At 56.8% G+C, this 57,164-nt stretch carries 52 protein-coding genes and 8 pseudogenes (1 of these 60 running past the window's edge); 33 read left to right on the top strand and 27 right to left on the bottom strand.

All coding sequences use genetic code 11. The features are described 5' to 3' along the window. Positions 1-135 carry the 5' portion of an ABC transporter substrate-binding protein gene (locus EX00_RS21995; protein WP_047462675.1) on the bottom strand. Its footprint begins 1,170 nt before the window's first position, so the window shows 135 of its 1,305 coding nt (coding positions 1-135); it begins with the start codon at positions 133-135; the stop codon falls past the left edge of the window. A 255-nt stretch (positions 136-390) separates the two neighbouring features. Further along, entirely contained in the window at positions 391-1,335 is a 945-nt protein-coding gene (locus EX00_RS21990; protein WP_052210881.1) for a MurR/RpiR family transcriptional regulator, read from the bottom strand. A 271-nt stretch (positions 1,336-1,606) separates the two neighbouring features. On the opposite strand from EX00_RS21990, the gene EX00_RS21985 reads away from it, so the two are divergent. Both EX00_RS21985 and EX00_RS21980 read left to right on the top strand, forming a co-directional pair. Next, a complete protein-coding gene (locus tag EX00_RS21985; RefSeq protein ID WP_047462672.1) occupies positions 1,607-2,110 on the top strand; it encodes a GNAT family N-acetyltransferase in 504 nt (167 codons plus the stop codon). 346 nt (positions 2,111-2,456) lie between these two features. Continuing rightward, a pseudogene (locus tag EX00_RS21980) lies at positions 2,457-3,538 on the top strand (nucleotidyltransferase family protein). A 144-nt stretch (positions 3,539-3,682) separates the two neighbouring features. Here EX00_RS21980 and EX00_RS21975 read toward each other — a convergent pair. The 6 genes from EX00_RS21975 to EX00_RS21960 form a co-directional block, all read right to left on the bottom strand. Further along, positions 3,683-4,903: a hypothetical protein gene (locus EX00_RS21975; protein WP_047462669.1), complete on the bottom strand. Its 1,221-nt coding sequence runs from the start codon at positions 4,901-4,903 to the stop codon at positions 3,683-3,685. After that, positions 4,890-5,069: a hypothetical protein gene (locus tag EX00_RS31535; protein WP_155294116.1), complete on the bottom strand. Its 180-nt coding sequence runs from the start codon at positions 5,067-5,069 to the stop codon at positions 4,890-4,892. The genes EX00_RS21975 and EX00_RS31535 overlap by 14 nt, the downstream gene beginning before the upstream one ends. Before the next feature lie 409 nt (positions 5,070-5,478). Beyond that, on the bottom strand, positions 5,479-5,778 hold the full coding sequence (locus EX00_RS31230) for an ArsR/SmtB family transcription factor (protein WP_155294115.1): 300 nt from the start codon (positions 5,776-5,778) through the stop codon (positions 5,479-5,481). A 199-nt stretch (positions 5,779-5,977) separates the two neighbouring features. Further along, positions 5,978-7,210, bottom strand: a complete 1,233-nt coding sequence (locus EX00_RS21970; protein WP_267884784.1) for a putative bifunctional diguanylate cyclase/phosphodiesterase — start codon at positions 7,208-7,210, stop codon at positions 5,978-5,980. 371 nt (positions 7,211-7,581) lie between these two features. Next, on the bottom strand, positions 7,582-8,238 hold the full coding sequence (locus EX00_RS21965; RefSeq protein ID WP_052210880.1) for a response regulator: 657 nt from the start codon (positions 8,236-8,238) through the stop codon (positions 7,582-7,584). Positions 8,239-8,308: 70 nt separating this feature from the next. After that, on the bottom strand, positions 8,309-10,012 hold the full coding sequence (locus EX00_RS21960; RefSeq protein ID WP_080761307.1) for a hybrid sensor histidine kinase/response regulator: 1,704 nt from the start codon (positions 10,010-10,012) through the stop codon (positions 8,309-8,311). Positions 10,013-10,348: 336 nt separating this feature from the next. Between EX00_RS21960 and EX00_RS21955 the strand changes: the two are divergent. Both EX00_RS21955 and EX00_RS31225 read left to right on the top strand, forming a co-directional pair. After that, positions 10,349-10,916, top strand: a pseudogene (locus EX00_RS21955) (IS6 family transposase). Positions 10,917-10,970: 54 nt separating this feature from the next. Then, a pseudogene (locus EX00_RS31225) lies at positions 10,971-11,129 on the top strand (fatty acid desaturase); the annotation flags it as partial. Positions 11,130-11,884: 755 nt separating this feature from the next. Here EX00_RS31225 and EX00_RS21945 read toward each other — a convergent pair. Then, on the bottom strand, positions 11,885-12,793 hold the full coding sequence (locus tag EX00_RS21945) for an AraC family transcriptional regulator (RefSeq protein ID WP_047462661.1): 909 nt from the start codon (positions 12,791-12,793) through the stop codon (positions 11,885-11,887). Positions 12,794-12,890: 97 nt separating this feature from the next. Between EX00_RS21945 and EX00_RS21940 the strand changes: the two genes are divergently transcribed. Then, positions 12,891-13,643 carry an SDR family oxidoreductase gene (locus tag EX00_RS21940; protein WP_047462658.1) on the top strand — a complete coding sequence of 251 codons (753 nt, stop codon included), beginning with the start codon at positions 12,891-12,893 and terminating at the stop codon, positions 13,641-13,643. 454 nt (positions 13,644-14,097) lie between these two features. Here the strand turns inward: EX00_RS21940 and EX00_RS31215 are convergent, their stop codons facing one another. After that, positions 14,098-15,225 (bottom strand): hypothetical protein, encoded by a 1,128-nt coding sequence (locus EX00_RS31215; RefSeq protein WP_234709081.1) that lies wholly within the window; start codon positions 15,223-15,225, stop codon positions 14,098-14,100. 120 nt (positions 15,226-15,345) lie between these two features. Here EX00_RS31215 and EX00_RS31210 point away from each other — a divergent pair, with 120 nt between their 5' ends. From EX00_RS31210 to EX00_RS32305, 3 genes and pseudogenes are all read left to right on the top strand, one after another. Continuing rightward, positions 15,346-15,579 (top strand): helix-turn-helix domain-containing protein, encoded by a 234-nt coding sequence (locus tag EX00_RS31210; RefSeq protein WP_267884783.1) that lies wholly within the window; start codon positions 15,346-15,348, stop codon positions 15,577-15,579. Positions 15,580-15,899: 320 nt separating this feature from the next. Next, the gene (locus EX00_RS21920) at positions 15,900-17,078 is read left to right on the top strand and encodes a Fic family protein (RefSeq protein ID WP_047462652.1); all 1,179 of its coding nucleotides are present in this window, start codon (positions 15,900-15,902) and stop codon (positions 17,076-17,078) included. Between the two features lie 97 nt (positions 17,079-17,175). After that, a pseudogene (locus tag EX00_RS32305) lies at positions 17,176-17,313 on the top strand (OB-fold nucleic acid binding domain-containing protein); the annotation flags it as partial. 8 nt (positions 17,314-17,321) lie between these two features. Here the strand turns inward: EX00_RS32305 and EX00_RS32300 are convergent. Beyond that, positions 17,322-17,594: a helix-turn-helix transcriptional regulator gene (locus EX00_RS32300; protein WP_404944033.1), complete on the bottom strand. Its 273-nt coding sequence runs from the start codon at positions 17,592-17,594 to the stop codon at positions 17,322-17,324. 357 nt (positions 17,595-17,951) lie between these two features. On the opposite strand from EX00_RS32300, the pseudogene EX00_RS21910 reads away from it, so the two are divergent. Together EX00_RS21910 and EX00_RS32050 are read left to right on the top strand one after the other, a co-directional pair. Further along, positions 17,952-18,659: pseudogene (locus EX00_RS21910) on the top strand (IS6 family transposase); the annotation flags it as partial. A gap of 41 nt (positions 18,660-18,700) precedes the next feature. Continuing rightward, positions 18,701-18,943: pseudogene (locus EX00_RS32050) on the top strand (hypothetical protein); the annotation flags it as partial. Positions 18,944-19,522: 579 nt separating this feature from the next. Here the strand turns inward: EX00_RS32050 and EX00_RS21905 are convergent. Beyond that, positions 19,523-19,891: a winged helix-turn-helix transcriptional regulator gene (locus EX00_RS21905; protein WP_047462649.1), complete on the bottom strand. Its 369-nt coding sequence runs from the start codon at positions 19,889-19,891 to the stop codon at positions 19,523-19,525. A gap of 99 nt (positions 19,892-19,990) precedes the next feature. Between EX00_RS21905 and EX00_RS21900 the strand changes: the two genes are divergently transcribed. From EX00_RS21900 to EX00_RS21895, 3 genes and pseudogenes are all read left to right on the top strand, one after another. Continuing rightward, positions 19,991-21,106 carry an NADH:flavin oxidoreductase gene (locus EX00_RS21900; RefSeq protein WP_047462645.1) on the top strand — a complete coding sequence of 372 codons (1,116 nt, stop codon included), beginning with the start codon at positions 19,991-19,993 and terminating at the stop codon, positions 21,104-21,106. A gap of 391 nt (positions 21,107-21,497) precedes the next feature. Continuing rightward, positions 21,498-21,740: pseudogene (locus EX00_RS32295) on the top strand (PHP domain-containing protein); the annotation flags it as partial. A 118-nt stretch (positions 21,741-21,858) separates the two neighbouring features. Next, positions 21,859-23,064 carry a branched-chain amino acid ABC transporter substrate-binding protein gene (locus tag EX00_RS21895; protein WP_047462642.1) on the top strand — a complete coding sequence of 402 codons (1,206 nt, stop codon included), beginning with the start codon at positions 21,859-21,861 and terminating at the stop codon, positions 23,062-23,064. 78 nt (positions 23,065-23,142) lie between these two features. Here EX00_RS21895 and solA read toward each other — a convergent pair whose 3' ends face one another. Genes solA through EX00_RS21875 form a run of 4 tightly spaced genes read right to left on the bottom strand, consistent with a single transcriptional unit; the run spans position 23,143 to position 28,063 of the window. Next, on the bottom strand, positions 23,143-24,324 hold the full coding sequence (solA, locus tag EX00_RS21890; protein WP_052210876.1) for an N-methyl-L-tryptophan oxidase: 1,182 nt from the start codon (positions 24,322-24,324) through the stop codon (positions 23,143-23,145). Positions 24,325-24,334: 10 nt separating this feature from the next. After that, the gene (locus tag EX00_RS21885; RefSeq protein WP_047462639.1) at positions 24,335-24,772 is read right to left on the bottom strand and encodes a GNAT family N-acetyltransferase; all 438 of its coding nucleotides are present in this window, start codon (positions 24,770-24,772) and stop codon (positions 24,335-24,337) included. A gap of 31 nt (positions 24,773-24,803) precedes the next feature. Beyond that, the gene (locus EX00_RS21880) at positions 24,804-25,826 is read right to left on the bottom strand and encodes an Ldh family oxidoreductase (protein WP_047462636.1); all 1,023 of its coding nucleotides are present in this window, start codon (positions 25,824-25,826) and stop codon (positions 24,804-24,806) included. Beyond that, positions 25,823-28,063 (bottom strand): N,N-dimethylformamidase beta subunit family domain-containing protein, encoded by a 2,241-nt coding sequence (locus tag EX00_RS21875; protein ID WP_047462634.1) that lies wholly within the window; start codon positions 28,061-28,063, stop codon positions 25,823-25,825. Before EX00_RS21875 ends, EX00_RS21880 begins: the two co-directional genes overlap by 4 nt. A gap of 262 nt (positions 28,064-28,325) precedes the next feature. Here EX00_RS21875 and EX00_RS21870 point away from each other — a divergent pair, with 262 nt between their 5' ends. The 6 genes from EX00_RS21870 (at position 28,326) to EX00_RS21845 (ending at position 33,378) form a co-directional block, all read left to right on the top strand. Beyond that, on the top strand, positions 28,326-28,991 hold the full coding sequence (locus tag EX00_RS21870) for a GntR family transcriptional regulator (protein WP_047462631.1): 666 nt from the start codon (positions 28,326-28,328) through the stop codon (positions 28,989-28,991). 258 nt (positions 28,992-29,249) lie between these two features. Continuing rightward, the gene (lhpH, locus tag EX00_RS21865) at positions 29,250-30,257 is read left to right on the top strand and encodes a trans-3-hydroxy-L-proline dehydratase (RefSeq protein ID WP_047462628.1); all 1,008 of its coding nucleotides are present in this window, start codon (positions 29,250-29,252) and stop codon (positions 30,255-30,257) included. Between the two features lie 79 nt (positions 30,258-30,336). Continuing rightward, positions 30,337-31,158 (top strand): transporter substrate-binding domain-containing protein, encoded by an 822-nt coding sequence (locus EX00_RS21860; protein WP_047462625.1) that lies wholly within the window; start codon positions 30,337-30,339, stop codon positions 31,156-31,158. 174 nt (positions 31,159-31,332) lie between these two features. Then, complete coding sequence (locus tag EX00_RS21855; RefSeq protein WP_047462623.1) at positions 31,333-31,995, top strand: amino acid ABC transporter permease; 663 nt, start codon at positions 31,333-31,335, stop codon at positions 31,993-31,995. Positions 31,996-32,005: 10 nt separating this feature from the next. Then, complete coding sequence (locus EX00_RS21850; RefSeq protein WP_047462620.1) at positions 32,006-32,659, top strand: amino acid ABC transporter permease; 654 nt, start codon at positions 32,006-32,008, stop codon at positions 32,657-32,659. Next, a complete protein-coding gene (locus tag EX00_RS21845) occupies positions 32,656-33,378 on the top strand; it encodes an amino acid ABC transporter ATP-binding protein (protein WP_047462617.1) in 723 nt (240 codons plus the stop codon). Before EX00_RS21850 ends, EX00_RS21845 begins: the two co-directional genes overlap by 4 nt. 145 nt (positions 33,379-33,523) lie before the next feature. On the opposite strand, the gene EX00_RS31190 is transcribed toward EX00_RS21845, so the two are convergent. Then, a complete protein-coding gene (locus tag EX00_RS31190) occupies positions 33,524-33,625 on the bottom strand; it encodes an AraC family transcriptional regulator (protein ID WP_267884786.1) in 102 nt (33 codons plus the stop codon). A gap of 536 nt (positions 33,626-34,161) precedes the next feature. Beyond that, positions 34,162-34,776 carry a hypothetical protein gene (locus tag EX00_RS21840; protein WP_155294112.1) on the bottom strand — a complete coding sequence of 205 codons (615 nt, stop codon included), beginning with the start codon at positions 34,774-34,776 and terminating at the stop codon, positions 34,162-34,164. 138 nt (positions 34,777-34,914) lie between these two features. Between EX00_RS21840 and EX00_RS21835 the strand changes: the two genes are divergently transcribed. From EX00_RS21835 to EX00_RS31185, 3 genes and pseudogenes are all read left to right on the top strand, one after another. Further along, complete coding sequence (locus EX00_RS21835; RefSeq protein WP_155294111.1) at positions 34,915-35,229, top strand: ArsR/SmtB family transcription factor; 315 nt, start codon at positions 34,915-34,917, stop codon at positions 35,227-35,229. Positions 35,230-35,313: 84 nt separating this feature from the next. Continuing rightward, the gene (locus tag EX00_RS21830) at positions 35,314-38,766 is read left to right on the top strand and encodes a chemotaxis protein CheB (protein WP_234709079.1); all 3,453 of its coding nucleotides are present in this window, start codon (positions 35,314-35,316) and stop codon (positions 38,764-38,766) included. A 67-nt stretch (positions 38,767-38,833) separates the two neighbouring features. Then, a pseudogene (locus EX00_RS31185) lies at positions 38,834-39,055 on the top strand (IS5/IS1182 family transposase); the annotation flags it as partial. Positions 39,056-39,420: 365 nt separating this feature from the next. On the opposite strand, the gene EX00_RS21825 reads toward EX00_RS31185, so the two are convergent. Next, positions 39,421-39,891, bottom strand: a complete 471-nt coding sequence (locus tag EX00_RS21825; protein WP_047462962.1) for an Lrp/AsnC family transcriptional regulator — start codon at positions 39,889-39,891, stop codon at positions 39,421-39,423. 303 nt (positions 39,892-40,194) lie between these two features. Between EX00_RS21825 and EX00_RS21820 the strand changes: the two genes are divergently transcribed. The 6 genes from EX00_RS21820 to EX00_RS21795 all read left to right on the top strand — a co-directional run bounded on the left by EX00_RS21820 (position 40,195) and on the right by EX00_RS21795 (position 45,531). After that, a complete protein-coding gene (locus tag EX00_RS21820; RefSeq protein ID WP_047462608.1) occupies positions 40,195-41,595 on the top strand; it encodes an aminotransferase in 1,401 nt (466 codons plus the stop codon). A gap of 94 nt (positions 41,596-41,689) precedes the next feature. Beyond that, positions 41,690-42,496: a transporter substrate-binding domain-containing protein gene (locus EX00_RS21815; RefSeq protein WP_047462605.1), complete on the top strand. Its 807-nt coding sequence runs from the start codon at positions 41,690-41,692 to the stop codon at positions 42,494-42,496. A 58-nt stretch (positions 42,497-42,554) separates the two neighbouring features. Continuing rightward, positions 42,555-43,268, top strand: a complete 714-nt coding sequence (locus EX00_RS21810) for an ABC transporter permease (protein WP_047462603.1) — start codon at positions 42,555-42,557, stop codon at positions 43,266-43,268. 2 nt (positions 43,269-43,270) lie between these two features. Continuing rightward, entirely contained in the window at positions 43,271-43,978 is a 708-nt protein-coding gene (locus tag EX00_RS21805; protein WP_047462600.1) for an ABC transporter permease, read from the top strand. A gap of 46 nt (positions 43,979-44,024) precedes the next feature. After that, positions 44,025-45,146 carry an FAD-dependent oxidoreductase gene (locus EX00_RS21800; RefSeq protein WP_080761303.1) on the top strand — a complete coding sequence of 374 codons (1,122 nt, stop codon included), beginning with the start codon at positions 44,025-44,027 and terminating at the stop codon, positions 45,144-45,146. A 31-nt stretch (positions 45,147-45,177) separates the two neighbouring features. Then, entirely contained in the window at positions 45,178-45,531 is a 354-nt protein-coding gene (locus tag EX00_RS21795; RefSeq protein ID WP_047462594.1) for a cupin domain-containing protein, read from the top strand. Between the two features lie 141 nt (positions 45,532-45,672). On the opposite strand, the gene EX00_RS21790 is transcribed toward EX00_RS21795, so the two are convergent. From EX00_RS21790 to EX00_RS21760, 7 genes are read right to left on the bottom strand one after another with little or no spacing between them, the layout of a single operon-like run. Then, on the bottom strand, positions 45,673-46,176 hold the full coding sequence (locus tag EX00_RS21790) for an Lrp/AsnC family transcriptional regulator (protein WP_052210874.1): 504 nt from the start codon (positions 46,174-46,176) through the stop codon (positions 45,673-45,675). Positions 46,177-46,236: 60 nt separating this feature from the next. Beyond that, the gene (locus EX00_RS21785; RefSeq protein ID WP_047462591.1) at positions 46,237-47,727 is read right to left on the bottom strand and encodes an ABC transporter substrate-binding protein; all 1,491 of its coding nucleotides are present in this window, start codon (positions 47,725-47,727) and stop codon (positions 46,237-46,239) included. A 50-nt stretch (positions 47,728-47,777) separates the two neighbouring features. Then, positions 47,778-48,806: an ABC transporter ATP-binding protein gene (locus EX00_RS21780; RefSeq protein ID WP_047462589.1), complete on the bottom strand. Its 1,029-nt coding sequence runs from the start codon at positions 48,804-48,806 to the stop codon at positions 47,778-47,780. Beyond that, entirely contained in the window at positions 48,803-49,861 is a 1,059-nt protein-coding gene (locus EX00_RS21775) for an ABC transporter ATP-binding protein (RefSeq protein ID WP_015918128.1), read from the bottom strand. The genes EX00_RS21780 and EX00_RS21775 overlap by 4 nt, the downstream gene beginning before the upstream one ends. Before the next feature lie 36 nt (positions 49,862-49,897). After that, on the bottom strand, positions 49,898-50,599 hold the full coding sequence (locus tag EX00_RS21770; RefSeq protein WP_034521481.1) for a GntR family transcriptional regulator: 702 nt from the start codon (positions 50,597-50,599) through the stop codon (positions 49,898-49,900). A 20-nt stretch (positions 50,600-50,619) separates the two neighbouring features. After that, positions 50,620-51,474 carry an ABC transporter permease gene (locus EX00_RS21765; RefSeq protein WP_162184552.1) on the bottom strand — a complete coding sequence of 285 codons (855 nt, stop codon included), beginning with the start codon at positions 51,472-51,474 and terminating at the stop codon, positions 50,620-50,622. A 16-nt stretch (positions 51,475-51,490) separates the two neighbouring features. Beyond that, on the bottom strand, positions 51,491-52,435 hold the full coding sequence (locus EX00_RS21760) for an ABC transporter permease (protein ID WP_047462582.1): 945 nt from the start codon (positions 52,433-52,435) through the stop codon (positions 51,491-51,493). Positions 52,436-52,773: 338 nt separating this feature from the next. Here EX00_RS21760 and EX00_RS21755 point away from each other — a divergent pair, with 338 nt between their 5' ends. From EX00_RS21755 to EX00_RS21735, 5 genes are all read left to right on the top strand, one after another. Next, positions 52,774-53,358 (top strand): GNAT family N-acetyltransferase, encoded by a 585-nt coding sequence (locus tag EX00_RS21755; protein ID WP_162184551.1) that lies wholly within the window; start codon positions 52,774-52,776, stop codon positions 53,356-53,358. Between the two features lie 51 nt (positions 53,359-53,409). After that, on the top strand, positions 53,410-54,609 hold the full coding sequence (locus EX00_RS21750) for a nickel/cobalt efflux transporter (protein WP_047462579.1): 1,200 nt from the start codon (positions 53,410-53,412) through the stop codon (positions 54,607-54,609). A gap of 145 nt (positions 54,610-54,754) precedes the next feature. Beyond that, entirely contained in the window at positions 54,755-55,045 is a 291-nt protein-coding gene (locus EX00_RS21745) for a metal-sensing transcriptional repressor (RefSeq protein WP_015918122.1), read from the top strand. Positions 55,046-55,154: 109 nt separating this feature from the next. Continuing rightward, the gene (locus tag EX00_RS21740) at positions 55,155-55,853 is read left to right on the top strand and encodes a DedA family protein (protein WP_080761302.1); all 699 of its coding nucleotides are present in this window, start codon (positions 55,155-55,157) and stop codon (positions 55,851-55,853) included. A 111-nt stretch (positions 55,854-55,964) separates the two neighbouring features. Then, positions 55,965-56,612 (top strand): hypothetical protein, encoded by a 648-nt coding sequence (locus EX00_RS21735; RefSeq protein WP_047462576.1) that lies wholly within the window; start codon positions 55,965-55,967, stop codon positions 56,610-56,612. Positions 56,613-56,721: 109 nt separating this feature from the next. Here the strand turns inward: EX00_RS21735 and EX00_RS21730 are convergent, their stop codons facing one another. Further along, positions 56,722-57,159 carry a hypothetical protein gene (locus EX00_RS21730; RefSeq protein WP_047462574.1) on the bottom strand — a complete coding sequence of 146 codons (438 nt, stop codon included), beginning with the start codon at positions 57,157-57,159 and terminating at the stop codon, positions 56,722-56,724. Positions 57,160-57,164: the final 5 nt, after the last annotated feature.

Raw genomic sequence — 57,164 nt, 5'->3', positions numbered from 1 at the left:
CCAGCCGATAAAGCTCATGGCCGTGGGGGGAGCTGCATAAGCACGTGATCCCATCATGGCCGCAGCGGATAGCCCCGCCGCGCCCTTCAATATTTGTCGTCGAGACAGCAGGTATCGTTCCAGCGCAGAAGTCATGCCCAGTTCCCCATTTAACTTAATTTTTGATTTCGACCAACCGGCTCTGGCCGGAAGACAACTTTCGAAGTTCCCGGCCTCGACGCTGTGAATGCGGGGCGGGGGAAGTCATTTTTATGGGGTAACTATGCGCGATATTTTTTTACTGTCCAACGAAATTTTCATTTCTAGATCAATTTGTGGCGCATTTGTCGAGTCGTCTATTTTTTAAGCTATTTTTTGATCTAAAAAACAAAAAATAGTCATTCTCTTATATCAATCGCATAAAGGTTGGGTCTGGGCCACGTCGCGCGCGATCGCCAGCTGCTGCTTGAGCCGGCGAAGTTTTTCTCGGCCGGCATCCTTGCGTGCGATGGCAACGCCATAAGAGATGATATCGATCGCAATCAAATAGGCATAACGGATCGAGGCCGGGCTCAGAATGTCCTCGTCCGGGGGGCTGTCGATGGGCAAGAGCTCGTCGACGGCGGAAGCAAGAGACGTCCCGCTCGGCGTCAGAGCGATCGTCGTAGCTCCGTATTCTCGGGCAACGGATATCGCTTTCTCGAGCTCAAGGTTGCTGCCCGTGAGCGAGCAGCATATGACGACATCTGTGCGCTCCACCGCCGTTGCCAACATGAACTGCATCTGGTGATCGTTACAGGGAATGACCCGGATGCCCAGGCGGAAGAAGCGATTCTGGATCTCCTCGATCAGCCAGGAAGAGACCCCACCGCTACCGAACGCGTAGAGCGTGTGACAGGCGGAAATCCTATCAACCACAGCCTGGGCGCGTTCGAGATCGACGTTGTGGTGAATGTCTGCAATCGTTTTCTGCGCTCGTTTGCTGACCCGCTCCGCCACTTCGGCGATGGACCCAGGCGGCGTCTGCGGCTCGAGATATCGAATACCTACGCGAACAGATCCCATGATCTTGAGCTTGAGATCTTTTAGGCCGTCACACCCCAGCATACGGGAAAATCGGGTAATGGTGGGGGCCGATACACCTAGCCACGTAGTGAGCTCTTCTATGGGCTTCTCCACGAAGCTATGAGGTTCACTCAAAATGGCTTGGGCAATCCGCTGGTTCGTCTTGGAAAATTGTGACTGCTGGTCAACAATCAATCCGATGATATCTTGCGCGTTGCGCTTATCGCTTTGGATGGCCAAGCCACCATAACGTTGTGATGTGCGATTTTCTGGTGACCGATCGCGAGCCATTGAATTTCTCCGTTTAGCTCGACGTTTTGAATTAAACCGTCGAGGTGTCAACATCTCTCTGAAATATCATGCCCATCGATAGGACTGACAGCTCGGCTCGTCCGTGCGGTTATTTCAATTGATGACCCACCTGATGCAGAGGTGGAGTGAACTCCTCGGGCTGGACCACGGGACACGAAAAAACTGATACGCTCGGGCCTCAATCGGAGAAGGCTCATGAAGGCGCGAGGGCCATATCGGCGTTCGGAAAGCCCAGGCGTGGAAATGAGGCGTGACTCTCAGCGCACCGACACCACTGGCCGATCATCACGAGCTGGCAGAATTCAATTCCAGTGTCCCTGAACTGGACGATTGGCTGCATCGTCGCGCCCGCGGCAATCAGGCAGGCGGCGCATCGCGCACATTCGTCGTGTGCGAGGGCAACCGCGTGATCGCCTATTATGCGCTCGCCTCCGGCGCGGTGAAGCAACCGGAAGCACCTGGCCGTTTCCGGCGCAACATGCCCGACCCGATTCTGGTTGCCGTTCTCGGACGCCTGGCCATCGATCAGACCTATCAGGGGCGCGGTCTCGGCAGAGCATTGGTGCGCGATGCCGGCCTGCGTCTGCTCAATGCCGCTGAGATCCTCGGCATCCGCGGCGTGCTGGTGCATGCGATTTCCGATGACGCGCGTGCCTTCTATGAGGCGGTCGGCTTTCTGCCTTCGCCATCTGATCCCATGATGCTGATGGTCGGGTTGAATGATCTCAACAGCGCGCTGAACTTCCAACCGTAGTTTGTCGACATTTAGCTCAGCGCACTTACAGCCGTTTCTAACTCGCTGAGACCGGTGTTGAAACCATGCCGTGTCGTGGGTTCGGTTTTCATCAAGACCAAAGGATTCTGGTTACGCTTACTTAAGGGTAATTACCTCAGCCCTTCTCTTTTTTAAGCGAAGCCCTGCTTGCTTAATAACGTTTTCGGCAGCGTTATAATGTTTTTGCCGGAACATTATAATGAATGGATGCCCGCGATGAACATGGACGATTTGTTCGAAGAGAGGCGGGCGAGATTCGAGAAGATTGTGACCGATTTGGAGGCCGAGAAAGAGGCTGCGGCAGCTGCGAAAGAAAAGTTAAGGCATGAGACGCATCGACATCACATATCGAACGATGTTCGCGGAGCTGGCGCAGCGTTCGCTCGATGGACAATTTCAAGCCGACTTCCCACTTGAGGGTCGGTTCGTCACGGTCCCGGTCAAGGGCCGCGAATACTGGTATTTCGATCTCCCGACCCCCGAAGGCGACAAGCGTCGCTATGTGGGGCCACACAGCGACGAAGAGATCACGGCTCGAGTGAACGCTCATAAAGAAATCAAGGACGATCTCCGCGAGCGTAGGCGGATGGTCGGGACGCTCCTGCGAAGCGGCGGCATGCAGGGACCGGACAATTTCGCGGGCGACATCACGAAGGCTCTCGCGGGTGCTGGCCTCTTCCGCCTGCGGGCCGTCCTGATTGGATCGGTGGCATTCGGCTGCTACGCGGGCCTGCTCGGTGTTCGACTGCCATCGACGGCGATGCAAACGGGGGACGCCGATTTCGCGCAGGATTTTGCGATCAGCTCGGAGGTCGGGGACAGCCTGCCGCCCGTTCTGGAAATCCTGCAGTCCATCGACAAAACGTTCCGGGCAGTCCCGCACCAGGCCGACAAGGCAAAGGTCGCCGCATTCGTGAATAGCAAGGGCTACCGCGTGGAATTCCTGACGGGCAACCGGGGATCGGACGAGCATACGGGGAAGCCGTCGCCCATGCCCGCGCTTGGCGGCGCGTCGGCGGAAAACCTGCGATTCCTCGATTATCTGATTTACGAGCCTGTGCGGACCGTCCTGCTGCACCGTGAAGGAGTAAGCGTGATTGTCCCGGCTCTCCCGAACGGTATGCCGTCCACAAGCTCATCGTGGCTTCCAGGCGGCTTACCGACGGGCTCGGGAGGGCAAAGCGCGACAAGGATCTCCTGCAAGCCTCGTTGCTCTTCGAGGCTCTGCTGGAGACGCGACAGGGTGATGCGCTGGCCGATGCCTACCGTGAGGCATGGGATCGAGGCAAGGCATGGCAGGAGGGTATCATTTCCGGATTGGCGATGATGCCTGATCATGGCAAGGCGGCACTGGCGGCTGCCATAGGCGTATCGATGGATGAACTTGGCAAACGGGTGAGGATGTAAAGCACTCCAGCTCGATGTGATATATGGCCTACTTAAAGAATCGCTCTGATGCGGACTATGTATAAATGCACGGCCAGAATTGCGGCATTTCGATACAATAATGTCGTCTAATGCTCTGGCTTGGCTCGTGTCGTGATCGGCTGTTTAGTCTTTTTTCAAGCCCGTCAGAGCCTTCTGCTCCTCTTGAATCAATGCCTCAGAGGCAGCTTTCAACCAAGCGGCATCTAACGATGCAACGAACACTGCACTATTGTGGATAATTATCAAGGCGATAGCTACTGCGAACGCGGAGCCGATCAATACCGCAGCTCCCTTCAGAGCCGTACACGTAGCTGTCGATGCGAAAACAGAGGATGAGCGAAACGCAGTAATGGTTGCGTTCTCGATGGTCCGAAGAATAAATAATCCCGCGCGTTTCAACTGCTTGCCCGGATGGTGCCTTAGCTCGGAAACGAACCTTAACGTTCGAGGCACCTCGTCGTCGACCTGTTCGTCTATTTCCAGCGCATCTGCAAGCTCGTCTGCCACATTCGCGAGATGATCGACATCCTCATGCGTCAGCTCCAGAACAGCCGCTGCATCGCTGAAATCGACCCACTCAGGGAACTGCGCGAGATAATGTTGGATACCTACGGTATGTGTTTGCAGCACGTTCGCTAGAACGGAATTGAGTTCTTCTGCAGCTCCAGAGACAGCCGCCTCGAAGGAGATATTCAGAAGACCGAGTTGCACGATGTCGTTTTCTGTCGCGAGTTTTGCTTGGACAGCCTCAAGAGCTGCCCTGAGATACGGTTGGCTGTTGGACCCTTCTAGATCAACGATGAGCCGCTCGCCCTGCTCCAAAAGAGCAGTTTTCGCCTTCGCGAGAGCTCCTTCTATGGTCGCACCTGCGGGACGGCAACTGACGATGAGGTGCCTATCTTTAACTGAATAATAGAATGGCCCGGTTTTCTCCAAAGGAATGATTTTTTGAAACTGGCCAACGCTATCCTTGGCGGCAACTGTGTCAATCCAAGAGTCCACCGCAGCAGCAAGAAAAGCTAGCAGATTGCCAATCGATTCCGAACTTTCGGCTGTGCCTGGCTGGTAAGCGCCACGCATCCCGCCAATGACACTGTCATATTTGAAATTGAGCAGTTCGATTTGACCAAAATCAGGCCGCGCCATGATCGTTGCTAAATGATCACGGAATCGGCGAATCTGGTCTGCGGTCTCAAGCGGGCGAAAATTGAAATATAACTCTGTTAAAAATGAAAGAGCCTTTGCCGATTGTCCAGCTTGATCCTTCGCCGCCAACAAACTCGTTCTGGCAACGTCAATGGTTCTCAGGATCATGTCGCGTTCGTTTTGATCAATCACGAGCATAACGTTCGTTTTCCAGAGGAACGATCACGAATTGCGCCCTTCGGTAGAAGGCCTCGAGCTCGCGCTCAAAGCTCTCAATTGCGAGGATAGCCCAGAGTTCATAATGCTCATTTGCTGATAAGCTGCTGCTTCGGCGTGCGGCATTTCGAAATTGATGAATATCCAATCCATAAGCTCCATTTAGTCACTTCCAACAGGGAGACCCGGTTCGCGATCTCGCGCTCTGGTCTGTGCCGCTCAGACAGTGGAAATACAGCTATGATTGGCTAGACCTTAAATAAGCTGCCGGATGGACCAATTGTTTACAGTGCGAGCCTATCCATCAGTTATCGAGATATCCGTTGTATCGAAGCCAATTGACCGTAATTTTTTCAAGCAAAGACGAGACTGATCGCTCGTCTCGTTGTGCAGCTTTCTCAAGAGCCTTCTTGATCTCCGGCGGTAGCCGGAAAGAAATTGGCATAGTTTTCTTCATACGTGTGTTCTGTCTGCTTGTTGGTCTGGCAACCGATGCGGTGCGACGATTAGTAGTAGACTGCGCGCAGTTTGAGGGATGTCCCCGGCGGACGACTGGTTCAATTCGGAAATTCGAAGCTAATTTTCTCCAATGTTTGAAGGAGAGCGACCACGGCCGATGATTGGCAGTAGTAGTAAATTGTTTGAGCGTCTCTTCGGGTCGTGACTAGGTTCAGGTTTCGCAGTTTTGCTAAGTGCTGTGAAACTACGGATTGGCTTGATCCCAGACGGAGAGCGATGGTACTGACCGGAACTTCTTCCTGGACAAGAAGTGTAAGGATCTTAATCCGTGCTGGGTTCGCCATTGCGGACAACAACGCTGCACAAAATTCGATTTTTTGTTCGTTCAACCTATTCAAGTCCTATCGCTAGTTGCTTCACCCACGCCTTTTACAAGGCCGATGATTTTTTAGGAGTGCTGCTTAAACATCTTCCATTCGGGCGATACTGCTGCGACAGCCTGCCACCGAAAGAGCCGATAAGCGCCTTCGTCCCAATGCCGCTGCCGGGATATAGCCGCCGGCCGAGCTCTTCTTGCTGGCATTCATTTTGGTATTCCTACCGTTGCTCATTGAGTTGCGCTCTGCCGGTTTCAGGCGGCAGCGATCTTGGTTGTTGCCTGTTCAACTCCGCCACGGCGACGGCGTCCCTGGTGCCTGGTTCTGGTTGTCCGTAGAAAAAGCCTTGAACCTCGCTGCACCCTTCTTCGAGCACTCGGTTCAGATGGGCCTCCGTTTCGACGCCTTCTGCCACCGTGGTCACGCCCAGCCGTTTGCCGAGATCGGCAATGGCTCGAACAACAGCAGCCGATTCCGGCCGCTCGACGGCATCCTTCACGAACGACCCGTCGATCTTGATCTTGTCGAAGGGGAAGGCACGGAGATGGGTGAGCGAAGAATAGCCAGTCCCGAAGTCGTCCAGCGCCACACGCACGCCAATGTCACGCAGGCGGCGTAGGTCTCCGATGCCCCCATGTTCGTCATCGAGCATGGCGGTTTCGGTGACTTCGATTTCCAGCCGGTTCGGCGAGAGGCCGGAACGTGCTAGGGCCTCCAGAACAGCAGGCACGATCGTGCCCTTGCCGAGCTGTGTTGCCGATACATTGACGGCCACACACGCACCGTCCTCCCATCCGGCTGCATCGAGGCAGGCCGTGCTCAGCACGAATTCCCCAAGCTGGTCTATCAGACCGCTTTGCTCTGCGATCGGAACGAACTCGCTGGGCGAGATCCAGCCGCGTTCCGAATGGTGCCAGCGGATCAGCGCCTCGCGGGCCGTGACCTTCTTCGTGTGGGCGTCGATGATTGGCTGATAGAAGACGAATAGCCCTTCTCGCGTCTGGAGAGATGCCCGCAGCTTGGCTTGCAGGCGTACGCGCTCCTGGATCTTACTTTCCATGTCGTCAGAGAAGAGCTTGTAGGTTCCCTTGCCGGCAGCCTTGGCCGCGTAGAGCGCTATGTCGGCGCGGGCCAACAGGGCCTCGCCGGTGTTCCCGTGCATCGGGGCGAGGGCAATGCCGATCGATGCCCCGATTTGAACCTGCCGATTATGCTCAAGGACATAGGGCGACGACAGGACGTCAATGATCCGGGCGGCGAGCTGCACCAGCGCCGGTGTATTATCATGCGGAATCAGCGCCGCGAATTCGTCGCCGCCAAGCCGGCCGATCGTCATGGCCGGGGCTCCGCAGACAGTCCGCAGCCGGTTTGGGACTTGCCGCAGCAACTCGTCACCGACACGGTGACTCCGAGTGTCGTTCACCAGTTTAAAACCGTCGAGGTCGATAAACAAAAGGCCGGGGCCGCCCCCCGGAGCGGCAAGGCTCGCCTCAAGAATCGGACCTCGCCCATCCCCTTGTCAGCATTCCAGAAGCCGATATTGATGAAACGCTCGGTGACATCTACGTAGTGGCGGGATGACACGAAGTTCGGTTGCGTATGCGGCATATTCTGGTCCGGCAGAAGTGACAACCAACAGAGTAGACCAAAGAAGGTATTCTTCGGAACGGTTCGCGTCCCTCAATCTGGTCATTAGAAGAACTTTCCGTGACCTAACATTTGCGTTTGAATGAGGCCATCGGGTATTTACCTGAGATGCATTGAGTTTGTGACGAGAGGGATCGAGCTGTTGCCACAATATGGCATGACGGGCCGATTAGCGGATCAGAGTCGGATCAAATTCATTCGTACCGCATAACGCGCGAGCTCTACTGCCGTATGAACGCCGAGCTTTCTCATCGCAGCTGTTCTATGGGTGTCCACGGTTTTGATGCTGATATTTAAAAGCGCCGCGATCCTTTTGTTCGTCTCGCCCTCTGCGACCAACCGTACAACCTCCAACTCACGCGGGGTCAGAGCCGAAATTGATGTGGTCTCCTGACCAAATGGAGATGCCGTAAGCGAACGACGTCCGGCCGCGTGAGTGGTATATGTACCCCCCGCAGCAAGAGCATCCACGGCCAAAATTAGCGTGATGTCATCATCATTTTTCGATACGTAGCCGCGGGCTCCCGCTTCCAGGAGATCAAAGACAAGTTGATCCTCTGTATGCATGGTGTAGATCAACACAGCCATCTCTGGAAACTGACGGCAAAGATCTCGGGTGACCTCCAGGCCGTTGCGCAAAGGAAGGGCAAAGTCGAGGATCACGAGATGGGGCCTATACTCCTGTGCGAGGTGAACGGTTGCTTCACCGTTTGCTGCTTCGGCGCATATGTGCCAGTGCGGGCGGGCGCCAAGACATGTTCTTATGCCGGCGCGTATGAGAGGGTGATCATCCGCGATTAATATATTGAAGCGTGGCGCATCTGCTGCAGACACGAAATGTCCTTTTCCGAAGCCGTGAGATCTTGATCGGCGCTCCTCAGTCTTTTGCTGTTGGGCTTCTCCTTCATTCCTTTGTGCCGGGTATCTCTTCCAGGGGCAAGCGAAGCCTGATGGTGGTGCCGCTGTCCTTTCTACTGAAAACTTCCACGCGCCCGCTGCACTGGCGAACGAAATCCAGCACCTGGCTCAATCCCACACCACTACCCGAACCTGAGTCTTTCGTCGTGAAGAAGGGATCGAAAGCCTGATGACGGACGTCGTCCGTCATCCCGGTACCCTCGTCACTCACATTGACATCAATCCAACGCGCAGAGCCATTGACCTCCGCCTCTTCGGCGATCCTTACATCGATCGCGATTATTCCTCCTAAAGGCATCGAATCGCGCGCGTTCAGCACCAGATTGACGAGAGAGGATTTGAACTGGATCTCATCCACAAGGCTTATCGCTTCTTCCTCAGCCAACGTCGTTACGACCGTCGATATTGGCCCTGCAGCTTGTCCCAGTATTGGCAAAACCTCGGAAACGAGCACGTTGATATCGGCGGCCTCGAGCCGAATTTTCGTGTCCTTGGCATAGGAAAGCAGCTGACTGACCATATTTCGGCCGGCCACAAGCGATAGGTCAATCTCGTCCAACGCAGCGAGCGCATTGGGCTTGTCTTCGATCATCGGTCTGATAACCGTAACGCCCGAGCGAACAATCCGCATGAGATTGCCGAGATCGTGCGCGATACCGCCGGCAAAACGTCCGATTGCCTCCAACCTCTGCGTTTGCACTGATCGCAACCGCGCTAATTCCTCCCGATGCCTGTTGCGGCGTGATAGCCATTCGAGCGCCAGAAGCAGGAGCAGCAGGATCGCCGCACCGATAACAGCAACGGTGGCGTGGGAATGCCACGCGCGCATGAGTTCATTCTCGTTGAGTGTCATGAGCATGACGATAGGAGCCGAGTCCACGCGCTGATAGCCTGTCAACCGAGGAACACCGTCAATCGGACTAGGGCCCCACAAAACACCATGGCTGTTGGTCTTGAGCAGGCTGCGGAAGGGCTCTACGGCGGCAAAAGAGGTTCCCATCGCCAGATCGTTTTCTGGCGAACGGGCAAGCAGTGTTCCGTTCTCCAGCAAGAGCAGGATCGTGCCGTCGCCCATCCACATTTGTCTGTAGAAACGCTCGAAGTAGAGTGGTTCCACAGCCGCAACGACAATGCCCCGAAAATCACCATTCGGCGCATTGATCCTTCTGCTCATGCTGATGAACCAGACACCCACTGAGCGGCTTTTCAACGGGCCGCTAATCTGCATCTGAACGGACGCATCCGATTGGTGCACCCGGAAGTATTCCCGATCGGCAAGGCTAACATGCGGCGTTGATGGGTAATCCGTATCGTGAGAGATGAAGCCGTCAGCTCCAATCACGAACAACGCCCGCACATAAGGCAGCGTTGCCAGCCGCTTATGCAACTCGCCGCGAAACGTTGAATCGTTATCGGGCAAGCCAGGGTTCTTTGCTATTTCGGCTGCAATATCTTGCAAGTTCAGGTCGATGGACTGAACGGTCCTTGCCACCTGCTCGGACATGACGTGAACGAGGTTAAATACGGTCTTTTCCGCCTCGTCTTGAGCCGCTGCATGGCTTCGCCACAGTTCATAAGAGAGCAATGATACGATGCACAGACCCAGGATGATCGACGGCATCGATCGAAAGAATTGCCGACGGATTTTCAACCAGATGTGCATTTTGTGCGGATACCATTGATCAAGCATTGCAGAGATTTTGGTTTAGGGCGTCTGAGGGATGAGGGCGGTAATAGGACGGCAATATGACTAAAACAACTCAGGGCAGGATAGTGACGATCATCGAAAAGGGGCATGTCAAATTTCGTCGGTGACTGTCCGTGTGGTGACGCTGTGCAACAAACATGCCATTTCCGCGAAGGTCGCCAAATCAAGTAGTTGATCCGAAGCGGTTTATGGAGATGGACAAATTGTCTCAATTCTCGGGATAAAATGTCCAGTTTAGGTTGTATCGCAGGTCGGATGAATTGTTTGGGTGTTATCACATAAACGCTGCGTCAGTGAATTGGGCGTGGAGACGGTGGGATGAAGAGCCCTGCCGTTAGCTACAAGCGCCATCGTTTCCCGCAACAGATCATCTCGCATGCGGTGTGGCTCTATTATCGGTTTCCGCTGAGCTTACGCCTTGTCGAGGAAATACGCTGGAGCGCGGAACTATCGTCTCGTATGAAACGATCCGTCGATGGGGTCGGAAATTCGGACCGGCCTACGCTAAAAAGCTTCGTCGCAGGCGACCTTCGCGCCAGGATGTCTGGCATCTGGATGAGGTGGTGATTTCCATCGCTGGCCGCAAATACTGGCTTTGGCGTGCCGTTGACCAGGACGGTTATGTTCTCGACGAGATCGTTCAAAGCCGGCGCGATACGAAAGCCGCAAGGCGATTGCTGATCAGGCTACTGAAGAAGGTAGGCATGTCGCCCAAGCGGATCATCACCGACAAACTCCGTTCGTTCTGCAGCGTTTCATCTCGACCTTCTGCGCGCTTCGAAATCTTTTCGTCACCCCACATCACAAACGATCCGCACTGGCCACCTACATTCATCGCATCCGCGCAATGGCGCACTGGAAGGCCGTCACCCGCGCGTCTGCCTGATCGCAGACGGCTTGCAACGAAGATCGTTCACCGCTCGATAACGTGACAACTCCCACCAATCCGATCGAAGATCCTGAGTTTTCGTATTTTACGCAAGCCGCCTGGGAACAGCTCGGCGCTGCCGGAAGAATCTTGGCGCTTTGGAATACGATGTTGTTTGGCAGGTTGACCATCGGTCCGGTGGTGATGATCCTAAGCTTCCTGATGCAGGAAAAGCCTTCGGCAGCGTTCGAACGTCAACCTCCGATGCACAACTCGTGGCAAAAAAAGGGTCCAACCGAAGAGTTTTGCGCCTACCAGGCCGTCCGAGCGGTGCTGAGAGCATATGAAAGGCAGGACGAAACGTGCGCGGCGAGGGGATTGACCATGATGACGCAGTTTCCAGGATAGAACAACTTATGCGCGTTAAGATGCTTCAGCAGCTCGCCAACGGTACGTTTGTCTGTAAGCGGAAATGAAATTGTCATTGCGCGTTTCCTACAACGGACAAAATAACATAAGGGAGTTAGGAGCGATTTTCTTCGCGCTGCAACAAAAATTTTTTATTGAGCAAATTAAAATCGATTAGCTTCCAATCTTGTTTTTTAAGACCGATTTAAACATCTGCGGCCGAATTTTGACAAGGCGAATCTCGCATTCCTGGGCTTGGTTCCATGTGTCCGGAGGCGCCCGTTACGCGGGAGGTTTGACGCCAAGGACTTTCGCCAATCGCGCAGTCGCTGGCTTGCTCGCATCTGGCTGAAGCTTGTCGAGATTAAGTTGTTTCCATTTCACGGCGGACATTCCAACTCTTCCGCCACAAAACCATACAAATGTTGATATCGCACTTCTATTTGGTTTTGACATTGAAATTTTACCGAGGGGTCGCTGGTTCGAAACTCTTCAAGACCTTCTTTTTGCCTCGGCAATAAACAAAGCTTCCGCAATTTCGATTGGCAGCACAATTTACAATGTAGCGAGCAGTGAGTTCAATCGCTTCCTACATAGCTGCGGGCGTATCGAGCGGGCGGCATGCCTGCATATCTGGCAAAGGCAACGCTAAAGGTGCTTGCCGATGCGTAACCTACGCGTTCGGCCACTTGATCCATGCCTAATTCACGGCTACGCAACAGCTGCTTTGCAAGAGCCATACGCCATGCCAGTAGATATTCCATCGGCGGCAAGCCGACGATGCGGCCGAAACGCGCAAAAAAAGCTGATCTGGATAGGGCTGCTTCGATTGCGAGATCCGCCACCGTCCAAGGATAGGCGGGACGCGCGTGCATTGCGTGAAGTGCTGCCGCCAATCGTTCATCGGCAAGACCGCGGCTCAGACCGGGCGCAGCGGTGATGTCCGTGCTGGATCGCAACGCTTCAATCAACAACACCTCCAGCAGCCGTTCCAACACCAGCTCTCGCGCCGGACGCTGCTCACGTGTCTCCTCGCTGACCAATTGCATCAGCGTAGCAAGTCGGGGCTCGTCGCGAACGATAACCACATCAGGCAACAGGGAAACGAGCAAGGCCGCATCCGGCGCGCCGAAGCTGCAATGCCCTATGCGCATGCGCAGATCCACCGGGCCCTCGAGGCGGCCGACACGGAAATGGCCGCCGTTCAACTGCATCGGGACCATGGCGGACAGATCGGCTGGTGCGTCGACGCTCTCGTTGACGAGGTCGCGCATGGCCGGCACGAGCACGAAGTCACCGGCCTGGAGGATGAAAGGCTGATGTCCTCCAAACGCCACGCGGCAACGCCCCTCGAGGATTGCGCAGTAGAATGGTTCGCCTGTGGCCGGCCGGTGAATTCGCCAGAAGCCGGCGCATTCCACCAGCTTCGACGAGCGTGCGGTCGGCTGCAACAGTGTGACGATTTCGCTAAGGGGATCGACTGTCATAACCAGGACTGACGCTAAAGAAACAGAGACTTTAGCATATATAAAGTCTCTCGATCGGTCACTACCATGGGATCATTCCTTTTGGTTGGAGAAGTTCATGTCCACAATATTGATCACTGGTTGCTCGTCTGGCTTCGGTCTGGAGGCTGCGAAACTGTTTCTTGATCGGGGGTGGTATGTGATCGCGACAATGCGCACGCCAAAACCCGAGCTACTACCGGTTTCCGAACGCCTGCGCGTTCTGGCGCTCGACGTCACCGATCCAGCAAGCGTCGCGAAAGCTGTAAAAGATGCCGGTTCGATAGATGTACTGGTCAACAATGCCGGTTTCGGCGCGCCCTCACCAATCGAGCTGACGGCACCGGAGACGGTGCAGTCGCTGTTTCAGACAAATACGATCGGTACATTGGCAATGGTTCAAGCGGTATTGCCCCAGATGCGTCAACGCCGGGCGGGGGTCATCATCAATGTCACGTCCACTGTGACGGTCAAGACCCTACCGGTGGTTGGGATTTACCGGGCGAGCAAGGCAGCCGTGAACGCCTTCACCGAGTCCCTGGCGATCGAGATGGAGCCGTTTGGCGTGCGGGTGCATATCGTCTTGCCAGGCCGTTCGCCGGAAACACGTTTTGGGGAGAACGCGCGTCCACATTTGCGTGGTTTGGACGATCCGGATTATGCGCCATTGATCCAGCAATTCGTAAAGGGCGTGCGGGACGACACCGGTCCTGTGACGCATGCACCCGACGTGGCGGAGGCGGTCTGGCGAGCCGCCACCGATCCATCCGCCCCGCTGCGAATTCCGGCCGGTGCTGATGCCGAGCTTTGGATGGCCGAGGCAGGTTTGTAATCGAAACGGTGGCAGCCGAAAAGGGTGCCACCGTTCCAACTCGGCTGCGCATTAAGAAAAATGCGCTGTGTCAGCATTCCCACACCCGAAAAGCCGTCATGGCGGGACGAGCGTGTGGCACAAGCCTATGTCGATGGTGCATCGGCTTCGGATGCAATATTGGGTATAGAGCGACAATCGGGCAGTCGCCGGCCGCCGAGTTTCGATGCCCGAGCATAGCGATGGCGCACAGCTTCGAACTGGCCATCGGCAAACGGAAGTGGTCGGCTTCCGCAAGGCTGCATGACGCTCCTTAACCGTCCAACCTACCTTTTGGGCGGGTGAGGATCAAAGTCCCAAGTCCCACAGCAAGGCGTGCGGAATTCCGCAATATCTGACGCTGGCAAGCGGGATACCGCTTGGAAACCTCTGGAAGTCGATTGCAATCACCTCCAGACACGGAGGTAAGATGTCATCAAGAGGATGCCCGCAGCGCCTTTCGCACCTTCCGCGACAGCTCATCGACGGTCGCCATGACCCGGTTCACCTGTGACAGCGTGGACGTAAGCTCTGGGGCATACCTCATAACGTGATACTCGTTGCTTGCGGAGAGCATTCCTAGGTGCGTCACCGTGCGCTTGCGCAGAACAAGGCCAGCTTCAGACGCTATGCGCGCCCGCTCGCCGAGGTCGTGCCGCAGGTCGCGGATCGTAGGGAGGTTCACGCCCTTGGCGAGCAAGAATGCGTTCAGATAGAGCTCCATCGCATAAAGGGCGAGAAGGCGTCGTGGTGTTTGATTGGGGTAGGACGAGCTCTCGCCAAGCTTGTTGGCTGCGTCATGGTACTGCCTCGCCAAATTCAGGACGCCGCGTGCGCCTCCCGCTTTACCAGCATATGCAAATCCATTGCATGATTTCTGCCGGCGCTTCTCAGCAATGCGGATAAGATCCTTCAGCATCGTCCGCAACTCCGGCCAAGGTGCATTCTCGAGCTTCAGGCCGGGATCGTACATGACGATCAGGCAATGGAGCTTTGCGGTGATTTCGGTCAGTGAGGAGGGCCGGGTGATCAACATGACACGTCCGGATATACCGGCCTGTTCCGCGAGCTCCTGCTCCAGAGCGACCGCCAGGCTGTATCCCAGTCGCTGATCCGCTTCCTTCCATCGTCTTCGGCGCGATCGAAGCTCGGCTCGCGCCTGCGACAGGTGTTCGGCATCCAGCTGAGCGGCCATTTGATTGATGTCGGCAAAAGAGCGGACCTCGACGGCACCGTGCTTTCCAACATTTCGCAGTATCGCGGCGGGAAGACCACCGGTCTCTTCGAGCAATTGCTTTTCGAGCTTTTCTCTACGACGGGTGGTGCTCACGCGTTGCTGGTGGCAAGCATACCAGCGAGGCCACATGTCTCTGACGGGGGTCGGGCCTGGCTCTCTTGGCGCAGCGTCTGGTTCTTCGATGTGAGAAGTCAGAAAGCGCGAAGCGACGGCGAGGAGATTTCTGCGATCGATGATGTATGGCAGGCTTTCTGACGCGCCACGCACCGGCTTTTCTTTTCTGCGCGAAATTGCAGGCAAAGTTCTGCTATTCTCAGAATCAGCCATGATCCAAGCTCCAGATAGCTAGATTGTGGTCAGGTCACGTAGAGTGTCGCAAGCACCCTGCGTGGCCGCTATGAACCGTGCAGAGAGTTTGAATCATACAGAGATTATGTCAAGGTTATAATGTTGAATGCCGATCAAATCCGAATGGCGCGAGCTGCCCTTAGGTGGGGCGTTCGCGATCTGGCAAGCCGCGCTAACATTACCGCAGCTACCGTGACTCGGATCGAAGCCGGTCGTCCAGGGTATGCAGCGACGTTGGAGGCAATCCGTGCAGCATTCGAGGCTGCTGGCATCGAGTTTATCCCTGAAAATGGTAGCGGCGTCGGCGTCCGTTTTTCCAAACCAAAGGATTGAGCTCGCGCGGGTGATGCGATGTGTCTCAGCAATACTCTCGACGCCAAGCTGGCATGTGCTCCGTCGGGCCTCAGTGAGGCGCGCCGCCGATCAGTGGAAATTGGAGCAGACTGTTGACAGAATATGCATGGCGAAGGCGGCATTTCGAGCGTTGGCAATATCGATCATCAGCAAGTTGCATGGAGTGGGCACGGGATCTGACGTCTGCTCTTGAGGTCGAGAGGATGATCTCCACTAATTAAGGGCGCTTATCTAAGGTCGTTTGTTATTTAAAAAAAGTGCCACTTGCTTAAATAACGGATGGAAATCATACTAAGCATATGTCTGATTCCAGTCCTAACCCGCGCCTCGGCCATTTTGTCGAAACATCAGCAGCAAGCGAGACAGTGCGGGCGTTTGTGCCTCCGCCATTGCCGCCCAAGCCACCCATCGATGTGCTTTCGCTACTGGAGCGCCTCAGTCTGGCGGAGCGTGCGCTCGGCCGCCTGGATGGTATCACAATGCTGCTCCCGCGCCAGGAGCTGTTCCTTTACATGTATGTGAGAAAAGAAGCAGTTCTTTCCTCGCAGATTGAGGGGACACAGTCGACGCTTTCGGATCTTTTGCGATTTGAAACCGAAGCTCAAGCGGGGCAACCGGTCGATGATATTCGCGAGGTTTCCAACTACGTTGATGCGATGATGTACGGTTTGGAGCGTTTGGAAACGCTGCCAATGTCATTGCGCCTGATCCGAGAGATGCACGCACGACTGCTTCAAAGCGGGCGGGGGGGCACCAAAGATCCCGGAGAATTTCGGCGCTCACAGAATTGGATTGGAGGCACACGACCCGGTAACGCACTCTTTGTGCCGCCACCCGTGGCGGAAATGGCGAGCTGCCTGGATGCGTTCGAGCGCTTTATGCACGATGATCGATCCCGGTTACCGGCATTGATCAAAGCCGGCCTACTACATGTCCAGTTCGAAACGATCCATCCATTTCTCGATGGCAATGGCCGTATAGGTCGCTTGCTTGTGACCTTGTACCTCTGCATGAACGGTGTTCTACGCAAACCACTGCTATACCTCAGTCTTTACCTCAAGGCCCATCGAAGGGAATATTATCGATTACTGCAAGAGGTCCGTGAACATGGAAACTGGGAAGCTTGGCTAGACTTCTTCCTGACAGGTGTGGCCGACACTGCCAATCAGGCATTTGGAGCCGCCACTCAGATCGTCGACCTTTTCAAAGAGGACAGGGAGAAAATCACGACCAAGAGCGACAGAGCTGGATCGGCCCTTCGTATTCATGAGCTCTTTCAGCAAAATCCCTTTCATACAGCAAACCAGATTGTTCAGATGACCGGCCTGTCCGCGCCCACTGTTAACGTGGCACTCGCCGATTTGGAGCGTTTGGGCATTGTCGAGGAGGTGACAGGCCGTAAACGTGGTCGTGTCTTCAGCTACCGCAGATATATCGCAATCCTAAGCGAAGGCACTGATCCGCTGCCTGCTACATGACAAAAATCAGTGGGTTGAAAGTTCTGATCCCTTCAAGACCGCGGTCCTGGTGCTTGTTCGCCAGCGGCCGGGTCCACCAAGGGTGTGATGTTTAGAGGTCGAGCATCGGCTCACCGATCTGTCGGCGGAGCTGGCGAGCGTTGGCGATCGTAAGACGGCATTTCCGCTGCCGCATAGGCGAGGGGATGAGTTTCATCATGGGTCGCCCGTGCCGGATCCGCGTGGATTGCCGAAAAGGTAAGATCAGGCGTGTGGCTGGGTGACTACCCTCCTGTATTCTGCGGGAGTAAATCCATAGGCAATCCGGTACGCCCTGTAGAACGTAGCTAGGCTCGTGAACCCGCAATCAAGTGCGAGCTCCAGGATTGTGACGTGGCCGAATTCTGGAGATCGTAACCGCGACCGCGCAACCTCGAGTCGGCAACGGAGGATATGCCTTGAAACAGTATCGCCGGTCGCTTCGAAGAGACGATGAAGATGGCGGATGGAGATGCCAAGTGCTCCTGCTACAAGCATCGGCGAAAGGCGTGGATTTGTGGCGTTGCGCGCAATGAACTCCTTGGCAAGGCGGAGTTGGGCCGTCTGCAGTGCCTGCCGCGGATCGTGGTCTCGCGCAAGCCGACCATGTGCCACGGCAGCGAGGCTTGCCAGGGCATTTAGCGACGTCGTCTGCTCCTCTGGCGCGAGATAGGGCACCTCGGTCACGAAAGCATCGAAATAGGCGAGCAGCAAAGCACCTATGCCACTGGGAGCGGACACAACCGTTGTCGCGATATCATCCGCATTAGAGAGTACCGGGCGCAGCAGCTCCCGCGGCACTTTCAGCGGTGTTGTCACATAAACGCGGCGTCAGTGAATTGGACATAGAGACGGTGGAATGAAGAGTCCTGCCGTCAGCTACAAGCGCCACCGTTTCCCGCAACAGATCATCTCGAACGCGGTCTGGCTGTATTTCAGATTTCCGCTGAGCTTACGCCTTGTTGAGGAGATGCTGCTGGAGCGCGGAGTTGTCGTTTCGTATGAAACGATCCGGCGATGGGGTCGGAAATTCGGACCGGCATACGCAAAGCAACTCCGTCGCAGGCGGCCGTCGCGCCGGGATGTCTGGCATCTGGACGAGGTGGTGATTTCCATCGCAGGCAAGAAGCACTGGCTTTGGCGTGCCGTTGATCAAGACGGCTATGTTCTCGACGAGATTGTTCAGAGCCGACGCGATACGAAGTCCGCCAAGCGATTGCTCGTCAGACTATTGAAGAAAGCAGCCATGCCGCCCAAGCGGATCATCACCGACAAGCTCTGCTCGTATGGCGCGGCCAAGCGAGAAGTTATGCCGGCTGTCGAGCACCGATCCCACAAGGGTCTCAATAATCGAGCGGAAAATTCCCATCTGCCACTGCGGAAGCGGGAGAGGACGATGCAAGGCTTCCGATCACCGGGAAGTCTGCAGCGCTTCATCTCGATCTTCTCCGCGCTTCGAAATCTCTTCGTCCCCCAAGTCATAAACGATCCGCGCTGTCCACCCACATTCATCGCATCCGCGCAATAGCGCACCGGAAGGCCGTCACCGGCGCTACCGCTTGATTGCAGACGGCTTGCGACAAACACCGCTCACGCTCGATAACATGACAACTCCCGTCGGTCATTTTGGCGGTCGATCATGGGGCGTGACCGACAAGCGGTCGGATGATGGCAAACGGACCTGGCTCTATGGCGAGGAGCTTAGCGGAAGCAATATCGTCAGCCTCAACCTTTATCGATTGGCTGGACCTGGGTCGATACTGAAGCCGTGCGAAATGTCCTGCGCCAAGGTGATCGAACTCGTTCTTGGTTTCGAGCCCAGCACAGAAAGAGCTGCGTCTCCACCGCAATGGCCGACAAATGAGCACAGCATTTATATTGCATTGCAACATGCGCATGGCTGCACTGCGATCAGAGCGCTGGCGGTCGGGGCAGCCTCTGGTATCTTCAAATCAACGAAGCAATGCACCTCCTCCCGCAGAGCTTCGTGTTTCAGGCGACCCGTTTTCTCCTCCCGAAGGGGCGCCTGACGGAACAACGGCACTCCTCCTCCCAGCCGTCGTTCAATTCTTTCGGAAAAGCCTGCCGCATCTCCTCCCGCGGCAGGCTTTTTCGTTTTCCGATACGTTCGGCTCTGAGTTCAGGCGTCAAAGCAGACTGCCCTGTTCCACCGGCACTCGGGATTTCGAGACGATCGGGCATCCGTACGGTTCGCGTGCGGGCAAGATCAGCGCGTCTTTGAGCGAGAGGACCCGTTGAACCAAGCCGGCGTACGGAGCTTATCAGATCAAATGCAGTGGCTGTCCGACGATTGCCTATGACGTGCGTGAGGCAAGCGAGATTATTCCAGGAGCCTCCCGTCCCGAGCTATCCTGCGAGACCGGATTGATGCGAGAGTAGAAATCCGGCCTTGTTGCGCCGTTCGCTTAGGCCGCAGTCCTTTCATCGAATTGCTGTCGCGCAGCTTCGATTTCCTGCATCATCTCGACGGTCCAGGAATAGACCGACAGCAATCGCGGTTGAAGCGAACGACCGAGGTCTGTCAGCTCGTATTCCACCGCGACCGGTGACACGGGAATGACCCGCCGTTCGATCAGACCGTTGCGCTCAAGGCGACGAAGACATTGCGTCAAGGACTTCTGTGTCACGCCTTCAAGCCGCCGCTTGATGCCATTGAAGCGCACCGGACCGGCATCGAGAACGGTGATAACCATCATCGACCACTTGTCGGCGATCTGCTCGAATATGAGGCGGCTAGGGCAATCGACATTAAAATCCGGGGTAGCGGCACACATGGTGGTTTCCTCAAAGATACCTGGGCGATTCAAAGTACCTTCTTGACGCCTAGGTATCGCTTTTATACCTAAATGGGCCTGACAACAATGGAGCGACGTATGCCTTCTTCCACCGATATCCTGTTCGAGCCGCTACGCGTTAAGTCGCTCGCCCTGCCAAACCGTATCGTCATGGCGCCGATGACACGGACATTTGCCCCGGAGGGCGTTCCGGGTTCTTCGAACGCAGCCTATTATCGCCGCCGGGCTGAAGGCGGCGTCGGTCTGATCCTGTCGGAAGGCACTGTGGTCAACCGGCCGTCGTCGCGCAACGAGCCGGCAATTCCGTTTTTCCATGGCGATGCGGCACTCGGCGGCTGGAAAACAATCATCAATGAAGTCCATCGGGCCGGCGGACGGATGGGGCCTCAACTTTGGCATACCGGATCAACGGTCGGGATGAGTGGCTGGCAGCCGGCAAGCCCGGTCGAAAGCCCATCGGGTCTTCTGGCGCCTGACAAGCCGCGCGGCGTCGAAATGTCCGACGAGGCTATTGCCGATACGATTGCTGCATTTGCTCAAGCCGCAGCAGATGCCAAACGCCTGGGCTTCGACACGATCGAAATCCATGGTGCGCATGGCTATCTTATCGATGAATTCTTCTGGAGCGGCACAAACCGGCGTGACGATCGGTGGGGTGGCGCGTCGATCAAGGAACGTTCCGGTTTTGCCGCGGAAGTCGTCCGCGCCATCCGTGCGGCTGTCGGCGAGGACTTCCCCGTCATCTTGCGGGTGAGCCAATGGAAGCAGCAAGACTACTCGGCGCGCCTCGCCGAGACGCCACAGCTGATGGCCGACTGGCTTCAGCCGCTGGTCGATGCCGGCGTCGATATCCTGCATTGCTCCCAGCGGCGTTTTTGGGAACCAGAGTTTCCTGACGTTGACGGCGAGGAAGGCCTCAATTTCGCAGGTTGGGCAAAGAAGCTGACGGGCGCGGTGACCATCAGCGTCGGCTCGGTCGGCTTATCCGGAGAGTTCCTGAAAGCCTTTGCCGGCGAGAGCTCGACCAGTGTCGGCATCGATACGCTGCTGACCCGCATGGAGCGCCGAGAGTTCGACCTGATAGCTGTTGGGCGTGCCATGATCAGCAACCCCGATTGGGCAAACAAGGTGCGAGAAGGCGACACGGCAAACCTCAAAGGCTTCAGTGCCGGCGAACTGGCGGCGCTGGTTTGATAAGTACGACGGGCCGGTTCGCCGGCCCGTCGTGAGGAGGTTTTAAAACATGGCGGCAATCATGCCGGCGCTCTCTCGGAAACGGCGCCGCCCATCTCCACCTCAGCCAGGAAATGGAGCGCGACGCACTGCGCTGGTCGATCGACAACATGATGCAGGAATTGCGGTCGCATCTGCCGGGCGGCTATCCCTGTTGACTACACTCATGGTGCCGCCTTGCCCGGTATTCTGGTGCCATTTCCGCGGATACGGATCTGCCGACCACGTATCCTTGGAGCTGATCGCACCCAGCGGTGCGCAATGCCTCTGCTGTTCAGCGGCTCAATCCCTTCGGCAGTTACGGGTACACCAACGCGCCCCAGCGGACGTTGTTAATGTCAGGCGATCTCCTCTGCTCCTGCGCGGCGCGTCATCCGACCTCGGCGTCGAGGCTCTGGCGATCGCCGACCGCAACAGTCTCGCCGGCATCGTGTGCGCTCATTAGCTCATTAGGAAGCCAAGGACAGCGGCGTCCGCTTGATCGTCGGTTGCCGCCTTGATCTTACAGACGGCATGTCGGAACTCGTCTATCCACGGATCGGACCGCCTATACCAGGCTTTGCGGCTGCTATCGCTTGGCAAGAAGCGCGCCGGCAATGTCGGGAGCCACGACCGTCACAATTAAAGATAGCTGGCACACCTATTCAGTGGCCGTTCATGACGACGCATCATTATGGTCATCTCTGCCTGGAAACGGCCGTCAAGGAGGTACTATGAGAAACTATGTCCTGTTGGTCACGACCTTCGCGGCCTCACTAGCCTTCGTCGTACCGGCGCATGCGGACTTCACGATCGGCATCATCGCGCCCCTGACCGGTCAGGGCGCTGCAGACGGCAATAAGGTCAAAAGTGCAATGCAAACGGCCGCCGATGAAATCAACAAGAGCGGCGGCATTCTTGGCGATAAGCTCGTTTTGAAATTTGGCGACGATGCCAGCAATCCGCTGAAGAGCTCATCGGTCGCCAAGGACTTTCTCGACACAAAAATCAACTTCGTCATCGAGGCGGCGGTTTTTGATCCAGCGACCCCTATTCAGATACGCCACGAATCGCCATCAGATATTTTGGCACTCTCAGGAACTCAGATCCTTCATCTGACGAAGACCTTTCCGCAGATCGATCTCATCGACGGTGGACGGCCCAGCAATCTCTCCACCGAATGCTACCGCGCAGATCCCCGTCAAGGCGAGATAGCCGCAAATTATGTGCTGAAGAATTTCAAGGACAAAAAAGTCGCCGTCCTCGATGACAGGACGGGTTATAGTAACCCCCTGATCGATGCCTTCAAGACGACCCTCAACCGAGGCGGCATGACCGAGGCGCTCAAGATCTCCGTCGACCCTGGCGCATATGACTATAGGAAGGAGGCCGAAAAACTGAAACAGGCGGGAGTAGAGGTAATCTATTACGGGGGTGCTTATGTAGAAATCGGCACGCTTCTGCGGCAATTAGGGGAAATCTCCGTCAAGCCGCAGATCATCGGTGGCGATGCCTTGTCCAACGTCAATTATCAGACCCTTTATAAAAAGGACGCGGATGGCACGATCTTTACCGACGCGCCCCGCGAGACTCTGATGACCGATTTGGAAAGTGCCCGCACAGTGCTAAAGGCCCATGAGATTCCGGCCGAGGACCTGACACTCCGCTCCTATGCCGCTGTCCACGAAGTGGCGGCCGCCATTCGGGATGAACAGTGCTACGGTCACTACGAATTCAGCCTCATCACCGATATGAAGGATGGCAAGCCAACTATCTATCTCGATCCCAGGGCCATTGCAGTCAGAATGAGCGCAGATGAGGGTATTCCGGTAGAGATCGATAAGGCGACTGGAAACAGGATGCTACCGAGCTTCTCAACTTATATCTGGAAAGCCGGTAAGATTGTTCCAATCCATGAGCCCCTCCCTGAGGCAAACTGAAGTTGAAGTGACGCTTCAACAGGTTGGCGTTCTGAATTGAGGGTCGTCGGTTCTGATCCCTTCAAGGCGAGCGCTCTGTCAGACGCGGAATCGACGCGTCGAAAATGGAGCGACATCGGCGGATGTTTCTTCCCCGAGAAGCAATTGTGCCGCCAACTCACCAACACCAAGAGAATGCTTGAAACCGTGCCCCGAGCAGGCTGAGATGACCAGAAGCTGGTCATAGGCCGGATGTTGATCAATGATGAAACCGCCATCTGGTGTCGTCGTGTAGTAACAGAGGTCGGAGCCGGCCATCTGCGAGCTAATGCCGCCGAAGAAGGGGCGGACATCGCGCTCGAAGAAGCGCCCACCTGTTTCGCCAGCATCTGCCGCCGCGTCGATGCCCTCGACGAAGAAGCTCACCGCTCCATCGTGCGACTGGGGAAACGCTGTAATACATTGGTCTGCGGCCGCGGAGCGGAACCACATCAACGCAGGAAAATTGTCGGACTGATACCCTGCTGAATCTTCCTGCCGGAACGAGAACGTCCTTTGTGCAGTGACCTTCAGGAGGTGGTCGAACGGCGGCCCGAGCGTCTCGCCAGCCCAACATCCCGCAGCAATGACGGCATGTCTGGCTTTGATCTGATGATCACCCATTCCAATTATCACCCAGCCATTTTCCTGAGAAACATGTTCTACCGCACAGTTGGTCACAACAGTTGCACCAAGCTGCTGTGCCACCGAAATCTGCAGCGACACGATCGGCTCGGGCCTCAGAAAGCCTGCCTTCGGCTCGAAATATCCATAGTCTGTTTCCGTCAGCCCGATCAGGGTCGGATATCGTCGTTTCAGCTCGGCGGACGAGAACAACTCATGCTCGATCCCATTTTGCCGCGCGATGTTGACCGTTGCCTCGACGAAATCCTCGCCACAGGCCGGCCGCTCGGACCCGATGATCAGAGTGCCTGCCCGCTCCATCAGGTTGGCATTGAATGATCGCTCGAGATCGCTCAGAATTTCCTGTGAGCGCCTGACCAGTGGCACATAGGCAGATCCTTCCCCCACAGCATTGCGGGTTACACGCGCGGCCCCATGGCTCGATCCATATGGATGTGGCGGCAGGTAGCGATCGACACCGATGACCTTCGCGCCCCGCTTGGCCAGCTGGTAAAGCGTGGCCGCGCCCACTGCGCCCAAGCCTATGACGGCGAAGTCGGTCGAGACCGTGTCCTTTGTCGAGGTCGATTTGGCGGCAGACGAAGGTCGGTTCAGCATTGTCACAACGTCACGCGGATTTGCGCATGAAATGGAGACCCGGCAGATGATCGGTGAAGCCCCACTTCTCATAGAACGGCACCATCTCCGCAAGGCAATAGAGCTCCCGATGCTTGATGTTTATCAGTGCGGGATCATTCATGACGGTTTCCATCAGCAGTCCGCCCAACCCGGTATTGCGCCATGAGCTTTTGACGATGATGTCGAAGATCATCGCCTTGTAGACGCCGTCCGTCATAGCGCGAGCGAACGCAGCGAGCTCGTCTCCGTCAGGATCGATGAAGGCGAAGACCGGGCCACCGGAGGCCAGGGCTTTTACGGCGTCGGCTTTTGTCCTGCCCTTGGTCCACCACTCCTCCTGAAACAATTCCACCAGCTGGTCGACCTGATGGTCGTTCAAGGAGTGACGGAGCCGCAGCCGGTTTTTATCGAGCGTGATCTTGTTCATGTGCGCCTCTGGGATATGTGCGTTGACCGGCTCAGTTGCCGGCAAGGGTTTGCAGTTCGAGAAGCTTGTCTTCCGAAATGGGAATGCCAAGGAGTGTGGATTGGCGGCGGTTCTCGTAGCGCCTTGCGCCCGGCAGCCTCTCCTGGCCGGCATCGATGAGACGATCGCAGAGAACCGAAACCCGTCCGGCAAAGTCATTGTTGCCCCCGCGCTCCGGGTCGATGACGATCAACAGCTGTCCAGCCTTCGGCGTCTGCGCGCCCACGCAGTCGCCGAAATCATTCTCGAACGATAATTGTCCGCCAGTGAGAGCGCCGGCCATCAGCTCTACCATCAGCGCAATGGACGATCCTTTGTAGCCACCGAAAGTATTGAGTGCTCCACCCGCCAGAACGGCGTGGGGGTCAGTAGAGGGATTGCCATCGCTGTCGACCCCCGTACCCGCAGGCAGGGTTCTGTTTGCCAGTGCATGAAGCCTGACTTCGCCGTTCGCCATGACGCTGGTCGCCTGGTCGACCACCAGCGGATCGGTGCCGGCCACCGGCGTTGCAAACGCAATCGGATTGGTGCCGTACACCGGGGCGTGACCTCCATGGGGTACGACATTCGCCAGACCGTTGACGAATGTGATCGCCATCAGGCCTCTTCGTGCGAATGGCTCGACATCCGGCCACAGGGCACTGAAATGATGAGAATTGCGGGTCGCCACAACCGCGATGCCGGTCTCCGTGACGGCCGCACTAATTGCCTCTGCTGCGACGGCGAGTGCTGGTTGGGCAAATCCGTTGCGGGCATCGATGCGAATGAAGGACGGGCTGACGACAGAGATTTCGGGTTCGGCCTTGCCATCAACCCAACCGGTGTCGAGCGATGCGATGTAGCCTGGAATACGAAAGACGCCGTGGCTGATCGCGCCATCGCGCTCGCAGCCGGCGCAGTTTTCCGCAAGAACGTTGGCGACGAACTCCGATGTCTCATGCTTCAGGAAAATCCGGGCAAGTGTGGATTTCAGAGCGTCGAATTTGACGTGAAGGTCCGGTTGTTCATGTGTCATGGATTGCTGCCAATGGGAGGAACGGTGTCAGGGGCCGACGGAGCGCGCGCATCACCGGTGCGGCGCGGGGTCGAGAGAAATTTTCGGAGGCAATTTTCGAGAAGCCGGGAGATGTTGTTGTCGTAGCCGTTGTGGGAAAGACTGCCACAGAAGGTGATCGAGCCGACCGAGAACAGGCCACCGCCGTTTTCGTCGAGGCCGTAGACGATGTTCGAGCGCATGCCGCCATAGGGACGCGGCCCGCCATCAATGACGCCGGGGGTCAGCAGCTCCTCGTATGTGGTCTCGAACGATGGCCCATGCCCTTCAGAAGCCGCGACCACCTTTACGAACTCCGGCGTTCCAAGCTCTGCGCAGGCCTGGTCGATCTCGAAGCCGGCAGCACCGCCGCCCGATAGACCGAAGTCGCCAAGCTTTTCGGCGGCGGAAATGCCTTCAAACAGGAAAGCCAATTCTTCGGCAAACGACTCGTTCGTGCGGAGGTAATAGGTCCCCTCGAAATTGCCTTCTGCGGTAAAGCCGACGCCAGCAACCTTTTGGGGAGGGATGCCGTTTCGTCGCCACAAGCCGCCATATTCGCCATCGAGCTGGTTATAATATTCGCCGGGCTTGCTGGCCCAGACGCGCATGCCGCCCTCGGCGCGTCGCAGTTCGAGGATGTGCGGTAGGTTTTGGTCGCGGCCGATCTTCCAGTAAAAGCCGTTGCCCCCAAGATACATCAGCCGCCCGCCGGCCTGGCGGTAGGCGAGGAGAGCCTCGATCGTCCGGCGGGTATGATATTCGGGATGGGAGCCGGTCAGGACCACGTCGTAGGGCGAGAGAGCATTGACGCCATCGCGGTCAAGGTCCTCGTCGGTCAGCACGTCGAATGCAAAACCCTTGATGGTCAGCCAGTCGGTGAGATGCGAGTCCGCCGGGAAACCGCGCATTCCCGAGCCGTGTTCGTCAAGGTAGACAAGATATCCAGGACGCATCGTCATGATCGGACGCAGCCGCGAGGATATGGTCACGCCGGTTCCATCCGGATGGCGGTTGTAGGTGGAGTAACCGTAGCTGCCGACGACATCCGGATTATGAGGATAGGCCGCCCAATCCTTCACCCGGGCCTCAAGTGGGCCAGCAAAGTTTCCGCGCGCATGATTGGCATAAGCCATGTAGGTGAAGGTAGGCGCCAGGAAGACGATCTTCTGTCGCTGCGCGTTGGCGCCCGGAAGCACGTAAAACGGGATCGTGTCGATCGCGATCTCGTTGTCGACCACAAGGCCATAAACACCGGAAGGCACGCCGTCGGGCACGGTGAGTGCGATCGTCGTCTCCCAAGCGCAGTCGCTCAGATCGTCTGAATGGAAGGTGATTGCCGCGTATTCTTCCGGCGCAACCTTCCAATCCATATTCCGGCCGGTCCAGGAGGAAGAGCGAACGGCGCGCATCGGCAGGTTGATCAGGTTGAGCCGGCGCGACGGGTCAAAATCGTCACTGACCCATGCGGAATTGCCGCTATCGGTAAAGGTCCATTGCGCGATGATCTCGCGAGTGAGCTCGACACTTTCTGAAGCGACGGAGATACGCGGCGCCTCGATCGAGCCGTCGAAGCAATCTTTGGGGTGCCCCGACCACAGTGCCGCAAGGCAGATATGGTCAACGCCGATCAATGCTTCATGCATGGCTGGGATCGGCTTTGAAAACACCAAGAGCTTTGACGTCTCGACCGGCGATGTGCGTAAGATCACGCCGCTATCCGAGAAGATGACCTCGAGCATGGTCCAGACATTCAGCTTGAGCGAAAGGTCCAGGCTCTCGAGCCGCGCCGGTGATTGCAGACGCTTGAGGAAGAGCCTCCCGTCTTTGACGATCAAGGCAGCGCCGGTGGTGCCGGCGGAATCCTGCAGCGAGAAGATCGTTTGATCGGTGGCGCTGATCAACCCAAGCCGGACGACAAGTTCGACGACCAGATCCTGTTCGGCGGGAATAGCTGGGAGCGGCCCGAATGCACAGGATCCAAGATAGGTGTTCTGCTCTGTCGCCGGATAGATCGGCGACAGGCCGAATTCTACCTCGGTACTTTTCAGGCCGGGACCTTGTGGATTGGGATCGCAGCAATCCAGTCTGACAACCTTGGCAGCGATTTGTCTGTCTCCAAGCGAGGAGATCTTGAAATCGAGTTGTTCGCCTGGCCTGGCGCTGAGCGGCGTGACATAGCCAATGAGCGCCGGCTGTTTTTGTTCTTCGGCAGACATGTTTCACCAATCTCGAAGACGTCTGTTCGTGACGTGGTTGCGGCTGCGTATTCCCGTCTGCCTTCGTCGGGGTGGCAGGGGCGCGGCTGGACATTCGGAAAGCAAAGTGGTAAATAGAATATCGTATACGTTATCTGTCGGTGTCAACCCAGTTTGTTGATGGAACCGTGGCGCAAGTCGGGGATCACCTTCACGACGTTGCGATCTAATATCGAATACGTTATTCGATTGTTCCCTCATCGACTGCAGACCGGAGTTTCCGTTGCCCCTCAATCCCGCCGATCTGCCATCGCTTGGAACCGCACCGACGGCCTCTGACATCATCGCCAAGCACATTCGCGAAGCGATCGTCAGCGGTGAGTTCGACGAGGGTGAGCCAATCCGCCAGGACGACGTCGCAAAACTGTTCGACGTCAGCAAGATCCCCGTCCGTGAAGCGTTGAAACGGCTCGAGGCTGAAGGTCTCGTCGAGTTTCAGAAAAACCGCGGCGCGGTGGTGACCAGCGTTTCAGAGCCGGAAATTGCTCAGATCTTCGAAGTCCGCGCGATGCTTGAATCGAACGCGATCAGGCTGGCGGTGCCCAGGATGACGGCGCGGACCTTTCAAAAAGCCGAAGAGTATTGTGACGCCTTCGCCCAGGAGACGAACGTTGCACGGTGGGCGGAGCTGAACTGGCAGTTTCATTCGTGCCTGTATGAGGATGCTGACAGGTCTTTTCTTCTCAACCTCATTCGCTCGGTCAACGATCGTATCGAGCGGTATCTTCGCATTCAGCTCACCTTGTCAGGTGGAACCGGTGTTGACGACAGAGAGCATCGCGAGATCCTTGCCGCGTGTCGGGAACGAGACGCTGACAAGGCCGCTGAACTGCTAGCGCAACACATCACCAAGGCGTGCGAGTCTCTGCTGGCCAATATTCGCAAGTAAGCCTCCTCTTCCAGATTTGAAGTTGCCTCTTGCTGTCCTCGCCAATCATCGTAGCGGCAAGAGCCTGCGCAGCGTTGCGCTCTTCGAAAGCTCTGCGCGGCTGTTCAGCCTGCCCAAAAAATACGCGTGACGTTTTATTCGCCTTTTTTCACTTTTCGTGGTTGACGAAGATCGTTTATCGTATACGATATCTAAAAATAGCCAACTGGCAGCGGGAGTGCCGATGTCTGCGTGGTGCAATACGCTGGAGACATCCGCATGCAATTTGAAAGATCACTGACAACCGTCGAGCTGCACACTTGCGGTGAAACATTCCGCCTCATCACCCAGGGCTTGCCGAAGATCCCTGGAGCGACCATCGTCGAGCGTCGCGCCTGGTTGGAGGATAACGCAGACCAATACCGACGCGCAGTCATGCTGGAGCCCCGCGGCCATAAGGACCTTTACGGAGGCCTTCTCACGGAGCCGGTCAGCGCGGATGCTGATTTCGGGGTGATTTTCCTCAACAACATGGGCTACAGCCCCCATTGCGGTCATGGTGTCATTGCGCTCGCTACCGCGGCCCTCGAACTGGGTTGGGTCGAGCGCAAATCACCAGAAACCCGTGTGGGCATCGATGCGCCATGCGGCTTCATCGAAGCCTTTGTCGAATGGGACGGGAAGCGGGCAGGGAATGTTCGCTTCGTGAATGTTCCGTCCTTCATCTTCATGCGCGACGTCACCATCGAAACCCCAACCTTCGGCACGGTGACCGGCGACATCGCCTATGGCGGTGCCACCTATTTCTACGTCGACGGGCGCCCTCACGATATCGCCATCCGCGAGAAGGATGTGCAGAAGATCCAGCAGTTCGGCTACGAGATCAAGACGGCCGTGAATGCCAAGATGCCGGTGGTTCACCCGGAAATCCCCGAGTTCAACGACGTCTATGGTGTCATGGTCTATGGCGATCCCCGCCACGAAGGCTCGACCCAGGCGAACTGCTGTGTCTACGCGGACCGTGCCGTTGACCGATCGCCGACCGGTTCCGGCACCGCCGGCCGCATCGCACAGCTCTATCTTCGAGGTAAGCTTTCGAGCTCGGAAACAATGGTGAACGAGTCGATCATCGGTACCGTGTTCAAGGGACGTGTACTCAGCGAAACAAAGGTCGGCGATTTTGACGCCGTCATCCCCGAAGTCAGCGGCAAGGCCTACATTTGCGGGTTTGCAAACTGGACCATCGATGAGGAAGACCCGCTGACCTATGGCTTTCTCGTTCAGTAATCGGCGCCAGTCCACGCCGCAATAATCGTATTTCGAAACGTATACGATATCCTATAAGAAGCAAAAGAAGGGAACTGGAATGCGCTTTACATCGATATTTCTGGCAACTGCTCTCATGGCGTCCGCGTCCACATTCGCCCATGCTGATCAGCTCGACGACATCATCTCTGCAGGTAAGCTTCGTTGCGCTGTGGAGCTGGATTTCCCGCCGAATGGCGCACGCGACAAGGACAATAAGCCGATCGGCTTTGACGTCGACTACTGCAACGATCTTGCCAAGGCTCTCGGCGTGACAGCGGAAATCGTCGATACCCCCGATCCGGATCGTATTCCGGCTGTGCTGTCTGGGCGTGCCGATATTGGTATCGCGGTCGCATCAGATACTCTTGAGCGTGCCAAGACTATCGGCTTCTCGATCCCGTATTTCGTCTTCACGACCGTCATCCTGGCGCGCGAGGATTCCGGCATCAAGAGCGCGGCCGACATGAAGGGGCATACGGTTGGCGGACCGGCAGGTGCCTACGAGACGCTTGCTCTCGGAGACACTGTTAAATCGTTCAATGACCCGGCGACCAAGCTCCTGACCTTCCAGTCCCAGTCCGACGCTTTCCTGGCACTGGGCCAGAAGCAGATCGATGCGACCTACACGACGTCGACCATCGCAACGCATCTCATTCAGTCCGGCAAATACCCGGGACTGAAGATCGTCGGCGATGCGCCCGTCGATGCTGACTATTGCGCAATTCTCGTGCAGCGCCAGGAACAGGGCCTTCTCAATTACGTCAACCTGTTCCTGAACCGACAGGTCCGTTCCGGTCGCTACGCCGAACTCTACGCAAAGTGGGTTGGCACAGAAGGCGGTCCCGCTCCGGACCTGACTGTCGCGAAAACCTACCGCTAACTACGGTCGACGGGTGCTCGCTGTTCACGTCGCTTGTGACGCAGAGCGCTCGAGGCGGTTTGCCGATTGCGAAACTTTCCCCGGATCCCAGGAGCGGTGTCCCGCATCTGGGATCCGGGCAGGACGCGACCGAGCGCGGTTTAACCCCAATCCCATCGCATAAAGGGGCAATCAATGTCTTACACCTTCCAGTGGCGTCCAGTTTTTCGGGCGCTACTAGAAATGCTCTGGGGAGCGCTGGTAACCCTTGAGATTGCGATCCTCGCAATGGTGATCGGGACGGCGCTGGCGGTTGTCCTGGCGCTCGCCAAAAGATCCGGAAACAAGACGTTTTCCGCTCTTGCCGATGTGTGGATCGAGGCTGCGCGAAACACGCCAGCGCTCTTTCAGATCTACATGATCTATTTCGGCCTGGGCTCGCTCGGAATTCGGGTCGATTCCTACACTGCCTTGGTCGTGGGGATCACCTTCAACAATGCCGGATACCTGGCAGAAACCTTCCGCGGCGGCTTTTCGGCTGTGCCCGAAACGCAGATCCGTGCCGCTCGGTCGCTCGGCATGGGGGCCGTGCAGACGATGTGGCATATCGTGTTGCCGCAAATGCTGCGTGCCGTATTCCATGCCATGACGAACCAGATGGTGTGGTCGATATTGATGACGTCGCTCGGGACGATTGTCGGTCTGACCAGCGACCTGACAGGTGTGACGCAGCAGCAGAACGTCCTGACCTACCGCACCTTCGAGTTCTTCATGGTCGCAGCCGTTCTCTATTACCTGATCTCCAAGACATTCACCGTCGGTGCGCGGCTGCTCGCTTGGCGTCTGTTCCGATACTGAGGAGTGCCCGATGTTTTTTGAAGCCTCATTGTCCTGGAGCGATATCGTCTACCTCTTGCAAGGTGCTTTGGTGACGATCGCCATCACCGCCGCCGCCGTCGCCATCGGCACGGTGCTTGGGGTGCTGTTCGGCCTCATCCGCGCCGGCGCGCCATGGTGGATCAGCGGCCCGATCGGTGGAATTCTCGACATCTTTCGCTCGGTTCCGCTGCTGATCCAGCTGGTGCTGTTCAACTCGTTCAACAGCATGTTTCGGCTGCACTGGCCCAGTTACACTGTGGCCTGTATCTGCCTTGGCATCTACGCGGCCGCCTTCTGCACCGAAATCGTTCGAAGCGGTGTTTCGGCCGTGCCGACGACGACGCGCCGGGCGGCCCGGTCGCTTGGCCTAACCTGGGGCCAGGAGGTGATCTCGATCACCTTGCCGATGGCAACCAGGATCGTCTTTCCAAGCTGGATCGGCCTCGCGCTCGGCGTGATGAAGGACACGTCGTTGGTTCTGTGGATCGGCATCATCGAACTCCTTCGCAGTTCCCAGATCATCACGACCCGCGTTCAGGAGCCGCTTCTGATCCTGACCATCACAGGTCTGATCTATTTCCTGATGAGCTTCCCCATTGCGAGGCTCGGCGCCCGACTTGAAAAAAGGTGGCAGATCCAATGATTGAAATCGAAAACGTCCATAAGTATTTCAGCACGCTCCATGTCCTCAAAGGGGTCAGTCTTTCCGTCAACAAAGGCGAAGTATTGTCGATGATCGGTGGCTCCGGCTCGGGAAAATCGACGATGCTGATGTGCATCAATGGGCTCGAGCCGATCCAAGATGGCCGCATCACCGTCGACAACGTTGATGTCCATGCGAAGGCGACAAACCTCAACCAGCTTCGCCAGCGGATAGGCATCGTCTTTCAGCAATGGAATGCGTTTCCGCATCTGACGGTGCTTGAGAACGTGATGCTGGCGCCCAGAAAGGTCCTTGGCAAGTCGAAGGCGGAGGCGGAGGCGATCGCAGTTGAGCAGCTCAAGCACGTTGGGCTCGGTGAAAAGCTGAAAGCCTTTCCGTCGCGCCTGTCTGGCGGGCAGCAGCAGAGAATGGCGATCGCCAGGGCATTGGCAATGTCTCCCGATTACATGCTGTTCGATGAAGTCACGTCGGCTCTCGATCCTCAGCTGGTCGGCGAGGTGTTGGATACGCTGCGCATGCTCTCACAGGAAGGCATGACAATGATCGTTGTGACGCACGAAATGCGATTTGCGCGTGAGGTATCCGATCGGGTGGCATTTTTCCGTGAAGGGCTCATTCATGAGCTGGGTACGCCTGAGCAGATATTCGACAGCCCGCAGCGCGCCGAGACGGCTGATTTCTTGCGCTCAGTCCTTTGAACATGCAAGCGTATTGATTTCATTATAATTAGGCCGCTGAACGTTTTCGTGACTATGGGATCGGCGGTTCGCTTCCCTTCAAGACCACTTGTCTTACTAAAGGCTCGGTCGATGACCGACATTCGGGCTCCAACTTCAGGTCCTACTAGTGTCTAACCGTCCTGAAATCCGTCGGGCTGGAGCCAATTAGCTGCCGGAACTGGGTCGAAAAGTGGAACGCCGAGTGAAAACCCAGGATGCCGGCGATTTCTTTATTCTGTTGAGTTTCAGCTCGATTTGCGCCACTTTTTCATTTCGCGTTGTACCACCCAATTATATTTATGGTGTTGACCGAGAACATTTTCTCGCGGGGTGGGCGGGCCCCTCCGAAATGAAAAAGTGGATGACACTATCTTGATCTTGCAGTTCTGCCGAAGAGAGGAGCAGCAGATCACAGAGTGCGAGACTATCGTATATAATCTGGCCTTCCACTCTGGAGGCTTTTTGGTAGCCAATTGAGGAAGTTGGTCGACGCGACACCTGAGGCGTTCGCCCGGCAAATTTTGATATGGATCCCACTGTCATCGCCTTTGACAGATCGCTGACATCGTCTTTGAAAACTGACAGCCAGACAGCACGGGCTACGACTTCGATCGGATAGCGGTGGTTTTGTAGGTCGGTGCACTCACGGTCATGGGCGCGCTGCTACCTCAATTTCCTTACTGCTCAATCAATGTGACAGCACCGGCCCTGACCCTAGGCAACGATCGCGGCGAGCAAGAGCCAGTGTAGACGATGGCCGCGTCACACATGTTTCGCATTCTCCGGTACTGAATTGAGCGCCGACTTTAGGTAGCGGGCTGCGAGCAGGTTTCCCCGCTCCTTTGCCAAAGACAAGGCTGCATCGCAGTAAGCTTGAAACGGCTCTGAGCCATCAAGAACAAGGGCAGCCTTCTTCTCGACAACTATGCCGCAAAAGAATGAAGCTAGGCCGTGCTCATTTCTCAGACAGCAGCCTGTAAGTACCACCTTCCGGTGGGTTCCACCAGGATAGGTCGAGTACTCGAGATAGCATCGTTCCCCTGTTTTGATGGCTTGAAAAAGGCCGTGAGCGACCTGAGGCCGGTCGCTTTTCCCAATACGGCCTAGTAAGTCCTCGACAGCCACACCGGCCGCCAGGTCCTCTACGTCCATCCCGTGGAGCGCCGCAAATAAGCTATCACCATGATAAAGGTTCCCTCCAACAAACCACGTAAAGAAGCCGATTTCGGGGATCACGAGCCTGACGTTTTCCCCAGTAGAGGGGACCTTTGGCGCGTCCTGCAAAAGCTTGCGACTTACACTGATGTTCTCCCGGACATCCGACAGGAGACCGGCGATCTCCGACGTGAGAACCTTCGTTCGCTCCATCTGCTCCAATTGAACACCCTCTCTAAGGTCCATTGTGCATATTAATAATATAGTATAGCATAATACAAGCATTGGGTATTGAACATTACTTTTCATCAACAGCGATGAGCGGCATTTTCTCACCCCAAATTCTTAGGGGCTTGCTTGATGACAGACGATATGAAGTTCAATGCTGATAAAGCTGCGGAGCTGCTTTGGCTTCTCGCAAATCCCAGCCGCCTGAAAGTGCTGGATCTGATTACCAAGGATGAGTGGGGCGTGTCAGAACTCGCAACTGAGGTGGGACTTAGCCAGTCTGCCTTGTCTCAGCATCTTGCAAGATTCAGGGGCGCCAACCTGGTTGCCGTGCGCCGAGACGCGCAAAACCACTACTATTCCTGTTCATCACAAGACATTTTGAAAGTCATGGCGACACTCGAAGAAATCGGCAAAATTTCCGCGCCCCCCAAGTCAGCCGCCTAGCTTCAGTCGCGCCTCAGTATATATTGTCGATGCGCCAGCTCGCCACCGTTGCGCAGGGTGGCAGTCGACAATGACAGAGGCTACATGACGGATCTTATTGAGAAACCCTCCAACAGCAGTCAGAACTTCGTACCGGTCTGTGCGATCGGCGCGTCCGCAGGCGGCGTGGCAGCTCTGCAAACCATGTTCAGGCTGATCGCTCCCGATCTCGGTTTGGCTTATGTCGTGATTCTCCATCTGTCACCAGACGAGCCTAGTGCGCTGCGAGAGATCCTTTCCGTTTGCACCCGCATGCCGGTCTACCAGATAGAAGACACTCCGACGCTTATGGCAAACTGCGTCTACGTCATCCCGCCAGACCGCGAACTCGTGATCGAGGGCGACAGCATCGCAGCGCGACCGTTTACTGAGCCTCGGGGCAAACGGGCTCCTATCGATATGTTTTTTCGTTCTGTGGCGGTAGCCCGCGGCGACGGCGTCGCGATTGTGCTGACAGGAGCTGGATCCGATGGCTCGCTTGGTGTTACAGCCGTCAAGGAGGCGGGCGGCGTTATCATGGTGCAGGATCCCGCCGAGGCGGGCTTCCCATCCATGCCGCAGAATGCCATAGCGACAGGAGCGGCTGATTTCGTTGCACCGATTGCACGCCTTGTCGAGCATCTCGCCGAAGTGGCTGGCAGCAAGGACGCGGTTCGGTCCCTCGATGTAAAGGGATCCGCAAGCGATCTCCGGCGCATTGTCGCATTGTTGCGCTCTCGTGTTGGCCATGACTTTTCCGCCTACAAGCGCGCCACAGTGATGCGGCGTGTCGTTCGTCGGATGCAGGTAAGCCGAAGCAAGACGCTCGCGGAGTACGCCGATTACCTGATAGCCACCCCTGATGAAGCAAAGATCCTTTTCTCGGACCTTCTGATATCGGTAACGATGTTTTTTCGGGATGAACATGCTTTTGCGGCACTGGCGCGCCAGGTGATATTCCCTCTGGTAAGTGGATACGATGCAGCAAACGAGGATAGCGTACGAGTGTGGGTCGTCGGTTGCGCAACAGGCGAAGAAGCCTACAGCGTCGCCATCTTGCTCCACGAGGAAATGGCTCGGCAAGGCGTAAATATACCGCTGCAGATTTTTGCGACAGACCTGGACGAAGCTGCCTTGTCAGTGGCCAGGGAAGGCCGTTATCCGCGAGCAATCGAGGCCGACGTTTCGCAGGAACGACTTGCGCAGTTTTTTGTCGACGAGGGGACCCACTTTCGTGTGCGTAAGGAGCTTCGCGAAACAGTCCTTTTTGCTAAGCACAGCATTCTCAAAGAGCCGCCGTTTATGCGGCTCGATTTGATCACATGTCGCAACCTGCTGATCTATCTTGAACGCGGGCTGCAAGCCCAGATTTGCTCGCTGTTCAGCTATGGCCTGCGAACCGGGCGTTTTTTGTTCCTGGGCTCGGCGGAAACAGTCGATGTCGCTGCCAATCTCTTTGCGCCGATAGACCGACAGGCGCGGATTTACAGCGCCCGCGTAAATGGCACCCAATTGCTCCCTATCCTTCCGCAGTTTGCTGCTTCAGAACAGCTTGCAGATTCTACTCGACCCATTCCGCTCGTCAGCGATCGGGGAGCTCTACCTGCGGCTCTCCATGTCGCGTCATTGGAGCAACACGCGCCGGCCAGCGCGCTCGTCGATGACAACGAGAATATCCTGCATCTCTCCCCAACTGCCGGTCGCTTCCTTCTCCATTCTGCCGGCCCGGTCTCACGGTCACTGACGGCAGTTGTTAGACCGGAGTTGCGCCTGGACCTTGGCATCGCACTTGCGCGCGCACTGGAATCGGGGGAGCCGTCGATGACATTTCCGACGGTTGTCGCCTTCGACCACGGCAAACGGCGCGTCGCATTACAGGTTACTCCGGTTACGAACGAGACTCACAAAGCCCCTCAAGCGCTTGTGTTCTTCCTGGATGGCGGTGTCGTGCTCGAAAACGAGGAGGCTGAGCAGGTTTCTGACACCCGACCCGATGAGGTGCGTCGCGTTTACGCGGAGCTGAAAGCTTCACAAGAAGCCTTGATGATGAGCCGAAACGGGCACGAGGCTCTCGTCCAGGAGCTCCGTGCAGCCAACGAAGAACTTCAGTCGATGAACGAGGAATACCGTTCCACAGCCGAAGAGCTTGAAACTTCGAAGGAAGAGCTGCAGTCCATCAATGAGGAATTGCACACGGTCAACGCCGAACTGAAAAACAAGCTCGATAGCATATCTGCCGCGCACAGCGACCTTCAGAACCTGTCGTCTGCGACCGAGATCGGCACCCTCTTTCTCGACTCCAACCTCAGGATCAAGATGTTCACTGCACCGGTCGCCGAGCTCTTCAATATCACCCGGCACGATATTGGTCGCGCAATCACGGACTTCACACACTTTCTCGACTATGACGATATCGATGCTGACGCGCGAAAGGTTTTGAAGGATCTGGTGCCGATCGAGCGAGAGGTCGCCAGCCGGCGGGGCAAGGAATTTTCCATGCGCCTTCGACCGTACAGAACCGTGGAAGACAGGATTGATGGGACCGTCGTTACATTCGTAGATGTCTCGGAACGAGCCCGTGCGCAAGCAGCGCTCAGAGAGAGCGAGAATCGCTTCCGTCAATTCGGAGAGGCGTCACAGGACATCCTCTGGATCCGAGATGCGGAGACCTTGCAATGGTCGTATCTAACGCCGGCGTTCGAAAAGATCTTTGGCCTGGACCGTGAAGCGGCGCTGCGCGGTGACAATATGCTCGGTTGGCTTGAGCGGATCGTGAAAGAGGATCGGGACGGCGCTGCGGAAAACCTGCGCCGAGTTTGGAGCGGAGAATTGGTGACGTTCGACTACCGTATCGAGCGGCCCACAGACGGCAGCATTCGATGGCTTCGCACAACCGACTTCCCCATCAAAGACGGCGATGGCAAGATTGTCCATTTAGGCGGGATCGGCCACGACATCACATCGATAAAGAACGCGGAAGAAGCGCTGGCGACTGCGCAATTACGCCAACGCGCCTTTTTAGAAGGGATACCGCAACTTGTCTGGCGAGCCACCGAGGGCGGACATGTCACGTGGTCTGGTCCGCAGTGGATGAATTACACCGGACAGAAAGAACTTGAAAGCCATAGGCTGGGGTGGCTCGAAGTCGTTCACCCTGACGACCGTGACGTGGCAAAGAAGACCTGGGAAGACGCGATCGAAATGGGCGGCTTCGAAATCGAGTATCGTATCCGTAACGCTGAAACAGGCTCGTATCGCTGGTTCCATACGCGGGCGACGCCAGTTCGCGATGACAATGGCACAGTTCTGGAATGGCTCGGCACATCGACGGACGTGGAAGATCTCAAAGGTTTACAGGCGCGGCAGGAGATGCTGGTTGCCGAACTGCAGCTTCGCAGTGGGAACCTGATTTCAGAGGTTCAGAAACTGACAGACATTGCCATCCAAGACAGCAGCAACTTGGATGATTTCCGTCACCGTTTCTCCGAGCGGCTAAATTCATTGGCGCGTTCAGAGTAGGCGTCGTATCTGATCGATAACGATCTAATCAGTTTCGAGCTGCTTGAGAGAGATCTCTCCCTTGTAGATCGGCGCAATCAGCAGAGACGGCCGAATGAAATGGCAGGCTTCAAATGATTACGGCAAACGCTCGCTGGTCGAGACCGCCATCGGGCGATACCAGTCCATCATCGGAAGACGTTTGCGCGCAAGATCGTTTCCCGTGCAGCAGACGGAAGTCGCTATCGGCTGCGCCGTCCTAAACCACATGCTTGCTTGCTTGCGCAAGCCTAAAATCCGTCCGCACTAGGGCAGCCACACCATAGCCGGCCGTTTCAAAGATCGCCATCCCTCCAATCCCGATCCATGTGAACCGGCTCGGAACAATGACCTCGTTGAGATCCCGCTCAACAATTTGAAATTATAGGAAAAATCGGAACAACAACGGGGTCATGGGCGCCGCCGGGTGTGACCGCTTTCTTCTCCAGTAAATTGAATATATTTCAATGGCTTATGCCGTATATATATATGGGGTCATCCTTGAATGCTTTTTTACACCGGTGGGAGGGGCATCCAACCCATCAGTGGAAATCAACATCGTGTGCATGAGGGCAATATACCTTCCTCGTTTTCAGATACTCATTCGCACCTCTTGCGACACCGGTAAACCATGCCTTACTTGAAGCGCTCGGCATCAATTGGGACGAAGAAGCCGGCTTTGACCCGATCCATGATGACCATTGTCTTGAATCCTTTGATGTCATTATTTTCATAAAAGAATCGCCGGGTGAATTGCTCGTAGTCCTCCATGCTTTCGGCAGTTACGATCAAGAGGAAGTCCGCGTCTCCCGTGACGTAATAGCCGTTCATTACCTCGGGCGTCTGGCGTATCGACTGCTTGAAACGGTCGACGATATCGGCTCGTTCGCGCTCCAGCGTTACGAGCACGAACATGGATACCGGCCGCCCGACTGATTTTGGCCTGACAATCGCCACGTCTCCCTCAATCACCCCATCGGCCCGCAGTTTTTTCAATCGTCTTTGAACCGCGGTCGCCGAGAGGCCGACAAGTTCTCCCAGCTCTTCCGACGCTAAGCGGTTGTTCGTCTGAATGATGTTGAGCAGCTTTGCGTCTATTCGATCCATGCTCTGGCCCCGGTTGCCGATTTTCTGTGCATGGTGAAAATATACGCAGAAATCCTGCGCCGCGACAGCAATCTTGCAGCAAACGTGCTTTGCTACGCGAATAGGTTTGATCAAGAACAGGAAGAGGGAAGACGGAAAGCGATGAGCCAAGTGTCATTTTCAATGGCCCTGGCGCACCACTTCCCTTTAGCGGTTGGAAAGGGTTTGGGCTGGGCCGCGAGTGCTCAAGACAGATCCTCGGCCAACTCCTGGAACTGCAAATACGTGTGCTTCGGCAAGTTTGCCGGTTAAGGAAATATTATCATGCCTACGATCGATGAAATCAGCCAGATGGACCGCAGTTCGGTCCTGCACCCGTTCACCTACCTGAAGGACTACGCTCAGGGCGAGGACGGTGGCCCGACCATAATGGAAACGGGCAAGGGCGTGCGCATCACCGATGCGACGGGGCGCGAATATATCGATGGTTTCGCCGGTCTCTATTGCGTGAATGTTGGCTATGGTCGAACGGAAGTCGCTGAGGCGATTGCTCGCCAAGCCTACAAGCTCGCGTACTATCACACCTATGCTGCCCACACGACCGAGGAACTGGCTGTTCTGTCCGACCGTCTGATAAGGATGGCTCCTGGGCGCATGTCGAAGGTCTTCTATGGTCTGTCTGGTTCGGACGCCAACGAAACCCAGGCCAAGCTGGTTTGGTACTATAACAACCTTCGCGGCAAGCCGCGCAAGAAGAAGATCATTTCACGCGAGCGGGGTTATCATGGCTGTTCAGTCGTCTCCGGCTCGATGACGGGATTGAGCTTCTATCACGACCATATGGATCTGCCAGTCTCCGGTATCCTGCGCACCGGTGTGCCGCACCACTATTGGGGCGCTCATCAGGGCGAGACCGAAGAGGAGTTCTCCACAAGGCGAGCCAAGGAACTTGAGGCTCTCATTCTGGCCGAAGGGCCTGACACGGTCGGCGCATTTATCGCCGAGCCGGTACTGGGCACGGGGGGCATAATACCGCCGCCGGCGGGCTATTGGGACAAGGTTCAGGCGGTGTTGCGCGAATATGATGTTTTGCTGATCGCCGATGAGGTGATCTGTGGCTTCGGTCGCACAGGCGCACTCTTCGGGTCGCATCTCTATGGCATCGAACCCGATCTTGTAACCGTGGCAAAGGGCCTGACGTCGGCCTATGTGCCGCTGTCGGCCTGTATCGTCGGTGAACGGGTCTATGAGGTTATGGAGGCTGGCACCGAAAAAGTCGGCAGCTTTTCTCACGGTTACACCTATTCCGGCCATCCGATCGGCGCGGCGGCTGCCAATGCGGTCCTCGATATTGTCGAGAACGAGCAACTCGCGGCCAAATCGGCCGTTCGTGGCGCCTATCTCCTGTCGCGACTGAAACAGGAGTTCAGTCAGCTTCCAATCGTCGGCGAGGTCCGCGGCGTCGGCATGATGGCCGCCGTCGAATTCGTCGCCGATAGGGAATCGAAAACCCGCTTCGATCCCGATCGGAAGGTCGGGGCACGGATCTCAAAGGCCGCACGCGACCGCCACCTGATAGCGCGCGCCATGCCGCATGGCGATATTCTCGGCTTTGCTCCACCACTTATCATGACCGAGGGGGAAATCGACGAGATGGTCGCAATCGCGGCGGCGGCGGTGCATCAGGTGATGGGCGAACTCACGGCCGAGGGCGCCGCCCTGTGATCGGAGCGACCAAGCGAGGAGATTTCTTGAGGCCTCAATGCGTGCATGACTGAGAGAATACGCTTACCTAACAATATAAAAAGGGGAATGAAATATGAAAAAGATATCACTTGCCTTGATTATGGGTGGACTATTGCTTTCCTCGCTTTCGGCCAGGGCTGATGAGGGAACCCTCACCGTTGGAACCGAAGGCGACGCGCCACAATTCAGCATGGCGGATGCAAACGGCAATGTCACAGGCTATGACGCTGATGTTGCCAACGCGATTTGCAAGGAAATGACGGTCAAATGCAAGTTCGTGGTCCAGTCCTTCAGCACCTTGATACCGTCAATCGATACGAACCGCTTCGACGTTATCATATCGGGTCTCGGCATTACGGACGAGCGCAAGAAGAAGATCGACTACTCTATCCCCTATGGCTCGGCACCGCAGTATTTCGCCGTGGCAAAGGGATCGCCCATTGCGTCCATGACTTCGCTCGCCGAAGTCCTGAAGGCGCTGGACGGCAAATCGATCGGCGTCGTCAACGGCACGACCTATGCGCGTTACATTGCCAAGAACATTCCGACCGCCGGCCTCAAGACCTATGATTCCACCACTCAATTGACGTCCGACTTCGCCGCCGGCCGACTGGACGCAGCCTTCGGGGATGCGCCGACATGGGCTGACTTTCTGAAGACCTCAGATGGTGCGAATTTTACCCGCGTGGAGATCAAGGTCAGGTCCAGCGATGATCCGACGACGCTCGGGCAGGGGATGGGCGTCGGACTGCGCAAGGGCAATACGGAGCTCAAGGCAAAGCTCGACAAGGCGATTTGTGCTCTCATCAAAGACGGCACGATGACGAAGGTCAGCCAGACATGGTTTAGCGACGATTACACGCTGTCCTGCAAGCTGTGAGCGATGCAAATGTCTATGCCGTCACTGCGTGCGGTGGCGGCAAGTTTACTGGTGGCCGATGATACAGACATTTTGGCATCTCATGGTGGAGCAGGGCTGGGCCACGGCGATCCTCAGAGGCAGTGGCGTTACCATCGTCGTCGGCCTTCTGGGAATGCTGTTGGGACTGCTTTTCGCAATGTCTTTCGCTCTCGCTCGCTGGCGGGGTCCCTGGCTGATCTCGCAATTGGTTTACAGCTACACCACTCTGATCCGAAGCGTACCCGGCCTGCTGGTGATTTACTTGTTGTTTTTCGGTTCCGTCCAGGCGGTGGATACCGTGGCCGATGTCTTCGGCTATAAGCAAGCGGCGCGAGACAGCTACGGCTTCATCATGGGCGTCATCTCAATCGGCATCATCTCATGTGCCTATTCGACCGAGGTTTTGCGCGGGGCGCTGCGTGCCATCCCGGCCGGAATTATCGAGGCCGCTCTTTCGTTGTCGTTGCCACGTCGGATCGTCTACCTCAAGATCATCGGGCCGCTCATGCTGCGCTACGCGCTGCCAGGCTTAAACAATGTCTGGCAATCAACCATCAAGGACACGTCGCTGATTTCGGTGGTGGGATTGGAAGAACTGATGCGGCTATCGGCGATTGCCGCGGGAACCACACGCAGCCCGCTTCTTTTCTACGTGATTGCCGCTCTCGTCTTCCTGGCCATAACCGGCTTCAGCCAGGTGTTCTTCACGCGTGTCGAAGCGCGCCTCAACCGCGGCTTCAGGAGGGTATAAGTATGGACCTCGATCTCATTCAGGCAGCATTGCCTGTCCTTTTGAAGGGTGCGTGGAATACGCTCGTGATCTCCGCGTTTGGTGTGGGTGTCGGGTTGCCGATGGGTTTGGCTTTTGCGCTTGCTCGCCTATCGCGGCGAAAGACTGTGGTGGCGCTCTGCAACGGGTTCAGCGCGGTTTTCCGCGGCACGCCACTCTTGGTGCAGATTTTCATTCTTTACTACGGGGTCGGACAGCTTGCCTTCGTCCGGCACAACCCGGTGCTGTGGTGGCTGATCGGCGATAGTCTGCGCTGCGCAATCTTCGCCGTCATCCTCAATACAACCGCTTATACCAGCGAGATATTCAGGGGCGCCTTCATGTCGGTCCCGGTTGGTTTGCTTGAGGCGGCCAAGGCGAGCGGCATGTCACCCTGGGTGACGCTTCACAGGGTCCATTTCCCGCTCGCCCTGCGCCAGGCGTTGCCCGCCTATGCCAACGAGGTCGCGATGATCATCAAGGAATCGAGCCTTGCCTCGACCATCACGGTTTTGGAAATCACCGGCTATGCCAAGCGGCTGATGAGCGAAACCTTCGCCATCATAGAGATCTTTGTCTTGGCTTCGGTCATCTATCTGGTGATCAACCTCGTGGCTCTATCCGCCATCGGTTGGCTGGAGGCCCGGCTGTCCCACTTCGAGGGTCCGCGATTGGCACGCTCGCGACGATAGTGGCCGGCGGCAATCGAAATCTGCGGACGGTCAGTTTGTTGCAAGAATGAAAGGCAAAATGTTGAAGCATGTCATCATCATTGGCGCAGGCGTGGTGGGGCTGTCAGCCGCTCGGGCCGCAATCAAGGCCGGTTTCAGGGTTACTCTGCTGGAGCAGGGCGCAGTCCCTAATCCACAGTCGGCATCCCACGATCAACATCGATTGATCCGCTACCAGTATGGAAAGGCGGCAGGTTACACCACAATGGTGCGCCATGCCTTCGGTGCGTGGCAGCGTCTTTGGGATGATCTCGGGATCTGCCTGTTCGAGCGTACCGGTGCTCTTGGCCTATCGCATGCTCCGACCGACTATGTCGCGGATACCCTCAGGACTTTCCAGGACCTTAGAATCCCCCATGAACGGCTGAACAGCGTAGAGATCGAGCGGCTTGCGCCACACCTGACCGTCCCTGAGGGAACATGGGGCCTTTTGAACGAGGACGGTGGCGTTCTCCTGGCCGATCGCATTGTCACGGCGCTGGCCGATTGGGTTCGCAACGCCGGCGCGAACGTGCGTGCCAATACCCGCGTGGCTCATGTCGATATGTATCGCGCCCTGGTCTCACTTGGCGATGGTACCGATCTGCAAGCCGACACGGTTCTTGTCGCTGCGGGTGCCTGGCTCGGTGAGTTGCTGCCTGAATTTGCGCGGCCGACGTATCGACAGGCTGTCTGCTACGTCGATGTCCCTGATGACATCATGCATCAATGGCGTAGTGGCCCGTGCCTCACCGATATTGGAATAGGCGACAATTACGCACTGATGCCGGTCCGCGATACCGGCTTGAAGTTCGGATCTGGAGCCCATCGCACAGCGGGAGGTCCAGCCCTAGGCTTTGGAGCAGACCCCGATGAGGGTTGCCAGGTTATGGCGCCTTTTCTGCCGTTCCTGCGGCACGCAGATCTCTACAGACCGCGCCGGATGGCCGTTGGCTATTATGTGAAGGACAGCAGTGAGGCGTTTCACGCCGATATGGTCGGCAGGACCCTGGTGATTACCAATTGCGACGGCCAGATGTTCAAGTTCGGACCTTTGATGGGCGAGAAGCTGATTGCCTGTGTCCAGGGCACCCTCAGTCCCGCAGAGCTGAAATTATGGTCGGCTGGCGGTCGGCCGGCATCGGAATGACTATTCGCAACCAACCTATGAAGGATATAGCATGAGTGGACTAACCTTCTTTGACTTCGAGAATCTGCCTGCACCTCGCCATGGTGCTCCCCTTGCCGACAGACTTGTCGAGGGTGAACCGAAATTCACGACATGGGACATTGAGACATCCGCCGACGGCACTGTGACCAGCGGCATCTGGGAGGTGACGCCCGGCGCCTATTGGTCCATCAAGGGTGACAGCTGGGAGTTTTGCTCAATTCTTTCCGGTGTATCGGAATTGATCGAGGAAGGGCAGTCGCCGCGCCGTGTCCAAGCGGGCGACAGCTTCGTGATGAAGCCAGGGTTCAAGGGCATCTGGCGCGTGATCGAGACCACTCGGAAGCTTTGGGTGCAGAAGGATTGAGGCAGCGAGTTTCGTCAGCATGTTTTGCGAATGCGGTGCCGGATATTCCTGAACCACACTCTCTCGTCTTCAAGATCGCCAATCTCTGCCGATCAACCATTCCATGATTATCCCGTACCCGCTGCTCCAGAGAGCCGATCGTCACGGGATCGAGTTCCTCTGGGGCAAGACTGCTCCGACAGACGGATCGAGCGGCCTATAGGCCTTGACGATCGGCGATTTCAGCACAACGAAACTCAGATATTTGTCGATCCCGATATCTCTGTCTATCAAGAGTTCCATGACGGTCTGATACTCCACAAGTCCGCTGGTGACAAACTTCACCAGGTAGTCATATCTGCCGGAAACCAGATGGCACTCGATTGCCGATTCCAATCTATCAATCGCCGCAGCAAAACGGGCGAAATCGGTCTGCCGGTGGTTCCGAAGGGTGATCTCCGTAAAGACGGTCACGGCCTTGCCGAGTTTGGCCAGGTCAATTTGAGCCGAGTAGCCGCAGATGTAGCCTTCCGCCTCCAATTTTTTCACACGCATCAGGCAGGGGCTTGGCGAGAGGTTAACGAGCTCTGCAAGCTCTGTGTTTGTCATACGTCCGTTCTTCTGGAGTTCGCAGAGAATTGCGATGTCGATGTGATCTAGTTTCATTCCCTTGCCCTATCGGGTTATCGGGGGAGGTGTCGCCGGTGGCCGACGACAACCATCTCGTCACTTGGCCGACAGTTCCGGAGTGAGGTAATAGTTGTTCAACGGATGCGGCCGAAAGCCCTGGATACGGTCGCTGATAGCATCGAACGTATTGACATGGACGATATCGACGACCGCGGCGTCATCCTGCAGCTTTTGGGCGATCTTGGCGTAGAGCGCATAACGCTGCTCGTCATTGTCATTGGCACGAGCCTCCTTGATCAGGGCGTCGACTTCTGGCGAGCAGTAGTGCGCTAGATTGAACCCGCCTTCGCAGGAGAAGTCGGAAGACAAGAAGCCCGCCGGATCAAGAACGTCGGTCAGATAGTTGCGCGACAGAAAAGCGAGATCGAAATTGCCGCTGAGAAGATCCGGCTCGATTGCGTTATACTGCGCCGCCTTGATCGTGCTCTGAATGCCGACATCCGCCAGCATCTGCTGAACGGCGGCGGCGATATCCTTGAATTCGGCTCTCTCGACATAGGCGATAATCTCCACCTTGAGGCTGCCGGGCGCGATTCCGGCTTCGGCAAGTAGCGATTTGGCAAGATCGGGATTATAGCTCGGCTTCTGATCCTTTGGTGCCCAGGCGTCTGTCGGGCGGAAGACATCGTTAGCCGGTGGCATCAGCCCCTCGAACAGGGCCTCCGAGATCGCCTGATTGTCGACTGCAGCCTGAATGGCCTTTCGCACGCGCACGTCGTCGAAGGGCTTCTTCTTGTTGTTGATGACGAGCATGGTGGTGCGCGGCGTGGCAGCCTCGGATATCTTGGCGACGCCGGAATCGTTGACCTGTTTTACACTGGTGGCGGGGACGAGGCGTGAGATGTCCGCCTCGCCCGAACGAGCCTGGACCGCGCGCGTATTGGCGTCGAGGACAAAGCGCACTTCGCCTTCATCGACAGCGGGCTTTTTGCCCCAATAGGTCGGGTTCGCCTTTACCTTCAGGCCCTGGGCCTGATCGACCGAGACGATCGTGTATGGTCCCGTGCAATGGCTGATCGGATCGATCGCACCGTTTGGCTTATAAGCTGCCTTGGAAAGGATGCTGGTGGCCGGCGCGGCCAGATAGGCAGGCAGCATGGCAAGTGTCTGGGCGGTCGTTATGCGCACCTTGTCCTTTCCGACGGCTTCCACGGACTTGAAGATTTTCGGCGGAAAGGCGCGAGCCGAAACATCTCCATGCAAGAGGCTGGTGAGCGAGAAGGCGACGGCGTCCGCGTCGAACGGCGTGCCGTCCTGGAAGGCGACGCCCTGTCTTAACGTTATCTCCCAGACATTGGGTTCGACATGGCTGAAGGAGGTGGCAAGCCACGGCTCCAGCTTACCGTCGTAGTTCACACGGGCCAGACCTTCGTAGCAGCCGGCCACCGTGCCGACATAGACGTCGTCAGAGGTCATCGCCCAATTATTCCTGATACTCCAGAAATCGGCGACGACGACCGGTTGGGCTTGGGTTGCCGTTGCCGCGAAGAGTAGTGACAACGCGGAAATCCTATTGAAAAGCTTCATGCTTGTGTTCCCCTTTTTTAGTTTTGGAATAAAGAGCCGGATGACAAGGCTCAGCCGGCAGCCATCGCTGGCGCAGCTTGCGTCACGCGGATTGCGGCGATCCGTTCGAAATGATGGCAACGCACGAAGTGTCGCGTGCCTTCGTCTTCCATGATGCTGCGCAGCATGGGCTCGGCTTGCTCGCATCGGCTGTCGGCATGAGCGCATCGGGTTCGCAGTCTACATCCGCTCGGCGGATTGAGCGGGCTCGGCGGCTCGCCGTGCAACGTGTCGATCGTCTCCTCCAATCCGTGTTCGTCGAGGAGAGAGGACGCGATCAAGGCCCGCGTATAGGGATGTTGCGGATTGGCGAAGAGGTCGGCCGCAGGTGCTATCTCGACGATCTGGCCGAGATACATCACCGCGATGCGATCGCAGAAGCGCGATACGAGCCGCAAATCATGGGTGATCATCAGTATGGTGAGGCGCAGCCGAATCCTTAGTTCCGACAGAAGGTTGAGGATCTGCGTGCGCATGGAGGAGTCCAGCGCCGAGGTCGGTTCGTCGCAAACCAGGAACTCCGGACGCAGAAGCAGCGCTCGCCCGATCCCGACGCGTTGCAACTGCCCGCCGGAGCATTGATGGGGATAGCGATCGTAGAACGCATCCGTAAGACCAACCTCGCGCAGCATGTCCAGGACCTTGGCCTTGCAATCCCCAGGCATATGGAGAGCATGCTGCATCAGCGGCGCGATCATGCTCTGGCCGATCGTCATGGATGGGTCGAGCGCCGAATAGGGATCCTGGAAGACAAGCTGCATGGTGCGGCGCATCTTGCGGAGTTCTTCGCCTTGTAATGCCAGGACGTCACGCCCATCGACCTTCACCCGTCCGGACGTTGGTGGTGTCAGGCGCATGAGCAAGCGGGCAATCGTGCTCTTGCCACAGCCAGATTCTCCGACAAGACCAAGGACCTCGCCATGGCGGATCGAGAAGCTGACACTATCGACGGAGCGGACCAGCCGCCTGCCGGACAAGAGATAGTGCTTCGTTAATCCTTCGACGATGACAAAGTCGGAGTCAGCGACACGCGGCTTCATACTGGAACCCCTTCGCAGACATCGTGGTGCTCGCTGCTGGTTGCCCAGCAACGGGCCTTGCAGCCGCAGTCGGTGCCGGTTTCGCAAAGATGTGGCTCCTCGATGACGCAATGATCGAGACAGCCGTGTGCCTGTGCCACAGGGCAACGGGGATGGAAGCGGCAGCCCGCCGTGAGATCCCGCGCATGGACGGCACCATGGGGGAGGGAGAAAAGCTTTCCCTGCGCGTCGGTCTGAAAAAGAGAGCAGCGGATGAGCGCCTGCGTATAGGGATGGGACGGTTGCTTCAGGACTCGTGCTGCCGGTCCTTCCTCAACGATGCGCCCGGCATACATGACGATAATACGATCTGCCACCGCTGACACGACAGAAAGATCGTGGGTGATCAGCAGCACGGCAAGTCGCCGCCGCCGCCGCTCGGCATCGAGAAGCCGCAGGATCTGCGCTTGAACGGTGACATCGAGGGCGGTCGTCGGTTCGTCGGCAATCAAGAGTTCGGGACTGGCACTGAGCGCCGCTGCCATCATCACCCTCTGGGCCATGCCGCCGGAGAGTTCGAAGGAATAGCAATCGGCTCGTGCCGACGGATCGGGAATTCCGACTTCAGCGAGCAGTTCCACGACCTGGCGGCGGTTCTCGCGTCCGTGGATGCCATTGTGGTAGTGGAGCGGCTCTCCAACCTGCACGCCCACCCTGGATGTGGGATCGAGCATGGCTTGAGGTTGCTGGAACAGCATGGACAGGCGCCCGCCTCTGAGATGATCGAACTCACTGGCCGACAGGTTTAGCAAGTCCTGTCCGGAGAAATCGATGGCAGTCGCACTGACCGTCGCGCCTGGAGGCAACAGCCGCATGATGGAGAGCGCTGTCACGCTCTTACCGGAACCCGATTCTCCGACGAGCGCGACTACCTCTCCCTTGCCGACATCGAAACTGACACGATCCAGGATCGGTTGGTCAACGCCGGCGAACCGCACCGTCAGATCGCGCACAGAAAGAATGGGATGTCTCTCGCCCATCGCAGGAGCATTGTTGTCGCAGGTCTGGCATGTCATGCAATTTTCCCCTTTTTATGATTGAGAACTGCGGACTTATGCGGCTGAAGCGACGTCCTTCCTTGCCTGAATTGCCTTGCGCATCGTTTCGACGGGGTTCCCGAAGTGCCGGCGCAACTCGGCAAGCGCCGCCTCGAGCGTACCGGAGAGCATGAGGTCGGCCAGCAACTGATGCTCCCGGACAAGCGCGTCGTTGCCGCTGTAGCCGCCCATCAGCTTGTGCAGGCAGAGCTTCGTTTCGGCCTGCACGGTGGCATAGACGCGCGATAGCCGAGGGCTCTCTGCAGCCTCCACCAACGTGCGATGAAACTGCATGTCGAGTTCCGCGATGAGCGGCCAGTTCCGGCTCATGCGGGCGCGCTCCATGCGGTTGGCAATTGCGCTGAGCTCCTTGTGCAGCGGCATTCGCCGTTCTTGTCTTGCCATGACTTTTTCCATGGCGGTGAGCTCCAGCGGCTGGCGCACCAGATAGATGTCGATGACATCGCTCTCCGTCAGGTCCGGCACGAAGACACCACGATGTGGAAGGCTGTTGGCGAGGCCTTCCTGCACCAGGCGCGCAAGAGCCTCGCGAACGGGTCCGCGACTGACGCCGAAGCGCTCGGCAAGGTCTGCCTCGTTCAACTGCGATCCCAATGGAAACGTCCCATCGAGGACGCCATTGCGAACCTGTTCAGCGACTTGGGCTGCCAGGCTGTAACGAGGCAACTTGACGTCACTACTTTTTGATTTCGCCATATGAGGCTCCTTGGATTTCGTCATGATTTCTTGTGCCTTTCCAAGCCCTGACCAATCCATGTGACGGAAAGAGCGGTCAGAAAAATTGCAAGCCCTGGGGCGATAACGAGAAGAGGCACTCGGTCGAAATAGTTCTGGGCAGACGCCATCATCAGTGCCCAGTCGGCATGAGGTGGTTGGACGCCAAGACCCAGATAGGACAGTCCGCCGACCGTAATCAGCTTGTGGCCGAAGCGCAGAAAGGTGATTGCGGCGATCGGCCGGAAGACGTTCGGAAGGACATGCCGAACCAGGATGAAACTCGGCCGGCAGCCGAGCACTTCCGCTGCGGCGATATAATCACGGGTATTGATGACCAGGGATAGACTGCGGGCGAGGCGGGCAAACGGAGCCCATCCAATGACCGTGAGCGAGATGATCAGCGTCGTATAACCGGCTCCGAAAATCGCCACCATAAACATGGCAATGATGACATCCGGGAAGGACAGGAGCAGATCGACGATCCGCATGAGAAGCTCGTCCAGCCACCCTCCAACCCTGGCGCTGATCATGCCCACCGTCATACCAATCGTCACACATAGGAAAAGCGTTACCGCCGAGATCGCGACGGCAAATTGACCGCCGGTGAGAATCCGACTGAGGAGATCTCGTCCAAGTTCGTCGGTGCCGAGCCAATAGGTTGTGCTCGGTGGCTTCAGTCGTTTCAAAAGGCTCTGTGTTGCTGGATCGTGGGGAGCGATCCATGGGCCTAGAACCAGAAGCGTCGCGATGACGCAGAACATTGTGGTTCCCACGACCAGCGTCCAATGGCGACCCCGTACAAAGCGAAGCACCGTCAGTCTAGGTCGCATCCGGCGTTCCGACCACCGCAACATGAGAGCGGGATTAAAGCTAGTGGGCATGACCGACCCTCACGGCGGGGTTGATGAACATATGGAGGATGTCGGTGACCGTGGTGATCACGATGGACAGCACGACGATGCAGACAAAGCCGCCTTGCAACATCGGAATGTCCTTGTTGATCACCGCCTCGTAGAGCAGGCGACCCATGCCTGGGATGGAGAAGATCACCTCCACCACCACCGATCCGCCAAGGAGCCCGGCCAGCCACATCGCGAAAAGAGTGAGGACCGGCATGATGCCGTTTCGCACGCCGTGATGGACCACGGTCTGGCGCATGTTGAGCCCGCGCGACAATGCGGCCGTGATGTAGGGCGCGCCGAGTACGTCGATCATGGCAGCGCGGGTGACCCGTGTGAAATAGGCCATCGGTCGCAGGGACAGCACGAGCGCCGGCATGATCACGCAAGACCATCCGCGCCAACCGGCCGAGGGAAGGAGGCCGAGATGAAGCGAACACAATAGGATCGCCATCGGTGCCATCCAATATTCCGGGACGGCAACGAAGGTCTGGGTGACAAAGGTTGCGACTGTATCGAAACGGCCGCCTGGCCGCATGGCGCTTAGCGTGCCGAGAGGAAACGCCACAATAAGGGCAAAGGCCAGCGAAACGGCTGCCAACGTGGCGGAGACGCCGAGTGCGCGGGCAACTTCGTGTGCCACCGGCATCTTGTTGGCAAAGGAGACGCCAAGATCGCCGTGCACCGCGTCGGCCAGCCAGATTCCATATTGTTCGTAGAGAGGCCTGTCGAGGCCAAGCCTGATGCGCAATGCCCCGACGGCGTCCTGATCGACGGCGAGGTCGCCGACCCGCGATTGCAGGATGGTACGAACCGGATCTCCGCCGCTCATATACGGAACAAGAAAAGCAAGAATGGAGACGGCGAGCGCGGTGGCGCAGAGGAAAGCAAGACGCTGAAGCAGGGTTTTCGTCATCGTCCTTGTCTCGCCTCCGATTATCTTAACAGGTCATGCGATGGACGGCCCGCACAAAAGCGGATCAAGGCTTGTTGCCATGACCTCAGATCGCCGAGCGACAGGCCGGCGGTATCGGGCGAGAAATGAGTAAGGCTTGTTGCGGAGTTTTCCATCTAATCAGCCTTCTTATGCTATCCCCCTGGATGGCATATCATCATGGATTCACCTTTGTATGATTGTCAACAATAGAAATGTTGGCGTAAAGCAGAAAATGACTTGATCCTATCCCCCTAGAGAGGATATAGGATGCTAGGAACGACAGCGTATTCGCCCCTCCATCTCTCATGGGTACTGAAATGACTGACGCGACTGATCTTGAATTCTCACCTGATTTGCGCCTCTCTCTCCTTGCTGGCGCCGGTGGCAAGGGCGCCCGAGCGCGCCAATTCTGCCTTGATGTCATCAAGGAATTCTATGGGTTCGATTATCGCCCGGATTGGCATGGCGACCTTGATTCCCTTCTCTTGCCGCCTGCCGGTAATCACTTCAGCGATCTCCATCGCGGTGCCTTCTGGATTGTCGAGAACCGGCAGGGCGACATCGTGGCGACGACCGGTATCCGGCACCTGGGCTGGAAGCCCAACTGCGCGGCGCTGTTTTCCAATCTTTATGGGGATGGCACCGGCATCGCCTCGCTCTGGCGGCAGTATGTGCGAAAGGACATGCGAGGTTGCGGGTTGGGAAAGAAGCTCGCCATTCTTTGCGACAATGGGGCGTTGAGCAGGGGGTATGAGCGCATGTATCTGCACGCCAGCTCCCATGCTTTGGCCACCGTCGGCTTCTGGAAATCCAGAGGCTATGTCGCCATCGCCGACGACGGTGAAACCATCCATTTCGACAAGCCCCTGACCCACCACCTGCTGCAGGCGACGACCGCCTAGCGCCTCACAATCATTCATCGACGAAATTAGAACCAAAGACTGGAGAAGCTTATGGAAACCTTTAGCTCATTGATTGCCCAGGGCGGCGGAGCCGCTTGGCTGTTTATTCCAAGCGCCATCTTGCTCGGTGCTCTTCATGGGCTGGAGCCGGGTCATTCGAAGACGATGATGGCTGCCTTCATCGTTGCCGTGCGCGGTACCGTCGCCCAGTCGGTCATGTTGGGCTTGGCTGCGACCTTCTCCCATACCATGGTCGTCTGGGCGATCGCGCTCGGTGGCATGTACCTTTTCTCCGGTCTCGATGCCGAAACGGCCGAGCCATACTTCCAGCTCGTCTCGGCTGTGATCATTATCGGCGTCGCTGCCTGGATGTTTCGCCAGACATTGCGGGAACAGCGTTCGGCCAAGCAATATGAGCGCGATGTCGCCGAATGGGAAAAGACCCGTGACAAGGCGATCCCGGCGCAGCGCGTTGATACCGGCCATGGCTTCATGTCGATGGAGATCACGCCCGACAAGCCGGCCTTCTGGCGCTTGAAGGTTGTGAGCGGTGACAACTGGACTGCCGAATACGTCACTCTTTCGACCGAACGGCCGGATGGCACGAAGCAGAAGTTTACCTTCGTGGATCGCGACGGTTACATCGAATCCGTCGAGACCATTGCCGAACCCTACGATTTCATGGCTCGTCTCAGCCTCGACCATGGCGACCATGAGCATGATTACGACGTCTCGTTCCTTCAGGGGGCGGAGGCTGCCAAGACGCAAGACGGCGGTGTCAATCTTGTGACCGAAGGCTATCAGGACGCGCATGCACTCTCCCACGCCAACGACATCCGCAAGCGCTTCGCCAATCGCCAGGTGACAACAGGGCAGATTATCCTCTTCGGTCTCACCGGTGGACTTATCCCTTGCCCGGCGGCCATCACGGTTCTGCTTCTGTGCCTGCAACTGAAGAAAATTCCGCTTGGTGCCGTCCTTGTGCTCTGCTTCTCGATCGGTCTTGCGATTACGCTGGTCGCGGTGGGCGCTGCCGCGGCAATCGGTGTTCGCAAGGCAACACAGAAGTTCTCCTGGCTTTCGACCGCTGCTGCGCGGGCTCCCTATTTTTCGAGTGCCGTTATCATACTTGTCGGTCTCTACATGGGCTACCACGGCGTCAACGGCATCATGAACCCGCATCATGAGCCGGCGGAAAACGCCGCCGGCCTTGTGGATATCGAGGGCAAGGTCGTGGCCGCCGTTCGGTGACGGGTAGAGCTGTGCGGCGCGGTTCAGGCTTGGTTCGCGACAACGATAAAAATAGGAGAAACACCCCATGACTGCCACGCTTGCATCGATAAAGAGCTTGAACTCGCCGCTTGACCAGACATCGGACCATGGACTACGAAAAGACATGACCGAATCCGACGATGGCCACACCATCCATCATCATCATGAAGCAATCGCCAAGCGGTTGAAGCGCGCCGAGGGACACCTTCGGAGCGTCGTGCAGATGATTGAAAATGGTCGGGATTGCGTCGATATCGCCCAGCAGCTTTCCGCGGTCGAAAAGGCCATTACGCAGGCGAAGAAGACACTCATTCAGGATCATCTCGATCACTGCCTCGAGGATGTCGTCAGTTCTCTTTCACGCAAAGAGCGAAAGTCGATCGACGAGTTCAAGTCGATCACCAAGTACCTTTAGCCTCCTATTTGCATCACCATCAAAACGGGAACGCGTGAGTTATCACCGTTACAGTTTTGTTTGTATGGTCATCCGTCAGCAAATTTTGCCAATCTGCGGGAGAGTTCCAATGGAGCAATTTGTCGAGAGTGTGGGAGATTTCATCCATAACCATCAAGCCTATGCGGGTCTGGTGGCAGCCTTTATCGCCTTTGGCGAGTCTCTCGTCATTATCGGCTTCGCCATCCCGGCGACCGCTTTGATGGTGATCCTGGGAGGGCTTATCGGGGCAGGGACCATCGAGGCAGGGCCAGTTGTTGCAGGAGCGATCATCGGCGCAATTCTAGGCGACGCCGTTTCCTACGGCATGGGGCGATGGATAGGGCCGGGCGCGGCCAGCAAATGGCCGCTCAACCGGTATAGATCGGGTTTGGCCCGCACACGTCTGTTCTTTCGGAAATATGGATTCGCCTCGGTATTTTTCGGCCGGTTTCTCGGTCCTGTGCGCTCGACCATTCCACTTGTCGCGGGAATGATGGCGATGGATCATCGTCGGTTTCAGCTTGCCAATGTGTCCTCGGCAGTTGTTTGGAGCGTTGCAATGTTGCTGCCGGGCTGGCTTGCGGGACGTGGTGCGTCGGAACTCGATGCTGCCAGTTATCTTGAGCGAGGAGCAGCGGTGTTGGCTATCTCGCTCTTCCTGGTTCTTGTTAGTGGAGTGATAGTCAAGAAAATCTCTTCAACTGTCAGCAGGCGTGATGGCCGAGTGGTCGTCTCGCACCATGAATGCTGTGGTGCCAGGAGTGAAACTTGTCCCGGTCATTCTTGATTTTTCCGTGCTTATCATCATCCTATCCATAGGGATAGGTTATATCCCGGTGCGTTGCCGGTATAGTTTGAACCGCCGCCAGTCGGCATAACCTCGAAAGGAAAGCATGAGATGTCCGAACAGCCTTCCATCCATATGGGCCACGGCCAAATGGTCGATATCGTTGGCAAGACCTCAGACAAGTGGGAGATCATCTTCAGTGAGGCGGGTGTAGCCGACTACAAAGCGCCGCCGCTGAAGGAGATCGAGGCGGATGCAATCGATGCCTCCGGCAAGATTTACCCGCTTGCTATTGCCGCCGGTCCAAGCGAATCCACGGTTGTCGCCAGCGGTCAGATCGATGGTGCCTACCGTGTGCGCGTCCGGGTCTGGCATGGAACCCATTTCCACACGCGCGAAGCCTTTCTGCCGGGGGCTGCACCGATCGAAGCCGTGATGGGGCCGAATGGTGGATCCTTGGCGACTTTCGACGAGAGCCTGCAGGTGGAGATCAAGCCGATCGACGCCACCACATGGGAGCTCTTTTTCCTGAAGGATGCGACGCCGATCGAACTGCCCCCAGCCGAAGCCGTCGTCGTGCAGGCCATCGGTCCGAAAGCGGAGGATTATCAGATCCGCAATCTCAAAACCGAAGATCCAGGCAATGGAAAGACGCTGATCGTCGAAGGTAAGATCAAGGATGCGGTCTATGCCCGTATTTCCATCGCAAAGGATGGCGGCGAGCTTGTTCGCAGCATCCCGATTTTCCTGGCGAATTGATAAATCGGTTGGTCATCATTTGACGCCCATCGTTTCGTGAGAAAGCCGGGATCGCGATCCGAGTGATTGCAATCCCGGTTCCTCTGGCTGGCGCGATCCTGCTACGGCCTCAGATCGATGCGAGGAAGCGTCCGACGATAGGAGCCACCCTGTCGGGAAATTCCTCGTGAATGGATAGCTTGCCCATGTTCTCCTCCACAATCCGTGCCATCGGCCGTTCCGAAAAATCAGTATCGTCGGTGTCCGCAAAACGGCGCGGATCGACATAGGCGAGGTTTGTGACAGCATCCGCATTGTCCGCGAGCAGCGATCCGTTTTTGCGAACGCTCTCTTCTGCTTCCTCTTCTGACATTGAGGCGGCCGGGACGATGAAGGCGTCGGTGGGGAAAGGTGTCGTCCTCAGTGTCACTTGCGTGTCGACATCAGAGCCGAGGAGTATGTCCCCCTCGCTCTGCTGCGGGATAGACGAGCCGTTGGCGGAGAAAATTAAAAGAGGATCGAAGCGGGGGTAGTCGGTGGAGACTGGATGGTTTGTCGCCAGAGCCATCCGAA

Origin of the sequence: Martinezella rhizogenes (assembly GCF_000799715.1) — a bacterium.
Classification (GTDB): domain Bacteria; phylum Pseudomonadota; class Alphaproteobacteria; order Rhizobiales; family Rhizobiaceae; genus Rhizobium; species Rhizobium rhizogenes_C.
The sequence above is the reverse complement of the archived record's forward strand: the minus strand, read 5'-3'. Positions and strand labels throughout refer to the sequence as shown.

Bases quoted from the DNA above. Each gene is read 5' to 3' on its own strand.
- EX00_RS32300 (WP_404944033.1), bottom strand. From the start codon at position 17,594: ATGCTTGTAGCAGGAGCACTTGGCATCTCCATCCGCCATCTTCATCGT.
- EX00_RS21855 (WP_047462623.1), top strand. From the start codon at position 31,333: ATGTCTTACACCTTCCAGTGGCGTCCAGTTTTTCGGGCGCTACTAGAA.
- EX00_RS21800 (WP_080761303.1), top strand. From the start codon at position 44,025: ATGAAAGGCAAAATGTTGAAGCATGTCATCATCATTGGCGCAGGCGTG.
- EX00_RS21945 (WP_047462661.1), bottom strand. From the start codon at position 12,793: ATGACAGTCGATCCCCTTAGCGAAATCGTCACACTGTTGCAGCCGACC.
- EX00_RS21755 (WP_162184551.1), top strand. From the start codon at position 52,774: ATGACTGACGCGACTGATCTTGAATTCTCACCTGATTTGCGCCTCTCT.
- EX00_RS21850 (WP_047462620.1), top strand. From the start codon at position 32,006: ATGTTTTTTGAAGCCTCATTGTCCTGGAGCGATATCGTCTACCTCTTG.
- EX00_RS21760 (WP_047462582.1), bottom strand. From the start codon at position 52,435: ATGACGAAAACCCTGCTTCAGCGTCTTGCTTTCCTCTGCGCCACCGCG.
- EX00_RS21905 (WP_047462649.1), bottom strand. From the start codon at position 19,891: ATGTGTGCCGCTACCCCGGATTTTAATGTCGATTGCCCTAGCCGCCTC.
- EX00_RS21940 (WP_047462658.1), top strand. From the start codon at position 12,891: ATGTCCACAATATTGATCACTGGTTGCTCGTCTGGCTTCGGTCTGGAG.
- EX00_RS21920 (WP_047462652.1), top strand. From the start codon at position 15,900: ATGTCTGATTCCAGTCCTAACCCGCGCCTCGGCCATTTTGTCGAAACA.
- EX00_RS21735 (WP_047462576.1), top strand. From the start codon at position 55,965: ATGTCCGAACAGCCTTCCATCCATATGGGCCACGGCCAAATGGTCGAT.
- EX00_RS21975 (WP_047462669.1), bottom strand. From the start codon at position 4,903: ATGCTCGTGATTGATCAAAACGAACGCGACATGATCCTGAGAACCATT.
- EX00_RS21825 (WP_047462962.1), bottom strand. From the start codon at position 39,891: ATGGATCGAATAGACGCAAAGCTGCTCAACATCATTCAGACGAACAAC.
- EX00_RS21900 (WP_047462645.1), top strand. From the start codon at position 19,991: ATGCCTTCTTCCACCGATATCCTGTTCGAGCCGCTACGCGTTAAGTCG.
- EX00_RS21990 (WP_052210881.1), bottom strand. From the start codon at position 1,335: ATGGCTCGCGATCGGTCACCAGAAAATCGCACATCACAACGTTATGGT.
- EX00_RS21750 (WP_047462579.1), top strand. From the start codon at position 53,410: ATGGAAACCTTTAGCTCATTGATTGCCCAGGGCGGCGGAGCCGCTTGG.
- EX00_RS21745 (WP_015918122.1), top strand. From the start codon at position 54,755: ATGACCGAATCCGACGATGGCCACACCATCCATCATCATCATGAAGCA.
- EX00_RS21785 (WP_047462591.1), bottom strand. From the start codon at position 47,727: ATGAAGCTTTTCAATAGGATTTCCGCGTTGTCACTACTCTTCGCGGCA.
- EX00_RS21740 (WP_080761302.1), top strand. From the start codon at position 55,155: ATGGAGCAATTTGTCGAGAGTGTGGGAGATTTCATCCATAACCATCAA.
- EX00_RS21815 (WP_047462605.1), top strand. From the start codon at position 41,690: ATGAAAAAGATATCACTTGCCTTGATTATGGGTGGACTATTGCTTTCC.
- EX00_RS21790 (WP_052210874.1), bottom strand. From the start codon at position 46,176: ATGAAACTAGATCACATCGACATCGCAATTCTCTGCGAACTCCAGAAG.
- EX00_RS21770 (WP_034521481.1), bottom strand. From the start codon at position 50,599: ATGGCGAAATCAAAAAGTAGTGACGTCAAGTTGCCTCGTTACAGCCTG.
- EX00_RS21875 (WP_047462634.1), bottom strand. From the start codon at position 28,063: ATGTCTGCCGAAGAACAAAAACAGCCGGCGCTCATTGGCTATGTCACG.
- EX00_RS21960 (WP_080761307.1), bottom strand. From the start codon at position 10,012: ATGCTTGATCAATGGTATCCGCACAAAATGCACATCTGGTTGAAAATC.
- EX00_RS21880 (WP_047462636.1), bottom strand. From the start codon at position 25,826: ATGACACATGAACAACCGGACCTTCACGTCAAATTCGACGCTCTGAAA.
- solA (WP_052210876.1), bottom strand. From the start codon at position 24,324: ATGCTGAACCGACCTTCGTCTGCCGCCAAATCGACCTCGACAAAGGAC.
- EX00_RS21730 (WP_047462574.1), bottom strand. From the start codon at position 57,159: ATGGCTCTGGCGACAAACCATCCAGTCTCCACCGACTACCCCCGCTTC.
- EX00_RS21860 (WP_047462625.1), top strand. From the start codon at position 30,337: ATGCGCTTTACATCGATATTTCTGGCAACTGCTCTCATGGCGTCCGCG.
- EX00_RS21795 (WP_047462594.1), top strand. From the start codon at position 45,178: ATGAGTGGACTAACCTTCTTTGACTTCGAGAATCTGCCTGCACCTCGC.
- EX00_RS21895 (WP_047462642.1), top strand. From the start codon at position 21,859: ATGAGAAACTATGTCCTGTTGGTCACGACCTTCGCGGCCTCACTAGCC.
- EX00_RS21765 (WP_162184552.1), bottom strand. From the start codon at position 51,474: ATGTTGCGGTGGTCGGAACGCCGGATGCGACCTAGACTGACGGTGCTT.
- EX00_RS31215 (WP_234709081.1), bottom strand. From the start codon at position 15,225: ATGGCTGATTCTGAGAATAGCAGAACTTTGCCTGCAATTTCGCGCAGA.
- EX00_RS21820 (WP_047462608.1), top strand. From the start codon at position 40,195: ATGCCTACGATCGATGAAATCAGCCAGATGGACCGCAGTTCGGTCCTG.
- EX00_RS21835 (WP_155294111.1), top strand. From the start codon at position 34,915: ATGACAGACGATATGAAGTTCAATGCTGATAAAGCTGCGGAGCTGCTT.
- EX00_RS21805 (WP_047462600.1), top strand. From the start codon at position 43,271: ATGGACCTCGATCTCATTCAGGCAGCATTGCCTGTCCTTTTGAAGGGT.
- EX00_RS21780 (WP_047462589.1), bottom strand. From the start codon at position 48,806: ATGAAGCCGCGTGTCGCTGACTCCGACTTTGTCATCGTCGAAGGATTA.
- lhpH (WP_047462628.1), top strand. From the start codon at position 29,250: ATGCAATTTGAAAGATCACTGACAACCGTCGAGCTGCACACTTGCGGT.
- EX00_RS21830 (WP_234709079.1), top strand. From the start codon at position 35,314: ATGACGGATCTTATTGAGAAACCCTCCAACAGCAGTCAGAACTTCGTA.
- EX00_RS21775 (WP_015918128.1), bottom strand. From the start codon at position 49,861: ATGACATGCCAGACCTGCGACAACAATGCTCCTGCGATGGGCGAGAGA.
- EX00_RS21845 (WP_047462617.1), top strand. From the start codon at position 32,656: ATGATTGAAATCGAAAACGTCCATAAGTATTTCAGCACGCTCCATGTC.
- EX00_RS21885 (WP_047462639.1), bottom strand. From the start codon at position 24,772: ATGAACAAGATCACGCTCGATAAAAACCGGCTGCGGCTCCGTCACTCC.
- EX00_RS21810 (WP_047462603.1), top strand. From the start codon at position 42,555: ATGATACAGACATTTTGGCATCTCATGGTGGAGCAGGGCTGGGCCACG.
- EX00_RS31210 (WP_267884783.1), top strand. From the start codon at position 15,346: ATGTTGAATGCCGATCAAATCCGAATGGCGCGAGCTGCCCTTAGGTGG.